The organism is Achromobacter sp. GW823-FHT04E03 (genome assembly GCF_058796095.1).
This window is the reverse complement of sequence record NZ_JBXAIJ010000004.1, coordinates 167850-223649: the sequence shown is the minus strand read 5'-3', so window position 1 is coordinate 223649 and position 55800 is coordinate 167850. Positions and strand designations below refer to the sequence as shown.

General features: G+C 66.2%; 54 protein-coding genes (2 of these 54 running past the window's edge). 17 read left to right on the top strand and 37 right to left on the bottom strand.

The annotated features are described in order from the left end of the window. The 5 genes from AC1RHV_RS26160 to AC1RHV_RS26140 all read right to left on the bottom strand — a co-directional run. On the bottom strand, nucleotides 1-313 hold the 5' portion of the coding sequence (locus tag AC1RHV_RS26160) for a type IV toxin-antitoxin system AbiEi family antitoxin domain-containing protein (RefSeq protein ID WP_119450257.1). 287 nt of this gene lie to the left of the window's left edge; only the first 313 of its 600 coding nucleotides appear in the window; its start codon is at nucleotides 311-313; its stop codon lies beyond the left edge, outside the window. 39 nt (nucleotides 314-352) lie between these two features. After that, the gene (locus tag AC1RHV_RS26155) at nucleotides 353-1057 is read right to left on the bottom strand and encodes an RNA polymerase sigma factor (RefSeq protein WP_054457635.1); all 705 of its coding nucleotides are present in this window, start codon (nucleotides 1055-1057) and stop codon (nucleotides 353-355) included. Nucleotides 1058-1078: 21 nt separating this feature from the next. Next, the gene (locus tag AC1RHV_RS26150) at nucleotides 1079-1453 is read right to left on the bottom strand and encodes a cupredoxin domain-containing protein (RefSeq protein WP_492302253.1); all 375 of its coding nucleotides are present in this window, start codon (nucleotides 1451-1453) and stop codon (nucleotides 1079-1081) included. After that, nucleotides 1446-1973: a DUF4142 domain-containing protein gene (locus tag AC1RHV_RS26145; RefSeq protein ID WP_054457637.1), complete on the bottom strand. Its 528-nt coding sequence runs from the start codon at nucleotides 1971-1973 to the stop codon at nucleotides 1446-1448. Before AC1RHV_RS26145 ends, AC1RHV_RS26150 begins: the two co-directional genes overlap by 8 nt. 117 nt (nucleotides 1974-2090) lie before the next feature. Continuing rightward, nucleotides 2091-2552, bottom strand: coding sequence for an Lrp/AsnC family transcriptional regulator (locus AC1RHV_RS26140; protein WP_054457638.1), 462 nt, complete (start codon nucleotides 2550-2552; stop codon nucleotides 2091-2093). Between the two features lie 192 nt (nucleotides 2553-2744). Here AC1RHV_RS26140 and AC1RHV_RS26135 point away from each other — a divergent pair, with 192 nt between their 5' ends. Further along, nucleotides 2745-3389: a LysE family translocator gene (locus AC1RHV_RS26135; protein WP_082401232.1), complete on the top strand. Its 645-nt coding sequence runs from the start codon at nucleotides 2745-2747 to the stop codon at nucleotides 3387-3389. Nucleotides 3390-3432: 43 nt separating this feature from the next. After that, a complete protein-coding gene (locus tag AC1RHV_RS26130; protein WP_082401233.1) occupies nucleotides 3433-4338 on the top strand; it encodes an EamA family transporter in 906 nt (301 codons plus the stop codon). A gap of 31 nt (nucleotides 4339-4369) precedes the next feature. Here the strand turns inward: AC1RHV_RS26130 and AC1RHV_RS26125 are convergent, their stop codons facing one another. The 11 genes from AC1RHV_RS26125 to AC1RHV_RS26075 all read right to left on the bottom strand — a co-directional run bounded on the left by AC1RHV_RS26125 (nucleotide 4370) and on the right by AC1RHV_RS26075 (nucleotide 17025). Continuing rightward, a complete protein-coding gene (locus tag AC1RHV_RS26125; protein WP_054457639.1) occupies nucleotides 4370-4945 on the bottom strand; it encodes a hypothetical protein in 576 nt (191 codons plus the stop codon). A 112-nt stretch (nucleotides 4946-5057) separates the two neighbouring features. Continuing rightward, on the bottom strand, nucleotides 5058-6038 hold the full coding sequence (locus AC1RHV_RS26120) for a Bug family tripartite tricarboxylate transporter substrate binding protein (RefSeq protein WP_054457640.1): 981 nt from the start codon (nucleotides 6036-6038) through the stop codon (nucleotides 5058-5060). 112 nt (nucleotides 6039-6150) lie between these two features. After that, complete coding sequence (otnI, locus tag AC1RHV_RS26115; RefSeq protein ID WP_492302252.1) at nucleotides 6151-6936, bottom strand: 2-oxo-tetronate isomerase; 786 nt, start codon at nucleotides 6934-6936, stop codon at nucleotides 6151-6153. 70 nt (nucleotides 6937-7006) lie between these two features. Continuing rightward, nucleotides 7007-7960, bottom strand: coding sequence for a hydroxymethylglutaryl-CoA lyase (locus AC1RHV_RS26110; protein ID WP_175160876.1), 954 nt, complete (start codon nucleotides 7958-7960; stop codon nucleotides 7007-7009). Between the two features lie 11 nt (nucleotides 7961-7971). Further along, nucleotides 7972-9162 (bottom strand): CaiB/BaiF CoA transferase family protein, encoded by a 1191-nt coding sequence (locus AC1RHV_RS26105; RefSeq protein WP_054457643.1) that lies wholly within the window; start codon nucleotides 9160-9162, stop codon nucleotides 7972-7974. A gap of 10 nt (nucleotides 9163-9172) precedes the next feature. Further along, nucleotides 9173-9895, bottom strand: a complete 723-nt coding sequence (locus AC1RHV_RS26100) for an ABC transporter ATP-binding protein (RefSeq protein WP_054457644.1) — start codon at nucleotides 9893-9895, stop codon at nucleotides 9173-9175. Between the two features lie 9 nt (nucleotides 9896-9904). After that, a complete protein-coding gene (locus AC1RHV_RS26095; protein ID WP_119450252.1) occupies nucleotides 9905-11671 on the bottom strand; it encodes a branched-chain amino acid ABC transporter ATP-binding protein/permease in 1767 nt (588 codons plus the stop codon). Continuing rightward, nucleotides 11668-12582, bottom strand: a complete 915-nt coding sequence (locus AC1RHV_RS26090) for a branched-chain amino acid ABC transporter permease (RefSeq protein WP_082401234.1) — start codon at nucleotides 12580-12582, stop codon at nucleotides 11668-11670. The genes AC1RHV_RS26095 and AC1RHV_RS26090 overlap by 4 nt, the downstream gene beginning before the upstream one ends. Before the next feature lie 78 nt (nucleotides 12583-12660). Beyond that, entirely contained in the window at nucleotides 12661-13863 is a 1203-nt protein-coding gene (locus AC1RHV_RS26085) for an ABC transporter substrate-binding protein (RefSeq protein ID WP_054457647.1), read from the bottom strand. A 43-nt stretch (nucleotides 13864-13906) separates the two neighbouring features. After that, on the bottom strand, nucleotides 13907-15538 hold the full coding sequence (locus AC1RHV_RS26080; RefSeq protein ID WP_054457648.1) for a GMC family oxidoreductase: 1632 nt from the start codon (nucleotides 15536-15538) through the stop codon (nucleotides 13907-13909). A 17-nt stretch (nucleotides 15539-15555) separates the two neighbouring features. Next, on the bottom strand, nucleotides 15556-17025 hold the full coding sequence (locus AC1RHV_RS26075; RefSeq protein WP_175182025.1) for an NAD-dependent succinate-semialdehyde dehydrogenase: 1470 nt from the start codon (nucleotides 17023-17025) through the stop codon (nucleotides 15556-15558). Between the two features lie 192 nt (nucleotides 17026-17217). Between AC1RHV_RS26075 and AC1RHV_RS26070 the strand changes: the two genes are divergently transcribed. Next, complete coding sequence (locus AC1RHV_RS26070) at nucleotides 17218-18108, top strand: LysR family transcriptional regulator (protein ID WP_492302309.1); 891 nt, start codon at nucleotides 17218-17220, stop codon at nucleotides 18106-18108. Between the two features lie 26 nt (nucleotides 18109-18134). Here AC1RHV_RS26070 and AC1RHV_RS26065 read toward each other — a convergent pair whose 3' ends face one another. The 7 genes from AC1RHV_RS26065 to AC1RHV_RS26035 form a co-directional block, all read right to left on the bottom strand. Then, complete coding sequence (locus tag AC1RHV_RS26065; RefSeq protein WP_054457651.1) at nucleotides 18135-19331, bottom strand: ABC transporter substrate-binding protein; 1197 nt, start codon at nucleotides 19329-19331, stop codon at nucleotides 18135-18137. 122 nt (nucleotides 19332-19453) lie between these two features. Continuing rightward, complete coding sequence (locus AC1RHV_RS26060) at nucleotides 19454-20686, bottom strand: dihydrolipoamide acetyltransferase family protein (RefSeq protein ID WP_175160864.1); 1233 nt, start codon at nucleotides 20684-20686, stop codon at nucleotides 19454-19456. A 12-nt stretch (nucleotides 20687-20698) separates the two neighbouring features. Continuing rightward, nucleotides 20699-21400 carry a GntR family transcriptional regulator gene (locus AC1RHV_RS26055; protein WP_054457653.1) on the bottom strand — a complete coding sequence of 234 codons (702 nt, stop codon included), beginning with the start codon at nucleotides 21398-21400 and terminating at the stop codon, nucleotides 20699-20701. Between the two features lie 6 nt (nucleotides 21401-21406). Beyond that, nucleotides 21407-22129 (bottom strand): SDR family NAD(P)-dependent oxidoreductase, encoded by a 723-nt coding sequence (locus tag AC1RHV_RS26050; protein ID WP_054457654.1) that lies wholly within the window; start codon nucleotides 22127-22129, stop codon nucleotides 21407-21409. Then, on the bottom strand, nucleotides 22113-24323 hold the full coding sequence (locus tag AC1RHV_RS26045) for an alpha-ketoacid dehydrogenase subunit alpha/beta (RefSeq protein WP_492302251.1): 2211 nt from the start codon (nucleotides 24321-24323) through the stop codon (nucleotides 22113-22115). Before AC1RHV_RS26045 ends, AC1RHV_RS26050 begins: the two co-directional genes overlap by 17 nt. A gap of 39 nt (nucleotides 24324-24362) precedes the next feature. Further along, on the bottom strand, nucleotides 24363-25136 hold the full coding sequence (locus AC1RHV_RS26040) for an SDR family NAD(P)-dependent oxidoreductase (RefSeq protein WP_082401235.1): 774 nt from the start codon (nucleotides 25134-25136) through the stop codon (nucleotides 24363-24365). 171 nt (nucleotides 25137-25307) lie between these two features. Further along, on the bottom strand, nucleotides 25308-27332 hold the full coding sequence (locus AC1RHV_RS26035) for a TonB-dependent receptor domain-containing protein (protein WP_492302308.1): 2025 nt from the start codon (nucleotides 27330-27332) through the stop codon (nucleotides 25308-25310). Between the two features lie 242 nt (nucleotides 27333-27574). Between AC1RHV_RS26035 and AC1RHV_RS26030 the strand changes: the two genes are divergently transcribed. Then, nucleotides 27575-28282: a FadR/GntR family transcriptional regulator gene (locus AC1RHV_RS26030; RefSeq protein WP_054457656.1), complete on the top strand. Its 708-nt coding sequence runs from the start codon at nucleotides 27575-27577 to the stop codon at nucleotides 28280-28282. A 36-nt stretch (nucleotides 28283-28318) separates the two neighbouring features. On the opposite strand, the gene otnK is transcribed toward AC1RHV_RS26030, so the two are convergent. The 7 genes from otnK to AC1RHV_RS25995 form a co-directional block, all read right to left on the bottom strand. Beyond that, a complete protein-coding gene (gene otnK, locus AC1RHV_RS26025; protein WP_192353075.1) occupies nucleotides 28319-29575 on the bottom strand; it encodes a 3-oxo-tetronate kinase in 1257 nt (418 codons plus the stop codon). Further along, nucleotides 29572-30480, bottom strand: coding sequence for an L-threonate dehydrogenase (ltnD, locus tag AC1RHV_RS26020; protein WP_492302250.1), 909 nt, complete (start codon nucleotides 30478-30480; stop codon nucleotides 29572-29574). The genes otnK and ltnD overlap by 4 nt, the downstream gene beginning before the upstream one ends. A 45-nt stretch (nucleotides 30481-30525) precedes the next feature. Next, nucleotides 30526-31500, bottom strand: a complete 975-nt coding sequence (denD, locus tag AC1RHV_RS26015) for a D-erythronate dehydrogenase (RefSeq protein WP_054457659.1) — start codon at nucleotides 31498-31500, stop codon at nucleotides 30526-30528. Next, a complete protein-coding gene (gene otnI, locus AC1RHV_RS26010) occupies nucleotides 31497-32297 on the bottom strand; it encodes a 2-oxo-tetronate isomerase (protein WP_119450245.1) in 801 nt (266 codons plus the stop codon). Before otnI (AC1RHV_RS26010) ends, denD begins: the two co-directional genes overlap by 4 nt. Nucleotides 32298-32311: 14 nt before the next feature. Beyond that, nucleotides 32312-32950, bottom strand: coding sequence for a 3-oxo-tetronate 4-phosphate decarboxylase (otnC, locus tag AC1RHV_RS26005; RefSeq protein ID WP_054457661.1), 639 nt, complete (start codon nucleotides 32948-32950; stop codon nucleotides 32312-32314). 178 nt (nucleotides 32951-33128) lie between these two features. Continuing rightward, entirely contained in the window at nucleotides 33129-34046 is a 918-nt protein-coding gene (locus tag AC1RHV_RS26000; protein WP_492302249.1) for an NAD(P)-dependent oxidoreductase, read from the bottom strand. After that, complete coding sequence (locus tag AC1RHV_RS25995; RefSeq protein ID WP_054457663.1) at nucleotides 34043-34456, bottom strand: carboxymuconolactone decarboxylase family protein; 414 nt, start codon at nucleotides 34454-34456, stop codon at nucleotides 34043-34045. Before AC1RHV_RS25995 ends, AC1RHV_RS26000 begins: the two co-directional genes overlap by 4 nt. Nucleotides 34457-34661: 205 nt before the next feature. Between AC1RHV_RS25995 and AC1RHV_RS25990 the strand changes: the two genes are divergently transcribed. The 8 genes from AC1RHV_RS25990 (at nucleotide 34662) to AC1RHV_RS25955 (ending at nucleotide 42014) form a co-directional block, all read left to right on the top strand. Continuing rightward, complete coding sequence (locus AC1RHV_RS25990) at nucleotides 34662-35879, top strand: ABC transporter substrate-binding protein (RefSeq protein WP_119450242.1); 1218 nt, start codon at nucleotides 34662-34664, stop codon at nucleotides 35877-35879. Between the two features lie 19 nt (nucleotides 35880-35898). Beyond that, the gene (locus AC1RHV_RS25985; protein ID WP_119450241.1) at nucleotides 35899-36759 is read left to right on the top strand and encodes a branched-chain amino acid ABC transporter permease; all 861 of its coding nucleotides are present in this window, start codon (nucleotides 35899-35901) and stop codon (nucleotides 36757-36759) included. Next, nucleotides 36759-37733 (top strand): branched-chain amino acid ABC transporter permease, encoded by a 975-nt coding sequence (locus AC1RHV_RS25980; protein WP_119450240.1) that lies wholly within the window; start codon nucleotides 36759-36761, stop codon nucleotides 37731-37733. The genes AC1RHV_RS25985 and AC1RHV_RS25980 overlap by 1 nt, the downstream gene beginning before the upstream one ends. Next, nucleotides 37726-38466: an ABC transporter ATP-binding protein gene (locus AC1RHV_RS25975; protein ID WP_119450239.1), complete on the top strand. Its 741-nt coding sequence runs from the start codon at nucleotides 37726-37728 to the stop codon at nucleotides 38464-38466. Before AC1RHV_RS25980 ends, AC1RHV_RS25975 begins: the two co-directional genes overlap by 8 nt. Continuing rightward, entirely contained in the window at nucleotides 38463-39176 is a 714-nt protein-coding gene (locus AC1RHV_RS25970; protein ID WP_492302248.1) for an ABC transporter ATP-binding protein, read from the top strand. The genes AC1RHV_RS25975 and AC1RHV_RS25970 overlap by 4 nt, the downstream gene beginning before the upstream one ends. Before the next feature lie 117 nt (nucleotides 39177-39293). Further along, nucleotides 39294-40037: a GntR family transcriptional regulator gene (locus AC1RHV_RS25965; RefSeq protein WP_119450237.1), complete on the top strand. Its 744-nt coding sequence runs from the start codon at nucleotides 39294-39296 to the stop codon at nucleotides 40035-40037. Then, entirely contained in the window at nucleotides 39982-41214 is a 1233-nt protein-coding gene (locus AC1RHV_RS25960; protein WP_492302247.1) for an alpha/beta fold hydrolase, read from the top strand. Before AC1RHV_RS25965 ends, AC1RHV_RS25960 begins: the two co-directional genes overlap by 56 nt. Further along, on the top strand, nucleotides 41211-42014 hold the full coding sequence (locus AC1RHV_RS25955; RefSeq protein ID WP_119450235.1) for an N-acyl homoserine lactonase family protein: 804 nt from the start codon (nucleotides 41211-41213) through the stop codon (nucleotides 42012-42014). Before AC1RHV_RS25960 ends, AC1RHV_RS25955 begins: the two co-directional genes overlap by 4 nt. Nucleotides 42015-42039: 25 nt before the next feature. Here AC1RHV_RS25955 and AC1RHV_RS25950 read toward each other — a convergent pair whose 3' ends face one another. The 4 genes from AC1RHV_RS25950 to acnA are packed head-to-tail and all read right to left on the bottom strand — an operon-like array spanning nucleotide 42040 to nucleotide 47895. Then, nucleotides 42040-43035 (bottom strand): CobW family GTP-binding protein, encoded by a 996-nt coding sequence (locus AC1RHV_RS25950; protein WP_119450234.1) that lies wholly within the window; start codon nucleotides 43033-43035, stop codon nucleotides 42040-42042. A gap of 7 nt (nucleotides 43036-43042) precedes the next feature. Further along, nucleotides 43043-43771: an isochorismatase family protein gene (locus AC1RHV_RS25945; RefSeq protein ID WP_054457667.1), complete on the bottom strand. Its 729-nt coding sequence runs from the start codon at nucleotides 43769-43771 to the stop codon at nucleotides 43043-43045. A 33-nt stretch (nucleotides 43772-43804) separates the two neighbouring features. After that, on the bottom strand, nucleotides 43805-45166 hold the full coding sequence (locus AC1RHV_RS25940; RefSeq protein ID WP_125470497.1) for a dihydroorotase: 1362 nt from the start codon (nucleotides 45164-45166) through the stop codon (nucleotides 43805-43807). 29 nt (nucleotides 45167-45195) lie between these two features. After that, nucleotides 45196-47895 (bottom strand): aconitate hydratase AcnA, encoded by a 2700-nt coding sequence (acnA, locus tag AC1RHV_RS25935; protein WP_492302246.1) that lies wholly within the window; start codon nucleotides 47893-47895, stop codon nucleotides 45196-45198. Between the two features lie 298 nt (nucleotides 47896-48193). Between acnA and AC1RHV_RS25930 the strand changes: the two genes are divergently transcribed. Genes AC1RHV_RS25930 through AC1RHV_RS25910 form a run of 5 tightly spaced genes read left to right on the top strand, consistent with a single transcriptional unit; the run spans nucleotide 48194 to nucleotide 52423 of the window. After that, complete coding sequence (locus AC1RHV_RS25930; protein WP_054457670.1) at nucleotides 48194-48916, top strand: GntR family transcriptional regulator; 723 nt, start codon at nucleotides 48194-48196, stop codon at nucleotides 48914-48916. 21 nt (nucleotides 48917-48937) lie between these two features. Next, on the top strand, nucleotides 48938-49834 hold the full coding sequence (locus AC1RHV_RS25925; RefSeq protein ID WP_054457671.1) for an isocitrate lyase/PEP mutase family protein: 897 nt from the start codon (nucleotides 48938-48940) through the stop codon (nucleotides 49832-49834). Nucleotides 49835-49844: 10 nt separating this feature from the next. Further along, nucleotides 49845-50564 carry an SDR family NAD(P)-dependent oxidoreductase gene (locus AC1RHV_RS25920; protein WP_492302245.1) on the top strand — a complete coding sequence of 240 codons (720 nt, stop codon included), beginning with the start codon at nucleotides 49845-49847 and terminating at the stop codon, nucleotides 50562-50564. Then, a complete protein-coding gene (locus tag AC1RHV_RS25915; protein WP_492302244.1) occupies nucleotides 50561-51334 on the top strand; it encodes an SDR family NAD(P)-dependent oxidoreductase in 774 nt (257 codons plus the stop codon). The genes AC1RHV_RS25920 and AC1RHV_RS25915 overlap by 4 nt, the downstream gene beginning before the upstream one ends. Nucleotides 51335-51394: 60 nt before the next feature. Beyond that, nucleotides 51395-52423 carry a Bug family tripartite tricarboxylate transporter substrate binding protein gene (locus AC1RHV_RS25910; RefSeq protein WP_054457673.1) on the top strand — a complete coding sequence of 343 codons (1029 nt, stop codon included), beginning with the start codon at nucleotides 51395-51397 and terminating at the stop codon, nucleotides 52421-52423. A 51-nt stretch (nucleotides 52424-52474) separates the two neighbouring features. On the opposite strand, the gene AC1RHV_RS25905 is transcribed toward AC1RHV_RS25910, so the two are convergent. The 3 genes from AC1RHV_RS25905 to AC1RHV_RS25895 form a co-directional block, all read right to left on the bottom strand. Then, nucleotides 52475-54730 (bottom strand): TonB-dependent receptor, encoded by a 2256-nt coding sequence (locus tag AC1RHV_RS25905; RefSeq protein ID WP_492302243.1) that lies wholly within the window; start codon nucleotides 54728-54730, stop codon nucleotides 52475-52477. Nucleotides 54731-55055: 325 nt separating this feature from the next. Beyond that, the gene (locus tag AC1RHV_RS25900) at nucleotides 55056-55502 is read right to left on the bottom strand and encodes a hypothetical protein (RefSeq protein WP_054457675.1); all 447 of its coding nucleotides are present in this window, start codon (nucleotides 55500-55502) and stop codon (nucleotides 55056-55058) included. 49 nt (nucleotides 55503-55551) lie between these two features. Then, nucleotides 55552-55800 carry the 3' portion of a hypothetical protein gene (locus tag AC1RHV_RS25895; protein ID WP_054457676.1) on the bottom strand. Its footprint extends 234 nt past the window's final position, so only the last 249 of its 483 coding nucleotides appear in the window; its start codon lies beyond the right edge, outside the window; its stop codon occupies nucleotides 55552-55554.

Below are 55800 nucleotides of genomic sequence, written 5' to 3'. Positions count from 1 at the left end.
GGGCCGCCGCTTTGTTGCCGATGGCAAGCCACACTTCACTCGGCGCCTGGGTCGTAAGGCCATGAAAGCGGAGTGCCGACAGCAGACAAACGACTCCCTTGGGTACGCGCCGGGCCGTCTCGGCCAGTGTCGCGTGCTCGGAAATCCGGCGGGATGACAAGCCATACAGTCCACGGCCTATGCGCTGCAATTGGCCCTGGCGCACGGCACGGGTAAGCGTCACGCGGGCAATGCCTTGCGGGACCAAGTCCCGGGCGCGGATCAGCCCCTCGTCGCGGGCCAAGGCCAGAAGTTTTTCAGTGGCACTCGTCATCCGGCGATGATGTTCCAATAAATAGGTATATGTCAATAATTACCGATTTTTTGGAACACCCACACCCCCGCCCAACCGCGCCAGCGTCCTCGCCACCACCCTGTCGCAATCATCCCCATCGAACTCGAACAAGCTCTTCTCCGCCACCCCGATATCCCGCGACAGCGCCTCGCGCAGCAGCGCATTGGCCCGGAAATGGCGGCTGCGGACGGTGGCCTCGGGAATGCCCAGGCAGTGCGCCGTTTCCTCGACGGACAGTTCCTCGACCGAGCGCAGCACGAACACGGTCCGGAACGAGACCGGCAAGGCGTCCAGCCGCGCTTCGAGCAGGCCCCTGAGCTCGGCTCGGGCAGCGGCGTGGTAAGGCGGGTTGAAGTCGTTGATGGTCATCGCATCAACCTCTTTCTCGATGTCGTCGGCGATGGGCAACAGCGCCTCGCGGCGGCTGTGCTTGCGCAGCCGGCCGTAGCATTCGTTGAGCAAGAGCCGTGTCAGCCAGGTGTACAGCGTCGACTCGCCGCGGAACGCGGCCATGTTCCGATAGGCTGCCAGGTAGGCTTCCTGCAAGGCATCTTCGGCGTCGGCATCGTTGCGCAGGGTGGCGCGCGCCAGGCGGTAGAGCCGCCGGTTGTGCCGCCGCATCATCAATTCGAACGCGGTCTGCTCGCCTGCCGCGATACGGTGCGCGAGCGCCAGGTCTTCATCCTCGGCCCGCCGTAACGCCAGCGCCGCAAGTGCAGTCATGAGTCTGACCTCCGCCATGCGTCATTGCGCAATCAAGGTGCCCTGCATCGTCGGATGGAACAGGCAGAAGTAGGCGCTGCTGCCCTCCTCCCGGACAGTGTAGGTCCAGGACACGCCGGCGGCGATAAGCCCTGAGTCGAACGCCTTGGAAACGGCGGTGGCGGTATGCGGGACCAGGTCCTTGTTGATCCACGTCACCTTGTCGCCCCGCTTGACGGTCAGCTCGGCGGGCGTGAACTGCATCCCTTCGATGGTCACCACGTGTTCGGCCAGCTGGGTGCCGGGCGGGTTCTGCTGGGCGGCAGCCGACCCGCCCAGCAGCAGCACGGCCGCAGCCAGCGCGGCCAGGCTTGCGCGTGCGGACCCGCGCGCACCGGGGGTCGTTCTTTCAGCCACCGTTGAGCCTCTTTTGCAGGGATTTGGCATGCTCCAGGTGCGCGATGAACGCGGGCCGCACCTTGACCAGCAAGGCCTTCAACTCCGCGTTGTGGGCGCCCGGAATCAGGGTCGTGTCCAGCGCCTGGATCACCGCCTCGTGATAGGCCACTTCGTGGTCCACATAAGCCTTGTCGAAGGCGGCGCCGCTCATGCCCTTGAGCGCGGCAAGGTTCTTGTCGCCGCCCTGCTGCAGGCTGTCGCTGGTCGGGTTCGGTTCGGGGGTGACCTTCAGCTTCTGCACCAGTTCGCCGGCCGACTTGTTGACGGCGGCATGGTCGGTCACCATCAGCGTGGCGAACTCGCGGACATCCTTGTTGCCGGTCTTATCCTGCGCCAGCTTGCCGGCGTCGATGTCGACCTGGTTGGCCACCACCACGATCGCCGCGATCTGCGGATCCGTCGGCCCGTTGCCATGGGCAAATACCCCGCAGCTCACCAGGGCCAGCGCATAGAACCATCTTGCTTGAATCGCTTTCATCTCATCCCCCAAACCCTGGATGCAGGCGCGGCCGGAATGGCCAGGAATCTTGCCTGCTTATGGGGTTGGATGTCGCGAAAACGCGCCGCGTTCCGGCGCAGAAAACATACGGGGAAATCAGCCCACCGGCACCGCCATGCCGTACTTGGCGCGGTTCAGCACCACCAGCGTGGAAAAGCGCTTGACGTTGGGATTGCCCCAGAAATTGCGCTGGGCGAAGGCCTCGTATTCGGCCATGTCGCGCATGGTGATGGTCAGGACGAAGTCCACCTCGCCCGTCACCGACAGGCACTGCATGATTTCCGGCGCGGACTGCATGGCGCGCTTGAACTGGTCGAGCTTGTCGGCGCGTTCGCTCTCCAGCGTCACCAGCACGACCATCATGATGCCGCGGCCCACGGCGGCGGGATCGACCACGGAAACGTCACCCAGCACCACCTTGGATTCGCGCAGCCGCTTCATGCGGCGCAGGCAGGAAACCGGCGACAGGTTCACGCGCTGCGCGACTTCCTGGCTGGTGCGCTGGTTGTCTTCCTGCAGGCTTTGCAGGATCTGGAGGTCGAAATCGTCTAGTTCCATAAGGGTCTCGGAACGGCTGGAAACGGGCTGGAAAGGGCTCGCCAACAGATTCTAAGCCCGGTCGCGCCGGAATCCGGCCCCATTTTGACGGGAAACTTCATTTCCGCGTCCCGCGATGCAGGAATTATTCAGCAGGCTTGCTTACACTGAGAGCCCTCTGCCCGCGCCGCGGGTACGTCCGCCCCTCGTATCATGCCGTCACTCCAGCTTTTCCTGCTGTTCCTCGCCGCAGACGCGGCGCTCAAGCTCACGCCCGGCCCCGACATGGCGCTGACCCTGTCCCGAGGCATGACGCAGGGCTTCCGGCCCGCCTTCCACAGTGTCCTGGGCAACGTCGCCGCCGGATTTATCCAGGTGCCGGCGGTGGTGCTGGGCCTGGCCTCGGTGCTGCAGGCGTTTCCGTCGCTGTTCATGGGCATCAAGGCAGCTGGCGGCCTGTACCTGGGCTACCTGGGCATCAAGGCCATCGTCCGCTGCGCGCGCTCGGCCGACGTATCGCTGGCCGCACGCCCCGGGGATGCGCGCGACGCCTTCTGGCAAGGATTCACGACCAATCTGCTGAACCCCAAGGTGTTGCTGTTCATGATCGCCTTCCTGCCGCAGTTCACCACGCCGGACAACGGGCCGGTCTGGGTGCAGATGCTGGTGCTGGGCGTGACGATGAAAGTGTTGAGCCTGCCCTACGGCAGTTTCTTTGCCTACGGCGCCTCGCGCATCCGCGGCTGGGTGGGGCGCAATCCCTGGTTCCTGCGCATGCAGCAAGGCCTGCTTGGCGCCGTCATGCTTGGGCTGGCGCTGTATGTGCTTTACTCCACCGCCGCACACCTGACGCCCTGAACCTCCCGCCGTTCCCTACGCATTCCGCTTTTCCGCCATCGCCATGACCGCCGCAACCCTGAATACCGGACGCAACGCGTCGTCCTCCACCCTGCTCCCCATCCTGTCGTTGATCGGCGCGATGGCCTCGCTATGCGTCGGCACCTCGTTCGCCAAGTCCCTCTTCCCGATGGTCGGCGCGCAGGGCACGACCGCCTACCGCATCGCCATCGGCGCGCTGATCCTGGTGGCGATCTGGCGCCCGTGGCGCTTTCCGCTGACGCGCCAGGCGGCAGCCAAGATCGCGCTGTATGGCGTGACGCTGGCCTGCATGAACCTGCTGTTCTACATGGCCTTGCGCACGCTGCCTCTGGGCGTGGCCATTGCCATCGAATTCATCGGCCCGTTGACCCTGGCGGTGGCGCTGTCGCGCCGCGCCATCGACTTCGTCTGGATCGGCTGCGCCATCGCCGGCCTGGTGCTGCTGATTCCCACGGGGCAATCGGTGCATGACCTGGATCCGGTCGGCATCGCCTTTGCGCTGGGTGCGGCGGTGTGCTGGGCGCTCTACATCATCTTCGGCAAGATGGCCGGCAACGTGCATGGCGGACAGGCCACGTCGCTCGGGCTGACCGCGGCGACGCTGGTGGCGCTGCCCATAGGTGCAGCGCATGCCGGCGCCGCCCTGCTGGATCCGACCCTGATCCTGGCCGGCATCGCGGTGGGCGTGCTATCCAGCGCCTTGCCCTATTCGCTGGAAATGGTGGCGTTGCGGCGCCTGCCGCAAAAGACCTTCGGCGTGCTGCTCAGCATGGAGCCCGCCATGGGCGCGCTGGCCGGCGTGATCGTACTGAACGAGCAGCTGTCGCAAACACAATGGCTGGCCATCTGCGGGATCATCGTCGCTTCCGCAGGCTGCGCGGCCACCGCCCGCCGGCAAAACACCGCCCCCACGCCCGCGCCGGACTGAGCGCGGACGCGCGCCGCCGCCCGAGGCTGCTTCAGCCGAATCCGATCTCGCGGCGGGGCGGCGCCAGCGGATCGAAGTCTTCCCAGTGGTTATTGCGCCAGCGGCCATTGGCGTGTTCCACGTCCGCGCCGCCGGCATCGCGCAGGATGCGGCACGCCAGCATTTCGCGCTGCGGCCGCGTGCGCACGGCAACCATCACGCCGGCCTGCCGGATCTCGGCATGGGAATCAGGATTGAAGTGGCCATGCTGGGTGCTGCCGTGGCCCGTCACCCAAAGCGCGCCGAAGAGCGATCCCAGATAGGCGCCGACCCCGGCCGCGGCCAGGATCAGTGGCGTGGAATCGCTGATCTCGGACATCACGAACCCGCCAAACACCGCGAAACCTGCGCCCACCCCGCCCGCCCCCAGAAAAGCGCCGATATCGGCGCGTCCCGAGTCCGGGTCGGAACGGCGGTCGCCGCCCAAGGGGTAGCGGCCGTGCTCGCCGGCCGGATTGACGTAGAAGGTATTGATGTCCCAGTCGGGAAAACCGCTGGCGGACAGGCGCTCGGCCGCGGCGTTCGCCGCTTCGAAACCCTCGAACCGGGCTGCTACGATCAGAGACATGATGTGCTCCTTGCCCGGGCTGCCGGGCAGGATATACGTGTCTTTATCGTACGCCCGCGCCGCGGGCGCGAACGCGCCGGTTACACCTTGCGGCGGCTGTTACCGTCCGCCGTCAGTTGGCGGAAATGTTCTTGCTCCGGATCACCGCGCCCCAACGCTCGTATTCCTTGCGCGCATAGTCCGCGAAGGCCTGCGGCGTGCTGCCCGTGGGCTCCATGCCCTGCAGCTTCAATTGCTCGGCCACCTCTGGCGAACGCAAGGCCTGCTCGATGGCCCGGCTGAGTTTCTCCACCACCGGCGCCGGCGTGCCCGCGGGCGCCACCACGCCCTGCCAGGCAGCAGCCTCGAATGCCGGGCCGCCCGCCTCGGCGAAGGTCGGCACCTGGGGCAATTGCCCGGAGCGCTGCGCGGCCGGCACCGCGATGGCGCGCAGCTTGCCCGCCTGGATCAGCGGGCGGGCGGCGGCCAGATCGGCCATCATCATCGGCACCACGCCGGACGCCACGTCCTGCAGGGCGGGCGGCGTGCCCTTGTAGGGAATGGCCGTGGCGCGGCCCTGGACGGTATCCAGGAACAGCTCCATGGCCAGGTGATGGGGGCTGCCCACGCCCAGGGACGCATAGCTGCCCGGTTTGTCGCGCTTGAGGTATGCCTTCACGTCGGCCAGCGTATGCATCTGGGTATCGGGCGACACCACCAGCACGATGGGCAGCGACACGAGCGTGGAAACGGGGGTCAGGTCCTTCCCTGGATCGTAGGGCAGCTTCTGATACAGCCAGGGGTTCAGCGCCAGGGTGCTCATCCCCGCCGTCAGCAGGGTGTAGCCGTCAGGCGCGGCGCGGGCGGTTTCCTGGGCGGCGACGATGGTGGCCGCGCCCGGACGGTTTTCCACCACCACCGGCTGGCCCAGCGCGTCGCCCACGTGCTTGGCGACGATGCGGGTGGCGATGTCGCTACCCCCGCCCGCGCTGAACGGCACCAGCCAGCGGATCGGATGATCGGGAAACCCGGCCGCCGCAGCCTGGCCCGGGACGATTGCAGCCCCTGCCAGCGCCGCCGCCAGCAAGGCGCGATGCAGTATGCCTTTGAACATGTGCGCTCTCCTCGCCTGCCTATTTATTTAACATATTAATGATTTATTATCGGACGCTGGACGCTGGCGCACATCACAGGAAAAACCCGCAGTCCAAGCATCAGGACCGGCGTCAGGTGCGCGCGGCGGCCAGCCAGCGCAAGCCGGCCGACGTGCCGGCGGCCGGCCGGTACTCGCAGCCTATCCAGCCGCCGTATTCCAGTTCGCGCAGCACATTGAACACCCAGCCATAGTCCAGTTCGCCACGGTCAGGCTCCTGGCGCAGCGGCACGCCGGCGATCTGCAGATGGCCGACCCGCCCCGTGGGCAGGTATTCGCGCAGCTTCATGGTGAGGTCGCCCTCGACGATCTGGCAGTGGTAGAGATCCATCTGCACTTTCAGGTTGGACGCATTGACCGCCTGCACCACGGCATGCGCCTCGTCCTGGCGGTTCAGGAAATAGCCGGGTATGTCGCGGGGATTGATGGGTTCGATCAACACGGTGACGCCCGCCGAACGCGCCTGGCGCGCGGCCCAGTCCAGGTTCTCGCGATAGCAATCCAGCATGGCCTCGCGCGATGCGCCGGGTTGGACCAGGCCCGCCATCACATGGAGATTCGGGCAGGCCAGCGCCGTAGCGTAGGACAGCGCCTGTTCGATGCCCGCCTGGAATTCCGCCTGCCGTCCCGGTTGCGCGGCCAGTCCGCGATCGCCGCGGGCGGCCACGCCGGGCGGCGCGTTGAAGAGCACCTGCGTCACGCCGGCTGCGTCCATGCGTTCGCGCACGAAGGCGGCCGGAGCCTCGTAGGGAAACATGCATTCCACGCCGGCGTACCCGTCCGCCGCAGCGGCCGCGTAGCGGTCCAGGAACGCGTGTTCCGTGTACATCATCGAAAGATTGGCGGCGAACTTCAACATGGCGGAGGCTCCGGACCGGGCGGCATGCATGGAAATTAGCACAACCGCCCGCCCCGCCATCGCCGCAGCGCTAGGCGCCGAAGTCGGGCGCCGGGTGCAGGGTCAGCCGCGGTCCCGCCTTGAGCAGCTGGCTGGGGATGTCGTGCCCCACCAGCGCGGGCAAGGTCGCCGATACGCCAAGTATGGCGTCCAGGTCCACGCCGGTGTCGTAGCCCATCAGTTCCAGCATGTGCACCAGTTCCTCGGTGCAGACGTTGCCGCTGGCCCCCGGCGCGTACGGGCAGCCGCCCAATCCGCCCAGCGATGCGTCGAAGCGGTCGATGCCGGCCTCGATGGCCATCAGCGTATTGGCCAGCGCCATGCCGCGCGTATTGTGGAAGTGCATGGTGGTGGTCAGTCCCGGGAACAGCTTGCGGACCTCGCGCCCGATTTTGCCGACCTGCGTGGGATAGGCCATGCCGGTGGTGTCGCATAGCGTCACCCCGTCCACCCCCAGCGCCGCGAAGCGTCCCACCAGTTCGAACACCTCGAAAGCATTGATGTCGCCTTCCATCGGGCAGCCGAACACGGTGGACAGCGACACGTTGATGGCGACGCGGCTGCCGCGCACCGCATTGACCACATCGCTCAATTGCTCGAACGACTGCTCCCGCGTCATGCGCAGGTTGGCGCGGTTATGGGTCTCGCTGACCGACATCACCAGGTTGATCTCGTCCACCTTGCACTCCAGCGCCCGCTGCGCGCCGCGCACATTGGGCACCAGCACGGTGTAGACGACGTCCGGATTGCGCTCGATCTCGTGCATCACGATCTCGGCGTCGCGCAAGGCGGGAATGGCCTTGGGCGAGGTAAAGGACGTGGCCTCGATCTTGGCGAATCCGCTGGCGGACAGCCGGTTGATGAAGGCAATCTTGTCCTGGGTTTCGATGAACTGCTTTTCGTTCTGGAAGCCGTCGCGCGGCGCGACTTCCTGGATGTACAGCCGCGGGCGGCTGGCAGTGGTTCCGGGGTTGGTCACATTCATGGCTGCCTTCCTCAGATGATGCCGCGCGCGCGCCAGTCCTGGCGCTGCGCCTCGCCTATGCCCAGGCCGGCCAGCACCTGGTCGGTGTCCTGGCCCAGGGCGGGCGCCGGGCTGCGCACTTCGCCCGGGGTTTCCGACAGCTTGGGCACGATGCCCGGCACCTGGACGGGCGTGCCGTCAGGCAGCGTGCCGTCCAGGATCATGCCGCGCGCCTGGTAGTGCGGGTCGGCCGCGATATCGGCCACGTCATAGATCTTGCCCGCGGGAATCTGGCCGTCATTCAAGCGCTCCAGCACCAGGTCCAGCGGATGCTGGCCGGTCCATTGCGAAATCGCGTCGTCAAGCATGACCACGTGCTTCACGCGCCCGGCGTTGTTCGCCAGTTCCGGCGCATCGGCCAGATCGGGCCGGCCGATCACGCCCATCAGGCGCTTGAAGATGCTGTCGCCATTGCCGGCGATCAGCACGTACTTGTTGTCCTGGCAGCGGTAGGCGTTGCTGGGCGCGATGCCCGGCAGGCTGCTGCCGGCCGGCTGGCGGATCTCGCCGAACACCGAATACTCGGGCAGCAGGCTCTCCATCATGTTGAAGACGGATTCATACAGCGCCACATCGATCATCTGACCCGTGCCATTCTGGTCGCGCGCGCGCAGCGCCAGCAGGATGCCGATGACGCCGTGCAACGCCGACAGCGAATCGCCGATGGACACGCCCACGCGCACCGGCGTGCGGTCAGGCTCGCCGCTGAGGTGGCGCAGGCCGCCCATGGCCTCGCCGATGGCGCCGAACCCGGGCAGATCGCGGTACGGACCCGTCTGGCCGTAGCCGGACACGCGCAGCATCACCAGCCGCGGGTTGATGGCGCGCAGTTCTTCCCAGCCCAGGCCCCAACCTTCCATGGTGCCGGGCTTGAAGTTCTCGACCACCACGTCGATGTCCTTGACCAGGGACCGGATCAGGTCTTGCGCCTCGGGCTTGCGCAGGTCCAGGCTGACCGACTTCTTGTTGCGCGACTGCACTTGCCACCAGACGGAAGTGCCGTCGTGGATCAGGCGCCAGTTGCGCAGCGGATCGCCCTTGCCGGGCGGTTCGATCTTGATGACCTCGGCGCCGAATTCGCCCAGCATCTTGGCGGCGAACGGTCCGGCGATCAGCTGGCCCAACTCCAGCACTCGGATCCCGCTCAATGGTTTGGATGACATGATTGCCTCGTCAGCTCTTGTGTTTGCCCAGATAGGCCTCGCGCACGCGCTCGCTGGCCAACAACTCCTGGCCCGTGCCCTCCATCACGATGGAGCCCACTTCCAGGACATATGCGCGGTCGGAGATCGCCAACGCCTGGTTGGCCATCTGTTCGACCAGCAGGATCGTCATGCCGCGCTCTTTCAGCGACTTGATGATCTTGAAGATCTCGGCCACGATCAGCGGCGCCAGTCCGAGCGAGGGCTCGTCCAGCATCAGGATGCGCGGCTTGCTCATCAAGGCGCGGCAGATGGCCAGCATCTGCTGCTCGCCGCCAGAAAGCGTGCCCGCGTATTGCGCGCGGCGCTCCTTCAGGCGCGGGAACATCGCAAAGCACTGCTCGATCTCCGCAGCCAGTTCAGCGGGCGATTCCTTGCGCAGGAACGCACCCAGCATCAGGTTGTCGTAGACGGTCTGGTCGGGGAACACCTGGCGCCCTTCCGGCACGTGGGCGATACCCAGCCCCACCCGCTTGTGCGCGCTGATCCCGCCCAGGTCCTGCCCGGCGAACGCGATGTCGCCAGTGGATTTTTCGATGCCCGACAGCGCGCGCATCATGGTGCTCTTGCCCGCGCCGTTGCCACCGATGATGGTCACGATCTCGTTCGTGTCCACATGCAGCGACACCTGCTTCAGGGCATTGACGGCGCCATAGCTGACCGCCAGGTTCTTGATGTCCAGTAAACGGCTCATTGCGGTCTCCTATGCCGGCGCGCCCAGGTAGGCTTCGATGACTTTCGGATTCTCCTGGATGTGGTTCGGCAGGCCCGAAGCGATCTTCACGCCGTAGTCCAGCACCACGATATGGTCGGAAATGGCCATGACCAGATCCATGTGGTGCTCGATCAGCAGGATGGTCAGGCCCATGTTCTTGAGCTTCACGATCAGGTCCGTAAGCTGGTCGGTTTCCGCAGGATTCAGGCCTGCGGCAGGCTCGTCCAGCAACAGCAGGTCCGGCATGGCCGCCACCGCGCGGGCGATTTCCAGGCGGCGCTGCAGGCCGTAAGGCAGGCTGTTGGCGGCATCGTCCGCGTAGCGATCCAGCTCGAAAAACCGGAGAATGGCATAGGCCTGGCGGCGGATGCGCCGCTCTTCGGCCAGGCTGCCGGGCAAGCCCAGCAGGTTGGAGAAGAAGCTGGACTTCTGCACCCGGTAGAAGCCCACCATCACGTTCTCCAGCGCGCTCAGCCCGTCGAACAGCTTCAGGTTCTGGAACGTGCGGCCGATGCCGGACGCAGCGATCTCATTGGGCGACAAGCCGACCATCTGACGGTTCTTGAAGCGGATGCTGCCGGCGTCCGGCACCACCAGGCCCGACAGCAGGTTCAGGGTGGTGGTCTTGCCGGCGCCATTGGGGCCGATCAGCGACACGACGGAACCGCGCTCCAGCGAGAACGACACCTTGTTGGTAGGCACCACGCCGCCGAAGGCCTTGTACAGGTCCTTCACTTCCAGGAAGCCGGACGCCGCGCCGCCGCGGTCGGCAGGAGGCGCCGGCGTCCAGTCGGCGGCGCCCGCCTCGGCAGCCAGCGCCTCGCGCTGGCCGCGCTTGGGCAGCACCTTGGCCAGCAGGCCCGCCAGGCCTTCCGGCATGGCGTACAGCGCGAACAGCAGGATCAGACCATAGGCGAAATGCTGCACTTCCGGCCAGCGCGCCAGCATGGCGTCGATCACCGTCAGCACCACCGCGCCCAGGAAAGAGCCCCCCGGCGTGCGGCCGCCGAACAGCACCAGCACCAGGAAGAACACCGACAGGTTGAAATTGACGAAGTCCGAATTGATGTACTGGTTCTGCTGCGCCACCAGGCCGCCCGCGATGCCGCAGGTGATGGCGCTGATGGCGAAGGCCAGGATCTTGAAGCGGTAAACGCTGATGCCCACGCTCTCCGCCGCAATCTCGGACGTGCGCACCGCGGCGAAGCCGCGGCCGAAACGGCCGTTCAACAGCAGCGAGGTCATGGCGTGCAGCGCCAGGCCCAACACCACGACCACCACCACCCACTGGCGGCTGTCCAGCGTGGCGCCGCCGAAGGTCAGGCCGGTGATGCCGTAGAAGCCTTCCTGGCCCTTGAACACGTCGGTCCATTCGGACACGATCTTTTCGATCAGAAGGCCAAAGGCGATGGTCACCATCGCCAGGCTCGGCCCCTTGACCTTCAGCGCCGGAATGGCGATCACCACGCCGAAGACCGCTGAAACAACCGCGGCGCAGCCCAGCGCCAGCCAGGGATCGACCTGGTAGTTCACGGTCAGGAGCGCCACCGTGTAGGCGCCGACGCCGAACAGGCCGGCGTGGCCCAGCGACTTCTGGCCGGTCTGGCCGACCAGGATGTTGAAGCCGGTGGCAGCGATGTAATAGACCCCGATGTTGAACAGGATCAGCAGATAGAAGTCATTCAGGCCCGAATAGGCGTAGCCGATGGCAAGCGCCGCGATGACCAGCGGAACGAGGATTTTGGAGAGCTTCATACTTTCTCCGCATGCACGCGACCGAGGATGCCGGCCGGGCGGAAATACAGCACCACGATGATCAGCGCGAACACCGCGATCTCGCGCAGGTTCGAATACCAGAGGCCGATCAGCGATTCCAGCAGCCCGATCAGAAAGCCGCCAAAAATGCAGCCGCGCGGATTCTCCAGCCCGCCCAGGATTGCGGCCGAAAAGGCCTTGAGCGACAGCAGCGTGCCCACGAACACCGAGGCGGTGGCAATCGGCGCGACCATGACGCCGGCGATCGCGGCCAGCGCCGAACTGATCGCGAACACGGCAATCGCAACCGCGTTGGCATTGATGCCCATCAGGCTGGCGGCGGTCTTGCTGAACGCGACCGCGCGCACCGCCTTGCCCATCTTGGTCTTGTGCAAGGCCCAGTCGAACACGATCATCAGCGCCAGCGTGGTGCCGAACACCAGGATTTCCTGCGGCCGCACGCCGGTACCCAGGACCGTGATGATGCCCTCGCCCAGCGGCGACGCCACCGCGATGGGCGCCGGGCCCCAGACCAGCAGCGCCAGGTTCTGGATGATGATGCCAAAGCCGATGGTGCTCATCACCCAGGACAGCCCCGCCTCGCCCACGAAGTGGCGGATGGCGGTGATGTAGAGCACGTAGCCCAGCAGGCTCAGGACCAGCATGGCGGCCAGCAGGGCGAACAGGAACGTGCCCCAGGTTACGTCCTCCGGATTCGGAAAACCGATCAGCTTGCCCTGGCTGACCAGCAGGATGGCGCTGATGCCGATCAGGCCGGCCAGCGCCAGGAATGCGCCCTGTCCGAAGTTGAAGGTCTTGGTCGTGGTGTACGTAATGCTGAACCCGAACGCGACCAGGGCATAGACGCTGCCCATGGCCAGCCCGCTCAAGATGGCTTGTAGTATTTGCATGCTGGATGCCCCCCTATTGACGACTCCCCGGCGCGCCTCCGCGCACCGGGGAGAGATCTTTCTCGTTGCCGCGCCTTCTTACAGCTTCAGGTCTTCCGGCTTGATGGCGCGGGTGTATTCGTCATCCACCGACACCACCTTGCCGTCGATCCAGCGCACCAGGCGGAAGTCCTTCACCGACAGGGCTTCGTGGCTTTCCGCTGTGAACGGCTTCTCGTAGGTCTTGATGACGCCCTTGGCTTGCGCCAGGTTCTGCAGCGCGGCTTGCACGGCTTCGCCTTCGGTCGACTTGGCCTGCTCCATGGCGGCGGCAATGAGCTTGACCGAGTCATAGGCCTGCGCGGCCATGACGTAGGTCGGCACGCGGCCGTCGCGCTTCATCAGCGTGTCATACAGCGCCTTGGACTCGGGCGAGGAGTCTTCGGTGATCGAAGCCGTGAAGATCATCTTGCTGGCCAGCTCGGGACCCGCGATGCGCAGGAACGGCGAGCTCAGGTTGGCCCAGGAAGCCAGCGTGGTCGGGAAGTAGCTGATCTTCTCCAGGCTGCGCATGACGTGCGCGTTGGAATCCGCCAGCGCGTAGACGATCAGCGTGTCGGCGCCCGAACTCTTGATCTTGTTCAGCTGCGACGACATGTCCGTGTCCTTGGGACCGAACTTCTCGTTGGCCACGGGCGTGATCTTGTGCAGCGCCAGGATCTCGACCGCATCCTTGGCGCCTTGCTGGCCGTAGCCGGTGGTGTCGGCGATGATGGCGACCTTGCCGTTCTTGCTGGCGCGGGCGGCGTAGGCCGCCAGCAGCGCGATCTGGTCGCGGTCGCGCATGGACACGCGGAACACGTAGTTGGCGGGCGACTTGGCGTAGCGGCCGGTGATGTCGGTGGCGGTGGCCACGGGCGAGATCGTCGGAATCTTCTTCTGCTGCACCAGGTGCAGCCAGGCCAGCATGTTGCCGGAGTTGACCCCGCCCAGCATGGCGTTGACCTTGACGTTGTCGACCAGTTCGTTGGTGTTCTGGATGGCCTTGGGCGGCGCGCCAACATCATCGCGCTCGACGATGACGACCTTCTTGCCCAGCACGCCGCCAGCCGCGTTCAGCTCATCGGCCGCCTGGCGCGCGCCGGCCAGCGCGGAAATGCCGAAGTCCGCCGAGCCGGTGGCCGACATGTCGCTGTTGAAGCCGATCTTGATGTCGTCGGCCAGCGCGGCGCCGCTGGCGCCCGCCAGCGCCGCCGCCAGCAGCAGGGACTTCATGGTCTTGGGGAAATGCTTGAAGTACATCTTGTCTCCTTCTGGATCACTCTGGTGACCGCTGATTGGCAATTCAGGATTGTTTGATGAGGTCGGCGGCCTTGTTGCCGATCATCATCGTGGCCGCGCAGATGTTGGCCGACGGCATGGCCGGCATCACCGAGGAATCGATGACGCGCAGATTGCCCACGCCGTGCACCCGCAACTGCGGGTCGACCACTGCGTATTTGTCATCGGCCTGGCCCATGCGGGCCGTGCCGTTGACGTGATACGACGACACGCCATAGCGGCGCGCGAAGTCCAGCAATTCGGAATCGGATTCGCACAGCGGACCGGGCAGAACCTCGCTGTCGAAATACTGCGAAAGCGCCTGCGAACGCAGCAGCTGACGCGCCAATCGGATGCCGCGTACCAGCGTCATCTGGTCGCGCTCGTTTTCGAGGTAGTTGGCCAGGATCACGGGGTCCTGCAGCGGGTCCGCCGAACGGATGCGCACCTGGCCGCGGCTCTCGGGCCGGTGCTGCCAGACGCCCGCGGTCATGCCGGGGAAGTCATCCAGCATGCCCACATAGCCTTCCTTGTAGCTGGCGGGCGTGAACACGCCCTGCAGGTCAGGCAAGGCGAGGTCAGGCGTGGACTTCCAGAAGTAATGCAGCAGCGACGGGCTCAGCGCCATGATGCTGGGACGCTTCATCATCCAGCGGCTGATCTGGCCGGCCAGGCTCAGGCCCTTGACCAGCTGGTTCATGGTCTGGCTGTTCTTCACGCGCGCCACGACCCGCACCGAATAGTGGTCGCTCAGGTTTTCCCCCACGCCCGGCAGGTCGCACACCACGTCGATGTTGTGCTGGCGCAGCAGGTCCGCCGGTCCCAGGCCCGACAGCTGCAGCAGCTTGGGCGTGTTGATCGCGCCGCAGGACACGATCACTTCGCGGCGCGCGCGCACCGCGCGGACCTGCGAAGGGTGGGCCGGGTGGCAATAGGCCACGCCAGCAGCCTTGCCGCCATCGAACAGGATGCGCGTTGCCTGCGCGTAGGTACGCACTTCCAGGTTCTTGCGGCCCATGGCGGGCTTGAGGAAGCACTTGGCCGTGCTCATGCGCCAGCCGCGGTCGATGGTGCGCTGGAAGTAGCCCACGCCGGCCTGATCCGCGCCGTTGTAGTCGGGGTTGCGCGGGATGCCCTGTTCCACCGCGCCGGCGATGAAGGCCTCGCACAGCGGGTGGATCCAGTCTATGTCCGTGACCGGCAGTTCGCCCTTGCGGCCGCGGTAGCGGTCGTCGCCGCCCACGCGCCGTTCCATGGACTTGAAGTACGGCAGCACCTCGTCATAGGACCAGCCGGTATTGCCCAGCGCGGCCCAGTGGTCGAAGTCGGCCGCCTGGCCGCGGTTGTAGACCAGGCCGTTGATGGAAGTAGACCCGCCCAAGGTTCGGCCCTGCGGAATCGGCACGCGCCGTCCGTTGGTCTGCGCCGTGCCTTCGCTGGAGAACTGCCAGGCGTACTTCTTGTTGAAGACCGCCTTGATGAAGCCGGCGGGTATGTGCAGGTAGGGACTGCGGTCCGGCGGGCCGGCCTCCAGCACGCAGACCGTCGAGCCGTCCGCGCTCAGGCGGTTGGCCAGGATGGAGCCGGCCGCGCCGGATCCCACGATCACATAGTCGAACTGATCCGCGTCGCGGAGGGAAGGCTGTGCTTGGCTCATGTCTGGATCCGCGGGCGTCAGGGAATCGCGTTGAACGACTTGCCGGCAAGGCAGACGTACTTGATTTCCAGGAACTCTTCGATGCCGTACTTGGAACCCTCGCGGCCCACGCCCGACTCCTTGATGCCGCCGAAGGGGCCGACCTCATTGGACACGGCGCCGGTGTTCACGCCGACAATGCCGTATTCCAGCCCTTCCATCATGCGCCAGACCCGCTCCAGGTTGGCGGTGTAGAAATAGGCGGCCAGGCCCGAGGCGCTATCGTTGGCGCGCGCCAGCACGGCGGCTTCGGATTCGAAGGTACTGATGCCCACCACCGGGCCGAAGATCTCTTCGTGCGCCAGTTCCATGGCATCCGTGATGCCGGCCAGCAGGGTCGGCTCATACAGCAGCGTGCCCGGCTCGCGCAGCTTGCCGCCCGCCAGGAGGCGCGCGCCGCGCGCCGTGGCGTCGTCCACCAGGCGGGCCACCTTGTCCACCGCGCGCTGGTCGATCAGCGGTCCTTGCGTAACGCCTTCTTCCAGCCCGCCGCCCACCTTCATGCGGCGCATTTCCGCCAGCAGCTTGTCGTTGAAGGCGTCTGCGACGCTGGCATGGACGTAGACGCGGTTGGCGCATACGCAGGTCTGGCCGGCGTTGCGGAACTTGGACTGCACCAGGCCTTGCACGGCCTCGTCCAGATCGGCGTCCTCGAACACGATGAAGGGCGCGTTGCCGCCCAGTTCCAGCGACAGCTTCTTGATGTTGGAAGCGCTTTGCTGCATCAGCAGCCGGCCCGTCTGGGTGGAACCGGTGAAGGTCAGCTTGCGCACCGTGGGGTTCTGCGTCAGCTCCGTGCCGATGGGCGCGGGGTCGCCGATGACCACGTTGAGCACGCCGGGCGGGATGCCGGCCTGCTCGCCCAGCCAGGCCAGCGCCAGCGCAGTGAACGGCGTCAGCTCGGATGGCTTGAGCACCACCGTGCAACCGGCGGCCAGCGCCGGACTGACCTTGCGCGTGACCAGGGCCGAGGGAAAGTTCCAGGCGATGATCGCCGCGCACACGCCCACGGGTTGCCGGATGGCCAGCATGCGCTGGTCGCCGCGCGTATGGGGCAGCACGTCGCCATACACGCGCTTGGCTTCTTCCGCGAACCATTCGACGAAGGACAAGGCGTAATTCAGCTCGCCGCGGGCTTCGGCCAGCGGCTTGCCCTGCTCCAGCGTCAGCAGCAGCGCCAGGTCGTCGGCGTGCGCCTCGATCAGGGCATGCCATTTCCGCAGGATGGCGCCGCGCTCCTTGCCCGTCCTGGCCCGCCAGGCCGGCAGGGCGTCATCGGCGGCCGCGATGGCGCGGGCCGTCTCGGCCTGGCCCAGATTAGGCACCGTACCCAGCACGCTGGCGTCAAAGGGATTGCGCACCGTAATGGTGGCGCCATTGTCGGCGTCGCACCAGGCGCCGCCGATGTAGGCCTGCTGCCGCAGCAGCTGGCTATTCTGCAGATTCATTTGTCTCGCGCTCCATCCATCATGCTCCGCACGGTCCGCGCTGGGGGGCCGGGCGAAATTTTTTGGGGAGGATAGCCCTGGCGCCCGCCTGCGCAACAGCAGTCATTAGCGATGCCGCCATCACCATCCGCGATGACAAGCCTGCCCATGGCTACAATGGAACTTCTCGTCCGCTTTCCCGCCCGTCCCGCCATGCGTCTCGATCCCACCTCCCTCAAGCTCTTCATCAGCGTGGTCGAGCAAGGCACCATCGCCGCAGCGGCCGAACACGAGCACATCGCCGCGGCCGCCATCAGCAAGCGGATCAGCGAGCTGGAAGAGATCCTCAAGATCCGGCTGCTCATCCGCACCAACAAGGGCATCCGTCCCACGCCGGCCGGCGTCGCGCTGTCCACCATGGCGCGGCGCGCCCTGCACGAACTGGATGAAATCTCGGTCCACATGCGCGACTACTCGCGCGGCCTGCGGGGCTTCATCCGGGTGCACGCCAATATTTCCGCGATCACCCAGTTCCTGCCCCAGGACATCAAGCTCTTCCTGAACGACTACCCCAACGTGCAGGTCGACCTGGAAGAGAAAATCACCTCGACCATCATCAAGTCGGTCGCCGAAAACGCAGCCGACGTAGGCATCTTTTCCGGCACCGCGCCAGACCACGACGTGGAAATCCACCCCTACCGCGAGGACACGCTGGCGCTGGTGGTGCCCGCCGACCATCCCCTGCGGGACAGGCCGGGCTTTCGCTTCGCCGACGCGCTGGAACACGATTTCGTCGGCTTGCACCGCGGCAGCGCCATCAACCGCATCCTGTCCAACGCCGCCAGCGATGAAAAGCGCAACATCCAGCTCAAGGTGCAGGTCACCGGCTTCGACGCGCTGTGCTTCATGGTGAATTCGGGGCTGGGCATAGGCGTGCTGCCGCTGGACATCGCGCGCCGCTACTCGGCCATGTTCGACATCCGCATCATTCCCCTGACCGAACCCTGGGCGCGGCGCCAGATCCAGATCTGCGTGCGCTCCTTCGACGCCCTGCCCACGGCTGCCAAGCTCTTCGTGAACCACCTGAGCAAGCGCCAGCCCTGAACCCAGGCCGGCGCCTGCCTGCCACCCTACTGCTTGAGTTCGTCCGGCTTGATGCTGCGGCTGACTTCGTCGTCGACCGTGACCACCTTGCCATCGATCCAGCGCACCAGACGAAAATCTCGGTACGACAGCGCTTCGTGGTTTTCCTTGGTGAAGGCCGGCGCGTAGGTCTTGATCACGCCGTCTACCTTACCCAGCTTGTCCAGCGCCTGCTGCACCTTCTCGCCGTCGGTGGAATTGGCCTGCGTCATCGCCGCCGCCAGGATCTTGACCGAGTCATAAGCGTGCGCCGCGAACACATATGTCGGCAGCTTGCCGTCCTTCTTGATGATGGCGTCGTAGAGCGCGCGCGATTGCGGCGTGGAATCCTCGGTGATGGAGGCGGTGAAGATCATCTTCTTGGCCAGCTCCGGCCCCGCGATACGCAAGAACGGCGGACTGAGGTTGGCCCAGGAGCCGAGCGTGACCGGGAAGTAATTGATCTTTTCCTGGCTGCGCATCAGGTGGCCGTTGGCGTCAGCCAACGCATACACGATGACCGTGTCCGCGCCCGCGGCCTTGATCTTGTTCAGCTGCGACGACATGTCCGTGTCCTTGGGACCGAACTTCTCGTTGGCCACGGGCGTGATGCCGTACAGGCTCAGCACATGCGCCGCATCCTTGGCGCCCTGCTGCCCGTACCCGGTGGTGTCGGCGATGATGGCGATCTTCTTGTTCTTGGTGGCCTTGGCGGCGTAGGCCGCCAGGAGCGTGATCTGGTCCAGGTCGCGCATGGACACGCGGAAGACGTAGTTGGCCGGCTCCTTGCCATAGCGGTTGGTGATCTCCGTGGCCGTGGCGGACGGCGAAATCGTCGGCACCTTCTTCTGCTGCACGATGTGCAGCCAGGCCAGCATATTGCCGGAGTTCACCCCACCCAGCATTGCCACGACCTTCTCGTTGTCCACGAGTTCGTTGGTGTTCTGGATCGACTTGGGCGGCGAACCCACGTCGTCGCGCGGCACGATGACCAGCTTGCGGCCCAGCACCCCGCCCGCCGCATTGATCTCCTCGGCGGCCTGCCGCGCCCCGGAGAGGGCCGACACGCCGAAGTCGGCGGAGCCGCTGGCGGACATATCGCTGTTGTAGCCAATCTTGATGTCGGCCTGCGCCCAGGCGCCCGGCGCCAGGGCCACGAAGGCCGCCGCGCAGGCAATGCGGATTAGCTGCTTCTGCTTACTCATTACTTTGTCTCCTGACTAGATGTAATGCTGCTTCGACTTGCTTCCGCCATCGGTCTGTGCGCCGTTCGCGGTCCACCCTGCGCGCTGATGCCGTGGAAATCGTCCAGGTCCCGCCCAGGACGCTAGAGAATCAATTCGATCGGATTCTCCAGCAATTGCTTTACCGCCCCCAGGAAGCGCGCGCCCAGCGCGCCGTCCACCACGCGGTGATCCGCCGACAACGTAAGGCTCATGACGTGGCCCACGCGGATGTCGTCGCCGTCGACCACCGGCTGCCTGACCACGGCGCCCGCGGCCAGGATGACGCTTTGGGGAGGGTTGATGATGGCGGCAAACTCGCGCACGCCATGCATGCCCAGATTCGACAGCGTGAGGCTGCCGCCTTCGTATTGTTCGGGTCGCAAACGGCCACGGCGCGCCTGTTCCGCCAACTGCGCGATCTCGGTGGAGAGCTCGCGCAGGGATTTCCGGTTCGCGTTGCGCACGATGGGCGTGATAAGTCCGGACTCCAGCGCCACGGCGATGCTCAGGTCCACCTGGCCCAGCTGCACGATGCCTTCGTCCGTCCATTGCGCATTGATGCCCGGGACTTGGCCGGCCGCCCGTGCCACCGCCATCGACAGCAGATCGTTAAGGGAATGGCGCATGGGCTCACGCGCAGACTCGCTGCGCGCATTCAATGCGGCACGGGCGGCCAGCAGCGCGTCCATGCGGCAATCCACCGTCAGGTAAAAGTGCGGCACCTGCTGCTTGGACTGCACCAGGCGGCGCGCGATGGTGGCGCGCATGGAACTGTGCGGCTGCAAGCCGGCGCTGGAGACCGGCGCGGCGGGGGTAGCCCCGGATTGTGCGGATGCCGCGGCGGCATTCTCGATGTCGATCCGCACGATGCGGCCGTTCGGGCCGCTGCCGGAAAGCGTGTGCAGGTCCACGCCCAGCGCGCGCGCCAGGCGTCGCGCGGATGGGCTGGCGAACAGGCGCTGCTCCGCCAGGCCCGAACGATCCCCGGATGGCAGGTCGGCCGCAAGGGCAGGACGCGTGACGGCCTGGGGAGCCGCTGCTGGCGGGTTCGCGATTGCCGGTGGCGGACTGGCGGCCGGCTGCATCGCACCGCCCCGGCGCAGCAGCGTCGCGATGACGCCGCCTACCGGTACCTCGGCATCGCCCGCGGGCACATGGATGCGGTCCAGCACCCCATCGTCCAGGGCTTCCAGTTCTATGACGGCCTTGTCGGTCTCGATCTCGGCCAGGATATCGCCCACCTTGACCGTGTCGCCGGACTGCTTCAGCCACTGCAGTATCTTGCCCTGCGTCGTGCCCGCGCCTATGGCGGGCATCACGACCTCGATATCCATGTCTTACTCGCTCTATGTGTTGGCCAGATTGCCTGTCTTCTCGATGTACAGGGCTGCGTCCGATATGTCCGCCACGATGGCCGCGCGCGCAGCTTCGCCGTCGCGGCGCTTCAAGGCGTCCAACAAGGCGGCGTGGTGGCTGAAGGATTCCCAGCTTTCGGACTTGCGGTCCTTGCTGCCCATGCTGAGTGAAAACAGCGGCGCGATCTGCAGCCAGATGTTCTCTATCATCGTGACCAACAGAGGCATTCCGGCCGCCTCATACAGCGTGAAATGCAGATTGCGGTTGGCCTCGATGGTCTTCAAGGTATCGATCTTGCGTTGATGCCCAAGTTTGTCGAACTCGTCGGCGTAGCGCTGTATGCGCGCCACGGTCGCATCCGTCATGATCTGGGCCGCCTCGGCCGCCGCGAAGCCTTCCATGCAGCAGCGGATGCGCACGATCTCGCGGAACTTGGTCAGGCCGGGCTTGGGCACGCGCAGGCCACGGCTGGGCAACATTTCCAACGCCCCTTCGGCGACAAGTTTGTTGACCGCTTCGCGTACCGGCATGGGACTGGTGTTAAGCACCGAGGCCAGCCCGCGCAAGGTGACTTTCTCTCCCGGCGGCACGGCGCCGCTCATCAGGAGTTCACGGGTCCGTTGATAGATCTGATCCGCGACGGTAACGCGTTCCTGCTTTTCGAGCAGGCCTTCCAGTGTGCTGTTGTCCATGTCGTCTCAATTCATGTAGACGCCACCGTTCACGTCCAGGGTGGCGCCGCAGATGTAGCTCGCGCCATCGGAACAGAGAAAGGCGATGGGCAAGGCGATTTCGCGAGGCCGGGCTATGCGCCGCAGCGGAATTCTATTCGCATCGAAGGCCTGCCCACGGGTCATTCCCGTCTCGGTCGCGCCTGGCGCGACGCTATTGACGGTGACGCCGGAATCAGCCGCCTTGCGGGCCAGCCATTTGACGAAAGCCTGCGTGCCGCCCTTGGCCGCAACGTAGTGTGGACTGGCGGCCAGCCCTCCCATGCGCGCGGCGACGGAAGACACCAACACCATGCGGCCGGCGCCCTGCGCGCTCATCTTCGCCAGCACGGCGCGCGTCAGGTGCATCAGCCCCAGCAGATTGACGTCGATGACATGGTGGAAGACCTCGTCCCAGCCCGCCTCGTGCCAGTCGTCCCAGGGGCAATAGCCCGCATTGGCCACCAGCGCGTCCAGGCGCCCGATGTCGGCCACGGCCGCCTCGGCGGCGGCCCGGTCCGTCACGTCGAAGGCGATGGCGCGCGCCGGCACGCCCTTGGCTTGCAACTGCGCAACCAGTTCCTGCGGTGGTTCGCGATCGGCCAGCACCAGCGATGCGCCCTGCTCGCCGCAGACTTCGGCGGTCGCGCGGCCGATGCCGCCGGCCGCGCCGGTGATCAACACAGTCTTGCCCTCAAGCGCGCGCGGCATGAGCTTGCTCCTGTTGGCCGACCGAGAGCGCACTGTCGGCCTGCATTTCACGAATCAGGGCACGGATGTCGTCCTCTCCCGCCAGCGCCGCGCGCTCCAGCGCCTGCGACACCACGGGAGGCGCCCAGCGGCCGGTGACGCGCTTGACCGGCTGGTCCAGGTAGTCGAAGTAGCGCCGCTGGATCTCGTCGGCGATCAGCGCACCCAGGCTGGCGCCGCGCGTGGTCTGTTCGACGATGGCGACGCGGCCCGTCTTCATGACGGACCGGCCGATGGTTTCGTAATCAATGTCCCGCTGCGACAAGGTGCGCAGGTCGATGACGTCGGCGCGTATGCCCGCCTCTTCCACCATGCGGCAGCATTCATCCACCATGGTCAGGGTCGTCAGCAGCGTTATCTGGTCCCCCTCGCGTACGCGCTTGGCGCGGCCGATGGGGATGTAGTAGTCCAGGTCCTTGGGCACCAGCGTCTTGCGCTTGTGCAGCTGCTGCGGCTCGATGACCAGCACCGGATCTTTGCAGCGCAGCGCCGAGTTCATCAGGCCCACGTAATCGAAAGCATTGGACGGCGCCACGATGCGCCACCCGGGAAACAGCGCGAACACGCCTGCCGGGTCCATGGAATGCTGCGAGCCATAGCCTTCCGGCCCGGGGATGCGCGCGCGCAGCACCAACGGCACTTCGGCCGTGCCATTGAACAAGTGACGGATCTTGCCAGCCTGGTTCAGCAGCTGGTCGCCCGCCACCAGGAAGAAGTCGCTATACATCAGCTCGACCACGGGCTTCAGGCCCGACAGCGCTGCGCCGGTGGCCAGGCCGCAGAATCCGTTCTCAGTGATCGGAGTATTCACCAGCCGGCCGGCGTATGTCTCCGTCAGTCCGCGGGTGGCGCCCACGGTGCCCCCGCCCATGTTGGCCACGTCCTCGCCGAACACGTGGATTGTTTCGTCTTCGGCCATGCGCGCGCCCATGGCCCGCGAGATCGCCTCGATGTAGGACAGGGGTTCCATCTCTTCGGCGGCATAGTCCTCCGCCTCGGCGTAGCGCACGCCATCGAACTCCGACATGTCGCTATTGAGGTGTTCGTCCACGCTGGCCGCCGCCGGCCAAAGGCCGGCGCGTATGCGGGCCGACGAGCCTGCGCCTTCGATGCAGGAGGCGGCGGCCGCTTCCACCGCGTCCGTCACCGCGGCGTCGACGGCCGCCAACTCTTCCTCGCGCAGAATGCCGCGCGCCTTCAGTTCCTGTTGCAGGAACAGCCAGGGATCGCGTGCCTTCCACGCGTTTTCCTCTTCGCGCGTGCGGTAGCCGAAAGCGCTGCCCGGAATCGAAGAACTCTGGTGGTAGTAACGGTACACCTCTGCCAGGACGAAGGCCGGGCGCCCGGTGCGGACGATATGGTCTTGCGCCCAGCGCGTGGCCAGCCAGGTGGCGAACGGGTTCATGCCGTCCACCTTGACTCCGGCGATGCCGTGGCCCTGCGGCCGGGTCAGCAATTCCGTCTCGAAAGTGGATTGCTCCACGCTCATGGAGACGGCGTACTTGTTGTTCTCCAGGAAGAAGATCATGGGCAGGCCGTACAGCGCCGCCAGGTTCATGGCTTCGTGGGTGGCGCCCTGGTGCACCGCGCCGTCGCCGAAAAACGTGACCATGGTCTTGCCCGAGCCACGCTGCTTTTCCGCGTAGGCGTGGCCGCAAGCGATAGGAATGCCGCCCGCGACGATGGCATTCGTGCCCATGATGCCGAGCTCCGCGCGGCGCAGGTGCATGGAACCGCCACGGCCGCCGGTCCAGCCGTCCTTCAAACCCAGGATCTCTTGCATCATTCCCTGGATTTCCTGGCGCATGCGCAGCGTCAGGCCGGCCGCCGAGGGGTCCAGGCCGCCGTCGTAGAGCGCGTTGATGGCCTTTGCAATGCACTGGTGATGCGCGCGGTGCGTGCCATTCATCAGCGTGTCGACGGGCAATGCGGCGATACAACCGGCCGCGGCGCCTTCCTGGCCGATGCTGGAATGCGCCGGCCCGTGCACCAGGTTCAGCTTGTCCAGCTGCAGGATTTTTTCCTCGAAGCGGCGCGCGGCCAGGAACAGCGTCGTCAGGCGCAGGGCCTCGGCGCGTGTCAGCTGCGCCCAGTCGCTCTCTTCCACCACCAGTTCGTGCACCGGCGTCTTCTGCCGGATTTCTTCGAGTTGCATGCCGTCCCCTCGTTGTGCTTTGCGGCCGCCGCGCGGCGTTCAGATATGCGCGGTCACGCCGCCGTCCACCACCACGCTGGCGCCCGTCATGAAGTCGGACGCGGCGCTGGCCAGGAACAGGGCGGGTCCGACCATGTCTTCCGGTTCGCCCCAGCGGCCCATGGGCGTGGTCGCCACGACGCGTTCCGCGTGGCCAGGAATGTCTACCCGCGCCTGGCGCGACAGCGCCGTGTCGATCCAGCCGGGCTGGATCACGTTGACGGTGATGCCATCGGCCGCCCAGGCGCAGGCCAGCGAACGGGTCAGCTGCAGCACCCCTCCCTTGCTGGCCGAATAGGCCGCGGTCATGGCGTTGGACGCCAGTGCCAGGATGGAGCCGATGTTGATGATCTTGCCCTTGCGGCGCGCCTGCATGGATGCGTGCACGGCCTGGCACATGTTGAAGCTGCCCTTCAGATTGATGTCGATGATGCGGTCCCAGACGTCTTCGGCGTACTGCTCCGGACGCATGCGGGTATTGACGCCGGCGCAGTTCACCAGCACGTCCACCCCGCCGAAGGCGGCCACCGCCTCGTCCACCACCGCGGCGCACGCGGCGCGATCCTCCACCTGCAGCGCGTAGCTTCCGGTCTTGGCGCCGGATCCGCGCAACTCGGACGCCAGCGCGTCGAGCTTTTCCCCCGCCAGGTCGGTCAGCACCAGCGTCGCGCCCGCCTGGGCATACGCCCGGCTGAGCGCGGCGCCGATACCGCCTGCCGCGCCGGTGATCAAGACAATCCTGCCTTCGAGATCGAACAGTTCGTGCTGGGCCATGCTGCGTCCCTTGTTTGCTATTTTTGATATGTGATCACAAATCAAATTCTAGGAACGGCTTCGGAGGCCGTCAACAGGCCGGGCATCGGGGTCTACCCGTAGGACAAAAAAAATGGCGGAACGGGGCCATGCCCATTCCGCCTTGGAGGCATCCGCCAATGGCTGGAAAAATCAATACGTCATGCGCACGCCCAGCAGCACGCTGCGCCCGGGCAGCGGCGCCACCGTCGAAATGAAGGACGCGTGGTTGTACGCCAGCTTGTTCAGCAGATTCGTGCCGCGCAGGTAGACCTCATAGCCCGTGGCGCCATATTGGCCGCGGTAGGCCACCACCGCATTGACCATGTTGTAGCCAGGCGTGGTCTCCTCGTAGGCAGCGATGTCCTTCTGCGCAAACACGCGCGCATACTCGACGCCGCCCGACCACTGCTGCCACTTCATGTCCGCGCGCACGCCGGCGCGCGCTGCCGGGATGCGCGGCAGGTTGCCATCGCCGCCCGTCAGCTTGCCGCGCACGTAGTCGCCGAATACCGCAGCCGAAAACACCGGGGTGAACTGGTGGCGCAGTTCGCCCTCCACGCCCGTGAACTCTGCGTCGCGCTGGGTGTACTCGATCAGACGAAAGTCTTCGTAGCGGTCCAGCGTGTTGGCATAGATGTAGTTCTTCACGCGATTGTGGAACACGCTGGCCGAGAACGTCGTGTCGCCCGAATGCTTGCGCAAGGTCAGGTCGATGTTGTGCGAGGTCTCGCGGCCCAGGTTCGGATTGCCCAGTTCGTAGGTGTTGGTGGCCAGGTGCACGCCGTCCGCATACAGTTCTTGCGCGGTGGGCAGGCGCTGCGAGCGCGACAGGGACAGGGCCACCGAATACTGCGGCGCGAAGTCCCAGATGGCCGCGGCCGACAAGGACGTGCCGGACAGGCTGCTGCGCTGCGCGCCGCCCGTGGGCGAGATGCGCTGCCAGTCCTGCCGCGCGCCCAGTTCGAAGCGCCAGTCGTTCAACTGGTACTCCTCCAGCACGAACAGGCCATAAGAGCGCGTCTTGCTGCGCGGCAGGAACGCCTCTTCGCCATCGGCGCGGAAATCGCTGTAGGCATTCTGCACGCCCACCACGCCGCGCCAGCCTGCGATGGGCTTGTGCTGCATTTCCACGCGCAGGTCGTAGCCCTTGTTCTTGAAGCGAGTGCCCACCTCGCCGCCTTCGATTTCGTCGTGCTGGTAGTCGGTCAGGCCGCCGCGCACGCGGATTTTCTCGAAGCCCGCAAACGGATCCTGGTACTCGGCGCGCAGATCGAGGCGGTTGCTGCGCAGCTTCACGTAAGGCACGCCGCCGTGTTCGTGCTCATGGTCGTGATCGTGGCCGTCTTCGTCGTGGTCATGATCATGCCCGCCGCAATGCAGATGAGTACCGTGCGGGTGGCAGCCTTCGTATTCGTGGTTATGTCCGGGCAGGCCGTACTTGCTTTCCAGATGCGTGAACGCCAGGCCGACGTAGCCGCGCGGCGTGATCCAGGACATGCCCACCGTACCCTGCGTCGACTCGCTGTACGAACCTTCCAGCTTGCCGCCCGGCCAATCCGGCACGTCATAGTCGCTGGTGCGGCGCTTCAGGCCTTCCACGCGCACCGCGAACTGTCCTTCGCCCGCGGTGATACCCACCGCACCCGCACGTTCCTTGGTGCCCGTGGCGCCGCGCAGCTCGGCCTCGGCTTCCATGCCTTTTTCCGGCACCGCCGTCGGGATCTTCTTGTCCACCACATTGACCACGCCGCCGATCGCGCCGCCCCCATACAGCAGCGTTGCCGGACCGCGCAGCACTTCGATGCGTTCAGCCAATAGCGGCTCCACCGTCACCGCATGGTCAGGAGAGATGCTGGACGCGTCCATCACCTCGGAGCCGTCGGACAGCACCTTTACCCGCGGCGCAGTCTGGCCGCGGATCACGGGGCGGCTGGCGCCGCCGCCGAAGGTGTCGCTGTTTACGCCGGGCAGGTTCTTCAGCGTGTCGCCCAGGGTGCCGTTGCGCTGCTCGATCAGCGCGTCGCCTTCCAGCACCGAGGCCGGCAAGGTGGTGCTGTTCAGGTCCAGCCCCAGCGGGTTGGCGGAAACCGTGATCGGCGCCAGCGTCCTGGCGGCCGAGCGTTCCGCCGCGGCTTCCGCGGCTTCGTCGGCCTGCGCGGCGGGCGCGGCCAGCATCAGCGCGCAGACCAGGGGTTTCAGCGCGCCCCGGCGGCCCGCCCGCAGGGCAACCCTGCCGCCGCGTTCCCTCTGCCACCCCAGTTTCTTGCCATTCATCATCGCCCTCTTTCAAATGTTATAACGTACCAAATAATTGACGAATGATATAACATTTCGAAAATGACGCAAGCTTGCAGACGCAGTGAATGTGCCGCTGCCGCTCATGGCCGGGCCGGCACGGGCGCGCGTATCATAGGGCGATGGTGTTCCCCCGACTTCCGACTCCTCCCACGCTGACCGACACCGTCGCCAAGCGCCTGCTCGCCGAGATCGACGGAGGTCGCGTGCCGCCCGGGGAAAAATTGCCCACGGAAAGCGCGCTGGCGGAGCAGTTCGGCGTCAGCCGCACGGTCATCCGCGAAGCGGTTTCGCGGCTGCGGCAGGACGGCATCGTCGAAGCGCGGCAAGGCAGCGGCGTGTACGTCACCGGCCACGCCGGCAACCGCGCTCTGCGCATCGACGCCGCCGATCTGTCCTCGCTGGACGCCGTGCTGCATATCGTGGATCTGCGCCGCGCGCTGGAAACCGAGATCGCCGCGCAAGCCGCGGCAGTGCGGAAAAAGCAGGACATGGCGGAGATCGACGCCGCGCTGGCCGCCATTTCGCAGGCTGTGGAAAACGGCGGCGACGGCGTGCAGGAAGACGTCGCCTTCCATCGCAGCATCGCCCGCGCCACCGGCAACCCTTATTTCCTGACAACCCTGGCCTTCGTCAGCCAGTTCCTGGAAGCGGCCACGCGCGTCACGCGCGCCAACGAGGCGCGCCACGCCAGCCTGATGCGCGACGTACTGCAGGAACACATCGCCATCGTCGAAGCCATACGCGGCAGGGACGTGGACGGCGCGCGCGAGGCCGCGCGCATCCATATGGTGAATGCGGCCAAGCGGTTGAGCCAGGCGCACCGCTAGACGGGAGCGCCGCGGCGCATGCGCTGCGGCCGGCGCCTAGCCGAATGCCTTGATGAAGAAATCCCGCGTGCCGAAGTTGCCTGATTTCAGCGCGATGCTGATGTCGCCTTGTGCCGCGGGCGCATGACCGGAGCACCAGGGAACGCCGGGATCGATCTGCTCACCGATGGCGATCTGCTGCAGTCCCAACGCCTGCACCACCGCCCCCGAGGTCTCGCCGCCCGCCACGATCAGTTGCCGCACGCCGCGTTCGACCAGACCCGCCGCGATGCGCGCGATGGCGTCCTCGATCATGGCGCCCGCGCGCGCAGCGCCAAGTTCGCTCTGCGCCTGCCTCACCTGCGCGGGCTGCGCGGTGGAGTAGATCAGCACGGGGCCATCGTGCATGCGCGCATCGGCCCAAGCCAGCGCCTCGCCCACGACGTCGTGACCCGCAGCCAGCCGCCGCGGATCCAGCGCCAACGCCGGCCGGCCGCTTTCAATGAATGCAGCCACCTGGCCATTGGTTGCCGCCGAGCAACTGCCCGCCACCACCGCCTGCAAGCCGCGCTGGCGCGGTTGCCGGGCGTCCGCGGACGCCGCCGCCAGTCCCCAGTTGCCGGGCAGTCCGATCGCCACGCCCGACCCCGCCGTCACCAGCGGCATGCCGGCAAGCGCGGGGCCCAAGGCCAGCAGGTCGTCATTGGACACGGCGTCCACGATGGCGATCCCCACACCCTGCGCCTGCAACTCTTGAATGCGGGCGCGGATGGCCTCGCTACCGCGCGCCACGACGCTGTAGTCGATCAACCCGACTCGGCGGGAAGTCTGCGCGGACAGAACGCGCACCAGATTCGGGTCGGTCATGGGCGTCAGCGGATGGTGCTGCATGCCCGATTCGTTCAGCAGCACATCCCCTGCGAACAGATAGCCTTTGAACACCGTGCGCTTGTTGTCCGGAAAGGCCGGCGTGGCGATGGTGAAATCCGTGTCCAGCCGCGTCATCAGCGCATCGGCGACCGGCCCGATGTTGCCCTCGGGCGTGCTGTCGAAAGTGGAGCAATACTTGAAGTAGATCTGTTCCGCGCCCTGCGCCAGCAGCCACTCCAGCGCCGCCAAGGACTGCGCCACCGCCTCGGCCGCGGGCAGCGTGCGGGTCTTGAGCGCCACCACCACCGCATCCGCCGCGCCGCGCAGGGGTTCGCCCGGTATGCCTATGGTCTGCACGGTGCGCATGCCCGCGCGCACGAGATTATTGGCCAGATCGGTGGCGCCGGTGAAGTCATCGGCGATGCAGCCCAGTTTGATGCTCATTTGGCCTCCGGCAGGGCGATGCCCGGGAATATCTTGATCACCGCGCTGTCGTCCTCGCGGCCGTGGCCGGCGCTGGAGGCCTGCATGAACATCTGATGCGCGGTGGAGGCCAGCGGCAAGGGAAAGCGGGTATGCCGGGCGGTGTCCAGCACCAGCCCCAGGTCCTTGACGAAGATGTCGACCGCGGAGAGCGGCGTGTAGTCGCCGGCCAGCACATGGGCCATGCGGTTCTCGAACATCCAGCTATTGCCCGCGCTATGCGTGATCACTTCATACAGGGCGTCCGCGTCCACGCCTTCGCACAGTCCCAGCGCCATGGCCTCGGCCGCCGCTGCGATGTGCACGCCCGCCAGCAGCTGGTTGATGATCTTGACCTTGCTGCCCGCGCCGGCGCGGTCGCCCAGGCGGTAGACCTTGCCGGCCATGGATTCCAGCACCGCGCCGCAGGCGTCATAGGCCGCCGCGCGCCCGGCGGTCATCATCGTCATCTCGCCCGAAGCCGCGCGCGCGGCGCCGCCCGAGATGGGCGCGTCCAGGTACAGGATGCCCTGCGCTTCGAGCCGCGCCTCCAGCGCGATGGACCAATTGGGATCCACGGTGGAACACATCACGAACACCGCCCCCGGGCGCAGTGCGGCGGCAAGGCCGCCTTCCCCGTACAGCACCTCCTCGGTCTGCTGGGCGTTGACGACCACGCTGATGACGATGTCGCAGGCGGCCGCCATGTCGGCCAGGGTGGCGCAGGCCACGCCGCCCTGCACCGCGAATGCCGCGCAAGCTTCCTTGCGGATGTCGTACACGTGCACGTCGTGGCCCGCCCGGCGCAGGCTTTGCGCGATGCCCGCGCCCATGGCGCCCAGGCCGATGACGCCGACTCGGCGGGATGGGGTTTGAGGATTGCTCATATCGTTGGCGGCCCGGCTACGGTAGGAATGGAGAGCTGCCGGCGCTCAGCGCGGCAGGTCGTCGGCCATGTAGGCGCGGATGATGTCCGCGAAGTCAGCGTCGCCGCGCAGGCCCAGGCGCTCGGCCCGAGCGGTGTCCCAGCGTCCAGGCCAGCTGCCCACGATGCGCTCGACGCGCTCGTCAGGCTTCCAGCCGACACGGCCGGCGACCTCCTCGCCCGCGACCTCTCGCAGCGCTTGCACCATTTCGCTTGCCGTGACCGACACGCCAGGCAAATTGATGGGAGCGCGGTCCGCGACGGCGGCCGTCTCGAGCTCGCAGCCGGCGATCAGGGCCTGTATCGCGCCGCGCGGCGACAGCAGCCACAGGCGCGTGTCGGCGCTGACCGGGCAGGCGGCCTCCAAGCCGTTCAAAGGTTCGCGGATGATGCCGCTGGCAAACGACGACGCCGCCGCATTGGGCCGCCCCGGACGCACGCTGATGGTGGGCAGGCGCAGCACGCGCCCGTCCACGTAGCCGCGCCGCGTGTAGTCCGCCAGCAGCAGTTCGGCAATGGCCTTCTGCGTGCCGTAGGACGATTGGGGATTGAGCGCGGTATCGTCGCGCACGGTGTCGGGCAGCGCGCCGCCGTACACCGCGACCGAACTGGTGAAGATTACCCGCGGCTTGTGGCCCAGCGCGCGGCAGGTTTCGAGCAGCGCGCGCGACGCGTCCAGGTTGATGCGCATCCCCAGGTCGAAGTCCGCCTCCGCCTGCCCGCTGACGATGGCGGCCAGATGGAAGATGGCGCGGGTTTGCGTGTCAATGGCCTGCCGCAGCATCGCGGGGTCGGCGATATCGCCAAGCTGCGCATGGATGCGCGGATCATCCGGCCCCTGCGCCTGCACCACATCCAGCAGGTCGATCCGCGTGATGGCTTCGGGCTTGCCGCCATCCAATGCCAGCGTGCCGCGCTCCAGCAGCTTGCGGGCCAGGCGCTGCCCCAGGAATCCGGCGCCGCCGGTGATGAGTATCTTCATATCGCGGTATGCCCCGTGTGTGTCAGATAGGGCCGGGCCCAGCCCAGCCCGGCGGAGGTGCCGGCCCGGGGCCGGTATTCGCAACCGATCCAGCCGGCATAACCCAACGCATCGATCTGTTCGAACAGATATGGATAGTTCAGCTCTCCCAGGTCCGGCTCGTGGCGGTCGGGCACCCCCGCGATCTGGATGTGGCCGATGCCCGCCATGTCGCGCTTGAGCTTGACCGCGATATCGCCTTCCACGATCTGGCAGTGGTAGATGTCGAACTGGACTTTCAGATTGTCTGCGCCGACTTCGGCACAGACGGCTTGGGCCTCGTCCTGGCGGTTGAGAAAGAATCCCGGAATGTCGCGCGTGTTGATCGGCTCGATCACCACCGTCACGTCGGCGGACGCCGCGGCGCGCGCGGCCCACGCAAGGTTCTCCAGATAGACCGCGCGATGCGCCGCGCGGTCCTGTCCGGGCTGTATCAGCCCAGCCATCAGATGCAGCTTGCGGTTGCCCAGCGCAGCGGCATATTCCAAGGCTTGGTCGACTCCGCGCCGAAACTCGCTTTCACGGCCTGGCAGCGAGGCTGTGCCGCGCTCGCCCGCGGCCCAATCGCCGGGCGGCGCGTTGAACAGCGCCTGGGTCAACCCTTGCGCTTGCAGCCGCGCCTTGAGTTCGGCGGCCGGGTACTCGTAGGGAAACAGGAACTCCACTCCCGCGAATCCGTCCCCCGCGGCCGCGGCAAACCGGTCCAGGAAAGGATGCTCGGTGTACATCATGCTGAGATTGGCGGCCAGGCGCGGCATCGCGATTCCTTGATTCAATAGCGCGCGCCGAACACGTCGCGCAGTTCGTCGATCGCCGCCGCGCTCAATGGCGCCGGCCGGGGATCGCTCATCAGCCACAGGCGGGCGGTTTCTTCCAGTTCTTCCAGCGCGTAAGCCGCATGCGCCACGGAACGCTCCCACATCACCGGCCCCAGGCGCTCGAATAGCGCCCCGCGCACCTCGCCGGCCACGGCCGCGACCTCGGCTGCGGCCTGCGGGTCGCCGGGGCGGCGATAGAGGATCAGCGGAATCCTGCCGACCTTCATGACCTGATAGGGCGTGATCGGCGGCAGCACTTCATCGAGCCGCCATACGCCCGCGAGCGTCAGCGCCACCAGATGCGTGGAATGCGTATGCACGATGCCGCGAGCGCCGGGACTGGCCTGGTAGATGCCGCGATGCAGCTCCAGCGTCTTGGACGGCTTGCCGCCCGAAACATGCCTGCCCGCCGCATCGACCTTGGACAGTTGGACGGGATCCAGCCTGCCCAGGCAGGCATCGGTCGGCGTGATCAGCCAGCCATCGTCCAGGCGCGCGCTGATGTTGCCGGCGGCGCCCACGGTATAGCCACGGTTGTAGAGGCTGGCGCCTACGGCGCAGATCTCTTCGCGGATGCGGGATTCTTCGGTCATGGACGCCCGCCGGCCGGACAAGGGGCGAGCATGCGTAATGTGGATGCCAAGGGCATGACGACGTTGCCTTCCAGGAGTGAAGTCATAATGTCATCATACAAATTTGCCGTAAAGCACAGTGCCAGGGTAAACACTGAGCGATAGGACGCGGCCGGACGCCAACCCGGCCGCAACGGTTTCAGTCTTGCTGCCTGGCGCCCAGCTCCACGCCGGCCAGTTGCTCGGACAGGCGGGCGACGGCGGTGTGGTCCTGGCCCTTGCCCAGCGTCTTGCCGGCCGAGGCCCAAAGTTCGCGGCACAGCGAGGCAAACGGCGTGGGCGTGCCGGTGTCGGTCGCGATGCCTAGCGCAATGCCCAGGTCCTTGACCATCAGGTCCAGGCCGAAGCCCGAATTGAACTGGCGCGACAGCACGAACTGCTTGAACTTCTTCTGGGTGGAATTGTTCATGCCGGTCGACGCGTTGAGTACGTCGACGATAACGTTCGGATCGAGGCCGAATTGCTGGCCGATCAGCATGGCCTCGACGCCGATCAGGAAGCCGCCTGCCGACACCAGGTTGTTCAACGCCTTCATGGCATGGGCGCTGCCCACCTCACCCACGGGCGTGATCGTCGTGCCCATGCTGGACAGGGTCGGACGCACCCGCTCCAGCGTCGCCGCGGGTCCGCCGTACATGATGGCCAGTTCGCCCGTGCGGGCGCGCGGCACGCCGCCGGAGACAGGCGCGTCGACCATGACGCCGCCAGCGGCGGCCACGGCCTGCGCCAGGCGCTGGGTATGCGCCGGCACGCCGGAACTCATGTCCACGACCACGCTACCCTGGTGCAAACCCGCCAGCACGCCCTGTTCGCCGTTCAGCACCTGCTCGACGATCGCGCTGGTGGGCAGCATGGTGAAGATGATGTCGGACTGCGCGGCCAATTCGGCGCAGGTGGCTGCGGCCTGGCCGCCTACTTCCTGGGCGAACTTGGCGGCCTGGCCGGGCACGGCGTCGAACACCGTGACCGCAAAGCCGGCCTGCACCAGGCGGGCCGCCATGGGCCAACCCATGCTGCCGATGCCGATCAGGCCCACCCGCTCTTGCGGGGCGTTCATGCCTTGGACTCCTTGAAAGCGCCCTCTTCTTCCAGCACCTGGTTGGCGACCTTGAACGCGTCCAGCCCCGCCGGGATTCCGCAGTAGACCGTGGCCTGGAGCAGGATTTCCTTGATCTCCTCGACCGTCACGCCGTTGTTCAGCGCGCCCTTGACGTGCAGCTTGATCTCGGCCGGGCGGTTCAGCGCGGTCAGCATGGCCAGGTTGAGCATGCTGCGGGTCTTCTTTTCCAGACCGGGACGGCCCCAGGTATAGCCCCAGCACCATTCGGTGGTGATGTGCTGGAAGGCCATCATGAATTCGTTGGCGCGGGCGATGGAGCCGTCCACGTATTCCGTGCCCAGCACTTCGCGGCGCAGGTTCAGGCCTTGGTCGAACAGGGCCTGGGTTTCGGATTTGATGTCTGCCATGAGTTCCTCTTTGTGATGGGGTGACGGGCTTTGCAGGGGATCTACGCCCACTGTTTTGTCTGATTGTCCGGCAATTTTCCCGCAATCGTCAATAGTCTGATTGTCTGACAATCTTCTTGACTGCTTAAAATTTGAGCACAATAATGTGCCGCAGAGCGCCGGGCCGGCAGCCTTGCGCCACACCCAAAAAAGCCAGGAGACAGACATGACAAGACCCCAACAGGCCATGCGCCGCGGGCGCAGGGAATTCGTCGCTGGACTGGGCGCCGCCGCACTGGCCGCCAGCCTGCCCGGCCGTGCGCTGGCAGCGCCGTCGGAAGTCAACGTAGGCGTGATCCTGCCGCTGTCAGGCGCCAACGCGCAGTTCGGCATCAACTCGCGGCAAGGGCTGGAACTGGCCGCCGATGAAATCAACGCGGCCGGCGGCATCAAGGCCATGGGCGGCGCCAAGCTCAAACTCATCGTCGCCGACGCCACTTCCCAGCCCACCACCGCAGCCACCGTGGCGCAGCGCCTGATCACGCAGAACCGCTGCGTGGCCATCATCGGCGCCTACGCCTCGTCGCTGACGCTGGCCGTGTCGGAAGTGACCGAGCGCCGCGGCATCCCCCTGCTCACGATGTCGTTCTCCGATGTGCTCACGGAGCGCGGCTTCAAGCACATCTTCCAGGTGGTCTCCAAGGGCTCGGTGCTGGGCCGCGCGCAATACGACTACGCGGCATCGGTCGTGGCGGGCGCCTCGGACATCAAGAAGATCGCGTTGCTCTACGAAGATACGGCCTATGGCACCTCGCAGGCGGTCGGCGTGCGCAATGCAGCCAAGGCCGCCGGCACTCAGATCGTGCTGGACGAAGCCTATCCGCTGGGCATCACCGACGTCACGCCGCTAATCAGCAAGTTGCGCGGGTCCGATGCCCAGATCGTTTTCCCTATCTCCTACCTGAACGACAGCCTCCTGATCATCCGCGTCATGCGGCAGCAACGCCTGACCGTGCCCATCGTGGGAGGCGCGGCGGGGTACGTGATCCCCGACTTCGCCAAGGCATTGGGCCAGTATTCCGAAGCGGTGCTCTCGATCGCTCCGGCCAACTACGACCAGGCGCCCGAATACACCGAACGCTACCGCAAGCGCTTCGGCACCTTCATGCCGCACGAGGCGCTGGAGCATGCCGTCTGCGCGGGCGTGCTGGCGCAAGCGCTGGAAGTCGCCGCCTCCGACAAGCCGGAAGCCGTAAGCCAGGCCCTGCGCGCGAAAAAGTACGACCAGGGTTGGGCAGGCGTGATGTCCGGCGGCGGCGTGCATTTCGACGCCAATGGCCTGAACACCATGGCGCAGCCCATCATGGTCCAGTGGCAAAAGGGCGAACTGGTCTCGGTCTGGCCGCAGGCATTGGCCAAGGGCCGCGTCATCGCGGCTGCCTGAGTCCGCGCGGAGAACAGTCATGCAATTCCTCCAGGCGCTGGTGGACGGCATTCTGCTGGGCGGGGTCTACGCGGTGATCTCCATCGGGCTCACGCTCGTCTTCGGAGTCGTCTCCATCGTCAACTTCGCCCAGGCCGAATTCCTGATGGTGGGCATGTTCGTGGCGTACTTCGCCTGGAAGCTGCTCGGACTGGATCCGTTGCTGGGGTCGCTGCTGTCGTTCGCGGTGGCATTCGTGCTCGGCGTGCTGACGCAGAAGTACCTGATCGACCGGGTGCTGAAGGCGCCAGCCGTGGCGCAGATCTTCCTGACGGTGGGCCTGCTCATCGTCATGGAGAACCTGGCGCTGATCCTGTTCGGCTCCGAGTTCCGCTCGGTGCAGACGCCCTACCAGATGACTGCGCTGGCCGTGGGGCCCATCCTCCTCAGTGCGCCCTACCTGCTGGCATTCGTGGTGGCCTCGGTGGCGGGTCTGGCGCTGTGGTGGGTGCTCAAGAAAACCTGGTGGGGCATGGCGGTGCGCGCTACCGCTCAGGACCCCATGGCCGCCAGGCTGTCCGGCATTTCGACCCACCGGGTGCACCAGCTGGCGTTCGGCCTGGGCGTGGGCATGACGGCGCTGGGCGGCGGCATCATCCTGCCCTACCTCACGGCCTCGACCACGGTCGGCGCGCAGTTCAGCGTGCTGATGTTTACCGCGGTGGTACTGGGCGGACTGGGCAGCGTGATAGGCGCGGTGGTGGGCGGCGTGGCGGTCGGGGTGATCCAGTCGCTGTCTTCGCTCGTGCTGCCCATGCAGTTGCAGAACCTGGCGCTGTTCGCCATCTTCATCCTGGTGCTGGCCGTGCGCCCGGAAGGTCTTTTGAAAAGGGCGGGCTGATGACTAGCAACCGACAACTCCTGCTGTGGGCGCTGCCGCTGGCGGCGGCCCTGATCGCGCCATGGCTGATGCAGGATCAGGGCTACGGCATCCGCGTCATGACGCTGGTGCTGCTGTTTGCCGCCATGGGCCAGTCCTGGAACATCGTGGGAGGGCTGGCGAACCAGATCTCCCTCGGACACGCGGCGTTCTTCGGGCTGGGTGCCTACACCTCGACCCTGCTGCTCATGCGCTACGGCATTTCGCCCTGGCTGGGCATTGTCGCAGCCATGGCGGTGGCCGCGGCTGCGGGCGCCCTGCTCAGCCTGCCTACCATGCGCCTGCGCGGGCACTACTTCGCACTGGCCACGCTGGCCTTTGGCGAAGTGCTGCGCGCCATCGCCAACACCTGGGCCTCTGTGACCGGCGGACCGGTGGGCGTGTCGATCCCGTTCTCGGAAGGCTTGGCGCAGATGCAGTTCAAGTCCAGCATCCCCTACTACTACCTGATGCTGGGGGCCGCGGTGATCACCTCGGCGGTGTTCGCGCTGATCAGCCGTTCGCGCCTGGGCTACCGGCTGCGCGCGGTCAAGGCCAATCCCCAGGCCGCCGAGGTGATCGGCGTGAACACCGCCCGCACCCGCATTCTCGCCGCCGTCATCTCGGCCGCATTGATGGGCGCCTGCGGCACGCTGTACGCGCAGTTCATCTACTTCTTCGACCCGGACACCGTCTTCTCGCTGGTCGGCGTTTCGGTGCGCGTGGCGCTGATCTGCATCATCGGCGGCGTGGGCACCGTGGCCGGGCCGCTGATCGGCGCGCTAGTCATCATCCCGCTGGAGGAACTGTTCAACGACTGGCTGTCCGGCCATACGGCGGGCGCGTCGCAGCTGGCTTTCGGGCTGATCCTCATCGCCATCATCCTGATCGAGCCGCGTGGCCTGTCGGCGTTGTGGACCCGGCTGCGCAACCTGACACGAGGCCAGCATGCCTGACATCCTGAACGTTTCCCGCATCCAGCGCCGCTTTGGCGGCCTGAAAGCCGTGGACGACGTGTCGTTCAACGTGGCGCGCGGCGATATCCTGGGCCTCATCGGCCCCAATGGCGCGGGCAAGACCACTCTATTCAACCTGCTGGTCGGGTTGTACCGCGGCAACGGCGGACGCATCGAACTGGAGGGCCGCGACATCAGCGGCCTGCGGCCCCACCAGATCGCCGCGCTCGGCATGACCAAGACCTTCCAGAACGTGGCGCTGTTTCCTGAAATGACGGTGCTGGACAATGTGCTGGTCGGCGGACTGCTGCGCCATGACGTAAGCCGCGCGCGCCAGCTGGCGCTGGGCAACCTCGAGCGCGTCGGCCTGGCCGGCATCGCGCGCAAGCCGGCCGGCGAGCTCTCGTTTCCCGAACAGGCGCGGGTGGAGCTGGCCCGCGCGCTGTGCACCGATCCCAAGGTCTTGCTGCTGGATGAGGTGATGGCGGCGCTGAACGAATCCGAAATGGACGCGCTGCTGGATCTGATCCGTGCCCTGCGCGACGACTCGGGCATCACCTTCATCGTGGTGGAACACCACATGCGCGCCATCATGCGCCTGTGCAATCGCATCCTGGTGCTGTCGTTCGGCCAGAAGATCGCAGAAGGCAGCCCGGCGGAGATCGCGGCCGATCCCACGGTAATCGAGGTCTATCTCGGCAAGTCGCTGGAACAGGTGGAGGAACTGGCATGAGCCTCCTGCATATCGAGGGACTGACCGCCGCATACAACCGCAGCCCGGTGCTGCACGACGTGTCGCTGGATGTGCCCGAAGGCGGTTTCATTGCCGTGGTCGGCGCCAATACAGCGGGCAAGAGCACGCTGCTGCGCTGCATATCCGGCCTTCTGGACAAGGTTGGGGGCAGCATCCGGTTCGACGGGGAAGAGATCCTGCGCCTGCCCCCGCACCGCATCCCTGAACTGGGCATCGCCCACGTTCCGGAAGGCCGCCATGTCTTTCCGGAAATGACGGTCGAGGAAAACCTCTACCTGGGCGCGTACACCCGACGCGGGGATATGGCCGCAGTCAAGCGCGGCTGCGACCGCATCTACGCGCTGTTTCCCCGCTTGCTGGAACGGCGCCGCCAGCAGGCCGGTACGCTTTCCGGCGGCGAACAACAGATGGTGGCATTCGGCCGCGCGCTGATGCTGGAACCGCGACTGCTGTTGCTGGACGAACCCAGCCACGGCCTGGCGCCCAAGATCGTCGAGGAGATGCACCAGGTCATGATCGACATCCACCGCAGCGGCCTGACCATCCTGCTGGTGGAGCAGAACACACGTCTGGCGCTGTCGGTGGCGGAATACGCCTACGTGCTGCAATCCGGCTCCCTGGTGCTGTCGGGCCCCAGTGGCACGCTGCTGCAGGACAGCCGCGTGCGGGCGGCCTACCTCGGACTGTAGCCATGGCGCGCCGACGGGATATATTGCGTCTTTACGTAGACACGGCGGTTCGCCGCGGCGCGGCCATGAGCCTGCGCCAACGGACGGATTCGCCGCCAGCATAAGCGAGAGACAGCCATGGCCAGCCCGACCGGCGCGGTATTCGAAAAACCCGGCACCCTGCGCACCCGCGTGGAGGAATTCCTGCGCGCGTCCATCACGGACGGACGGATCAAGGGCGGGGAACGCCTGCGCGAGCAGGAACTGTGCGAGCAACTCGGGATCAGCCGCAGCACCCTGCGCGAAGCGCTGCGCACGCTGGAAGCCGAACGCCTGATCACGATCGAGCCGCACCGCGGTCCTACCGTGATGCGCATCACCGAAAAGGCCGCCCGCGATCTCTACGCCCTGCGCGCCCTGCTGGAAGGCTATGCCGCGCATGAGTTCGCGCGCCTGGCGAGCGACGCCGATGTCGAGCGCCTGCGCAAGGCCGTGGATGCCCTGCACCGCCAGGCCAAGGGCAGCAACAAGTCGGCGCTGCTGGCGGCAAAGCGCGATTTCTACGACGTGCTGCTGGGCGGCTGCGACAACGATCTGGTCAAGGACATGCTGCCCGGCCTGCTATCCCGCATCAATCTGCTGCGCGCCACCTCGTTCGCGCGCCCCGAACGCCTGCCGGAAAGCATGGCCGAAATCGACCTGATCTACGAGCGCATCCACGCCCGCGATCCGCAAGGCGCGCAAGACGCCGCACAAAGCCATATCGTCAACGCCGAACGCACCGCGCTCGACGTGCTCAGGCGCCAGCAACAGGAGACATCCGACAGTGAACGCGATCGTTCAGAAGCTAAGAGCCGCGGCGGCCCTGGCGCAGCAGGATAGCGAGTTCATCCTGGCCGCGCGCGGCCTGCCCTGCGCCCTCTGGCTGCAGGCCGGCGCCGCGGCGCAAGAGCGTGTAACCGCCTGGGCCGGCCAACCCACCGCACCGTCGCAATGCATCACCATCAGCGCGCCGCCGGAAACCTGGCGCAAGCTGCTCAGCGACACCCCGCCTCCGGGCTACCACTCCTTCACCGCTGCCCGCCGCCAGGCCCAAGGCCTGCGAGTCACGGGCGATGCGCTGGCCATCGCCCAGGCCCTGCACCCGCTGGAGCGGCTTTTCGAAATCCTCCGGGGCCAGCTTGACGCCACGCCGGACCTGCTCGACCGCAGCGCGATTGCCGGCTCCTATGCGACCATTGATATCGGCGCGGCGCAGACTTCCATCTACTATGAAACCAGCGGACTGGCGGTCGGGCCGGCGCTGCTGATGCTGCACACGGCGGGCGCGGACTCCCGGCAGTACCACGCGTTGATGGCGGACCCCGGCCTGCGCCGGCAATGGCGCATGATCGCCTTCGACATGCCCGGACACGGGCGCAGCATGCCGCTGCCCGGCCAGGCATGGATCGAGGCGGGCCTCTCGCGCGATGCCTATCTGCAGACCTGCCTGGCGGTGATTCGCCAGGTCGCGGGTGGACCGGCGGCCCTGCTGGGTTGCTCGATGGGCGCGGCAATGGCGCTGGTGGTGGCGGCGCGCAGCCCAGCCGACGTGGCAGGCGTCGTCGCGCTGGAGGCGCCGTACCAAGCGGCCGGACGCCGCACCCCGATGCTGTGCCATCCTCAGGTCAACCAGGCCGCGCACAACCCCGCCTACGTGCGCGGATTGATGGGCCCCGCCGCCACGCTGCAAGCCCGGCGCGACGCAGCCTGGATCTATTCGCAAGGCGGTTTCAATGTCTACGCCAATGACCTCTGGTTCTACAGCGAGGACTTCGACGCGGCCCGCCATCTGACGGGCCTGAACGCCGACGCCTTCGGCATATCGTTGCTGACCGGCGCCTACGACTACTCGGCCAGCCCGGAGGATTCCAGGCGGGTGGCGGCCCTGATTCCCGGCGCGCGGTTTCAGGCCATGCCCGAACTGGGCCACTTCCCCATGGTGGAGAACCCGCAACGCCTGCTGGAATATCTGCGCCCCGAACTGGACCGCCTGCGCGCAACCGGAGCCATCGCATGACACTGCCCCACTACGAGGTCTACGCCCTGCGCTACGCCACGGTAGCGCGGCAGCGTAGCCAGAACTTCATCACGCCCCCGGATCCGCACGACGGCCCGATGCCGATGGATTACTTCGTCTGGGTCATCCGCGACGGCCAGCGCGTCTACCTGGTGGATACGGGCTTCAACGAGGCCGCAGCCCGGGCCCGCGGCCGCGAGTTCTTGCGCTGCCCGATTGAAGCATTGGAAAAGCTGGGTATCGCGCCCGCGGACATCCGCGATGTCATCGTCACACATCTGCATTACGACCACGCAGGCAACATCCGCAAGCTGCCGCAGGCCCGCCTGCATCTGCAGGAAAGCGAGCTGCACTATGCCTGCGGCTGCAACATGCGCTTCGACATGCTGCGCCACGCCTATGCAGTGGAAGACGTGGTCGACGTGGTACGGGGCGTGTACGACAAACGCGTGGCGTTCTACCATGGCCACGACGAAATCGCACCGGGCCTGCAGCTGCTGCACATCGGCGGCCATACCCGCGGACTGCAGGCGGTGCGCGTGCACACCGCGCGCGGCTGGATGGTGTTGGCGTCGGACGCCAGCCACTACTACGACAACATGGGCCTGGACGCACCGTTTCCCATCGTCGACAACGTCGCTGACATGCTGGCGGGCTACGAGGTCCTGCTGAAGTTCGCGGAATCGCCCGACCACATCGTGCCGGGGCACGATCCTTTGGTCAGGACACGGTACCCGGGACTGGCCGGCGCGGATACGGAAGTGGTGGCGTTGCACCTGGGCAACGGCGCGCGCCCCTGAACGCCAGCGCGCCAGCGGCGCGGCATCACAATCCCAGCGGCCGAATCGCCTCGTCCACTTCTTCCGCCGACATGTCCTGCACGATGAGGACCATGGCGCCCGCCCGCTGCGAGCCTTCCACTCCCTCGACGGGCTCGGGCACAGAAAAGACATGCCGCACGCCATGGACGGCGCGCAGCGTCCCGTCCGTCCAGCGCAAGAGCCCTTTCGCGCGCAACAGCCGGTCTCCGACCTGGCGCTGCATGTGCCGGGTCCAGCGCGCATAGTCCTCCCAGCCCACCGGCCGGCTCTGCGTAAAGGAGTGGGACACGATGCCGTAGCGCAGCACATGCGCCAGCGGCCCCGAGGCCGGCACCGCCGTCAGCGCCGCCACGTCCAGATGCCCGGCGCGCAGGCCGTCGAACAAGGCCGGCGCGTCTTCGTCCACGGTGTCCGGCGACACCGCGCGAATGGGCGCACTGGCGTTGTAGCCGCGCAGCGCAGCGCGCATCGTGTCTATCGCAGCCTCATCGGCCAGATCGGCCTTGGTCAGCGCGATGCGGTCGGCGATGGCGATCTGGGTACTGGCTTCGCGGTAGGCGTCCAGCGTCGACAGGCCATGCAGCGCGTCCGCCGTCGCCACCACGCCGCCGAAGCGGTAGTGGCGGGCGATGAGCGGATCCGCCGCCAGCGTATTGATGACCGGGCAAGGATCCGCCAGCCCCGAAGTCTCCACCACCACGCGCGTGAACGCGGGAATCTCGCCGCGCTGGCGCCGGTAATAGAGCGACTCCAGCGTGTCCTGCAGCGAACTGGTGGCTGCGCAGCACAGGCAGCCGGAATCCAGCAGCACCACGTCGGTGTCATCGGCCTTGCCCACCAGCATGTGGTCCAGGCCGATCTCGCCGAACTCGTTGATAACCACCGCCGTATCGGCAAAGCGCGGGCCGCGCACCAGCCGCGACAGCAGCGTGGTCTTGCCGCTGCCCAGGAAACCCGTCAGCAGGTAGACCGGCAACGGTCCGGCGGCGGTCGCGGACATGGGCGGCTCAGGCCTGTTCCGCCGCGGCCGGCGCGGGCAGGTTGCGCAGGTAATCCTGCACTTCGCGCGACGGGATCACATCGGCGTACTTGCAGTTCAGGTCGAACAGGCTCATCGCATGGCTGGCCTGGAAGCGGTCGAACGCAGCCTCTTCGGGAATGATGACCTTGAAGTTGTACGAATAGGCGTCCACCGTGGTGGCGCGCAGGCATCCCGAAGACGTGCAACCCACCAGGATCAGCGTGTCCACGTCCAGGAAGTTCAGGTGGCTCATGAAGATGGTGCCGAAGAAGCAGGACGGCTTCTGCTTGGTGATGCGGATGTCCTGCGGCCGCGGGGCCAACGGCTCCACGGTCTGCGTGGCATGGGTGTTGGCCAGCACGGTCTTCTCGCCGCCGCGATGGTTCTTGCCCACTTGCACGCCGCTGTCCAGAAGGTCGGCGCGGCGGCCGCTTTCGGTATAGAAGACCGGTATGTTCTTGTCGCGCGCCAGCTCCAGCAGCGGCACGATATGCGCCACCGCGTCCCAGGCCTCCCGGCCGCAATGGGTGCGGTACTGCTTCAGGCCTTCCAGGATGTCCTGGGGCGTATCGCCGCAGAAGTTGTACTGCACGTCGATGATGAACAGGGCCGGACGCTTGCCGAAGCCGCCACGCTTGCCGTAGCCGGCCTGCGCCAGCACCTGCTTGTCGCGTTCAGTCAGAAAGTCGTCCCAGATTCGCTTGGTTTCGCTCATGGTAGTGCCTGCCAGAAGTGGAGTAGGTTCAGTTCAAAGACGCTTGAGATAGCGGCCGCCGGGATTGCTGCGCGCGGCATCGGTAATGCGGCCGTCCAGCGCCACGGTGCGCCCGCGCACCAGGGTGCGCACGGGCCAACCCTTCAGGGTCATGCCCTCGTAAGGGGAGTAGTCGGAATTGGATTCGAGCGTGGAGGGATCGACGGTGCGCTCCAGATCCGGATCCACCAGCACCAGGTCGGCATCCTTGCCGATCTCGATGCTGCCCTTGGCAGGCATGCGGTAGATGCGGGCAGAGTTCTCCGCGCTGACTTTCATCAACGTTTCCAGCGGCACGCCGCGGCGGTGATAGCCTTCGTGCAGCAGGATCGGCAACATCAAGCCGGTGCCGGGAAAGCCGTTGCTGGCTGCCCAGATGTCGGTGTCCTTGGTGGCACGCTTGCGCGGCACGTGGTCGGTGCCGATGGTGGTAATGGAACCATCCAGCACGCCCTCCCACATGGCGTCCACGTCGGCCTGGCCGCGCACCGGCGGATTGACCTTGGCATAAGTCCCGGCGGGCGATTCGTCGTTCAGGAACAGGTAGTGCGGGCAGGTCTCGACATAGATCGGCGGCGCGTCCGGCGTGCGCCGGTGGCGCCGCGCCTCGTCCAGCGCCTCGCGGCTGCTAAGGTGCACGATGTTGACCGCGGCTCCGGTCTTGGATGCGAAGTAGCAGACGCGGTGCACGTTCTCCGCTTCCAGGAAGTCCGGGCTCTGTTCATTCCAGGCCTTCAGGTCGTCGCGGCCAGCGGCGCGCAGCGGATCCCGCAGGACGGGAATCACTTCCACGTTTTCACAATGCACGCCCATGATCGCGCCCGGGATCGCGGCGGTAGCGCGCAACGCCGAATACAGCAGGCCGTCGTCGATATCGGTAAAGCCCTTGGACAGCCCTGCTGCGCCCTTGTACATCATGTAGAGCTTGTAGGAATTCACGTTGAAGCGGCGCGAAATTTCCTCCAGCGTCTCCACGTGCAGATTGCTGGTGATGCCGAAATGGAAGCCGAAATCGACGCAGCTCTGCGACAGCGCGCGGTCGCGCACCTTGTCGAAGGATTCGCGGATATCCGCCGAGCGATGAAACGACAGCACGGAGGTCGTGCCGCCGAGGGCAGCGAAGCGCGACTCGGTTTCGAAGTCGGTCTCGGGCGAGCCGAATCCGAAATGCACGTGCGGATCGATCAGACCCGGCAATACCCAAAGCCCTTGGCAATCTATGGTCTCGCGGGCCTCGAACTGCGCGCCTGGCTCGGCGATGATGGCAATGCGACCGTCGATGACGCCGAGTACGCCTTCGGTCAGCCCCTGCTGGGGCAAGTACAGTCTGGCATTGGTAAGCAGCAGATCCAGCATGATGTGGTTTTCCCGATAGATGCGTGTTTTCAGCGAGGGGCCGCGTCAGCGGCCTGCGTGTCGTTCAAAAAGCCGTTGAGGACGCTGGCAGGAATGCCGCCCTCTGCCATGAGTTTGCGTTCGGCGCGAGTGAGCACCTGGGCGTAGGCCTGGAAGACGATGCGGCGCTCGCCGTCTTCGGCGACGACGGTGATGGGCTCGCCCTTGCGCACACCGTCAGCCACGTTGTTGAAACGCAGGGTTTCCGCCCCGGTCAGGCCCAACTGGCGCCAGCCCTCGCCCGGGGCGAAAGCCAGCGGCAACACGCCCATGCCCACCAGATTCGCCCGGTGGATGCGTTCAAACGATTCCGCGATCACGGCGCGCACGCCCAGCAGCGCCGAACCCTTGGCGGCCCAGTCGCGGCTGCTGCCCATGCCGTAGTCCTTGCCGCCCAGGACCACGCTGGCCACACCCTCGGCGCGGTAGGCTTCGGCCGCGTCGACCACCGCCATGCGCTGCCCGCTGGGAAAATGGCGGGTCACCCCGCCCTCCACATCCGGCACCAGCGCATTCTTGATGCGGATGTTGGCAAAGGTGGCGCGGGTCATCACATGGTGATTGCAGCGGCGCGCCACATAGGTATTGAAGTCGCGCGACGCCACGCCCTTGCCGATCAGGTACGCGCCAGCCGGCGTATCCGCCGGGATCTCGCCGCTGGGCGAGATGTGGTCGGTCGTCAGCGAATCGCCGAACGCCGCCAGCACGCGGCCGTGCTTCAGGCTGGCTTCCAGGTCTGCCAGGGCATCGCGGCCGGGCTCGGTCTTGAAGAATGGCGGCTCGACCAGGTATTGCGATTCCGGGTCCCAGGGAAAGCGCAGCCCCGAGGGCGCCGGCAGGTCGCGCCAGATCGCGCTGTCCAGGCTCGTCGGGTCATAGACCTCGGCGAACAAGGCGGGATCCGCGGCGAGCGGCAGCAGGGCCGCGATCTCTTCCTGGCTGGGCCAGACGTCGCGCAGATAGATCGGCGCGCCATCGGAGCCCAGCCCCAGCGGTTCGCGTTCGAAGTCCAGGTCTATCCTGCCGGCCAGCGCATACAGCACCACCATGGCCGGAGAGCCGATGTAGTTGGCGCGCAGCAGCTTGTGAATGCGGCCTTCGAAATTGCGGTTGCCGGACAGCACCGCCGCGGCCACCAGGCCGCCCTCGGCGATGGCGTCTGCCGCCGCGGCGTCCAGGGGGCCGGACTTGCCGCCGCAAGTCGTGCAGCCATAGCCGATCACGTGAAATCCCTGCGCCTGCAAGGCCTGCAGGAGGCCGGCGGATTCCAAATAGCGCGTGACGGCGCGCGATCCCGGCGCCAGCGAACGCTTGACCCAGGCGGGCGGCGTCAGCCCCAACGCCAGCGCCTTTTTCGCGACCAGGCCCGCGGCCAGCATCACGCCAGGATTGGACGTATTGGTGCAAGAGGTGATGGCCGCCAGCGCCACGGAGCCATGGCCCAAGGAAGCGCGGCTGGGCGGATGCGCGGCCAGCGCGGCGGCGTCCACGCCGAACCCGCCTTCCGTCAGGGACTGACCCAGGCGGCGGCGGAAATCCGCCCCGACCTCGCCCACGTCCATGCGGTCTTGCGGCCGTCGCGGACCCGCCACGCTGGGACGCGCCGCCGACAGGTCGATCTCTATCACCCGGCTATATGCGGGCGCCGCGTCGCCGGCATCGCGCCACAGGCTGTTGGCGCGGGCATAGGCTTCGATCAGCGCCAGTTGCTCGTCGCTGCGCCCCGTCATGCGGGCATAGTCCAGCGTGCGGGTGTCTATCGGGAAAAAGCCGCAAGTGGCGCCGTACTCGGGCGCCATGTTGGCGATGGTGGCGCGTTCCGGCACGCCTAGCGCCTGCGCCGCAGGGCCGAAGAATTCGACCATGCAGCCCACCACGCCCGCCGCGCGCAATTGCTGCGTGATCAGCAGGGCGGCGTCGGTGGTGAGCGCGGGCGCCTCGATGGCGCCGCGCAGCCGCACCCCCACGACCTCCGGGATCGGGAACGTGTAGGCGTGGCCCAGCAGGGCCGCCTCGGCGTCGATGCCGCCCACGCCCCACCCCAGCACGCCCAGGGCGTTGACCATCGGCGTGTGCGAGTCGCCGCCGATGACGAAATCGGGATAGGCCCAGTCGCCGTCCGGCCGTGACTGGCGTATGACCACCGGCGCCAGGTACTCCAGGTTGACCTGATGGATGATGCCGATGCCCGGCGTGATGACCCGCAGACCCTTATAAGCCTGCTGCGCCCATTTCAGGAACCGGTAGCGTTCGTCGTTGCGCTCGAACTCGCGGCGCAGGTTGCGCTGCACCGCGCCTTCGTCGCCCCAATGGTCGACCTGCAGGGAATGGTCCACGATCAGGTCCACCGGAATCCGGGTGTCCACCCGCGCCGCGTCCCCGCCCGCCTGGGCCACCGCGTCGCGCAGCGCCGCCAGGTCCTGCAATACCGGCAGGCCGCTGGAGTCCGGAAGGATCACCCGCGCGACATGCAGCGGCAAGTCGGCGCCGGCATGCGCGCGCCAATCCCAGAGCCTGCCGATCTCGTCCTCGGACACGGCGGCGCCCCATGCGCGATGGCGCAGCAGGTTCTCAAGCAGCACGCGGATGACATAGGGATATGCGTGGATGTCGCGCCCCGCGGCTCGGGCAGCGGCGGACAGGTGCGCGTAGCGCAGCGTCCTGCCGCAACAGGGGAAAGACTGGATCATGGCAGCGGTAATCGGGAAAATCTCAACTGAGCCCATCTTACGGCTTACGAAATAATAGTGTCAACACTATAGGTCGTCTCTGAACCGACGATGGATGCGTCAAATACAGTTTTGCATAGCGTCATCGAAAGTGTAGATACAAGAACCACCCCCCTAGAGCTAGGGATAACCCCGAAAAGTCTCTGTAAAATGGGCGAAACATCAATGGCGACGCCTGTAATCCGGTATCCCCGCCACGATCCTGTCAACTCCAAAAGAGTTGACACTTTTTAAATTCCTTTGATAGGCTGTCAACACTATGAACACCGCCACGACCTCCATCGCCATCAAGGAAGACGCCTCCGGCCCGCTGGCCGACGTGGTGTTCGACCAGGTGCTGGACGCGATCTACCAAGGCCGGTTGGCCCCGGGCAGCGTCATCAATGAAGTCGCGCTGGCGCAGGAATTCGGCGTTAGCCGCGGTCCGGTGCGTGAGGCCGTGCGCCGCCTGCAAGGGATCCAGCTGATCACGCGCGAGCCCTACATCAAGGCGCGCGTGGTGACGTTGTCGGCGGAATCCGCGCTGGAACTGTTCCAGATGCGCATGGCACTGGAAGGCGTGGCCTGCAATCTGGCCACTCGCCGCATGAGCGACGAGGAAATCACGCAACTGCTGGCCGAGCTTGAACAGGACCGCCAGCGGCGCCTGGAAGCGGCCAATGGCGGCGCCCCCGCGCCGCGGGTCTTCGACTTCCATGAGCGCATCGTGCGGGCCAGCGGCAACAACCGCATCATCAACGCCCTTTGCGGCGACCTCTATCACCTGCTGCGCGTCTACCGCCGGCACTCCGGCACCGTGCTGGAGCGCAAGGACGACGCCTACGCCGAACACTGGCAGATCCTGCGCGCGATCCGCGCGCGCGACGCCGAGCTGGCGGAATCGCTCATGCGCTCGCACATCGAACGCGCGGCGCAACACCTTTTTGAACATCTGGCGGAAGGGGCGTCCGGCATCGCCGGGCACCCCGTCTCCGCTGCCTGACACTCTCTGGAGCAGTACGACATGAACAACCCGCGCCACCAGTTCCGGCAATTGCTGAAGAACGAACCTTTCATCGTCTCCCCTGGCGTGTACGATGGATACAGCATCCGCCTGGTCGAGGCCGCGGGCTTCAAGACCGCCTGCACCAGCGGTGCGGCAGTGTCGAACGCCCTGCTGGGCATCGCGGACATCGGCGTGATGGGCCTGTCGGAAAACGTCACCCACTGCCGTCATCTGGCGCGGTCCGTCTCCATTCCCCTCACGGCTGACGCCGACACCGGCTACGGCAACCCGGTGAACGTCTACCACACGGTACAGATGTTCGAGGAAGCCGGCGTCGCCGGCATCAACCTCGAAGACCAGGTCAGCCCCAAGCGCTGCGGCCACATGCCCGGCAAGGACGTGGTGAGCGAAGCGGAAATGGTCAAGAAGATCGAAGCCGCCTGCCTGGCGCGACGCGACGATGACTTCGTCATCATCGCCCGCACCGACTCCCTCGCGATCGAAGGCATCGAAGGCGCGGTCAAGCGCGCCCGCGCCTACGCCAAGGCGGGCGCCGACATGCTGTTCCCCGACGCCGTGCGCACCGAGGACGACATCAAGCGCCTGGTGGACGCCGCCGGCATTCCGGTCAGCATCAACATGGGATTCGGCATCCGCAACCGTCCCACCACGCCGCTGATTCCGCTGCCGCGCCTGAAGGAAATCGGCGTCAAGCGCATCAGCCTGCCGCGCATGCTGCCTGCCGCTGCGATTTACGGCATGCGCCAGGCGTTGCAAGTCATGCAGGGCGTGATCGCCAGCGGCGAGCCCGCCGACCGTCCCGACCTGCTGGTGGGCATCGAAGACATCATGCAATTGATGGGCTACGAGCAGATGCGCGCCATGGAAAAGCGCCTGACGACGCTGGCCGACTGAGCGCTTCGCCATGACTGAGCGGAATGCGCAGGCGCATTGCGTCCTGGCGGGCGCGTCGTCGGGCATCGGCCTGGCGCTGGCCGAGCTGCTGCTGGCGTCCGGCTGGCAGGTGACCGGCGTGGACATCGCGCCGGCGGCCATCAAAGGCCATGGACAGTATCGCCATCTGGTGTGCGACCTGACCGACGCCGCCGCCTTGCGCGGTCTATGCGCGCTGCTGGACGGCTGCGCCCCGACAGCGCTGGCGCATTGCGCGGGCGCAGTGCGCACCGGCGGCGCGCTGGACACGCGCCCGGAAGACGCGGACTGGCTTTGGCAATTGCACGGCGCCGCGCCGATGGCACTGGTCCGTGCGCTGGCGCCGCAACTGCCTGACGGCCGCGGCCGCATCGTGCTGGTGTCCAGCCGCGCCGTGCTGGGCCGCGCGCAACGCCTGGCCTATGCGGCGACCAAATCCGCCCAGATTGGCCTGGCGCGCAGTCTGGCCGCCGAACTCATCGCGCGCGGCATCACCGTCAACGTCGTCGCGCCCGGCGCGGTCGACACGCCCATGCTGCGCGATCCCAGGCGCGGCGCTCCGCCGCAGGTTGAACTGCCGCTGGGCCGCCTGATCGACGCGGGCGAAGTCGCCGCGGCCATTGCCTTCTTCCTGGGCGCGCAGGCAGGCGCCATCACCGGACAGACGCTCTACGTCTGCGGCGGCGCCTCGCTGGGAGCGATGCCGCTATGACACAGACGAACGCACCCGCGCTGCATGGCAAGGTCGTGATCCTGACCGGCGCAGCCGGCGGATTGGGCCAGGCGATCGCGGCGCAATGCCTGCTTGCCGGCGCCCGCGTGGCCTTGCTGGACCGCGATGCGGAACTGCTCGCGCAAACCCGCCAGGCCCTCGCTGGACCTGATACCCAGATGCTGGCGATCGCCTGCGACGTGAGCGACGCGCAAAGTACGCGCGAAGCCGTGGAAAGAACGGCTGCGCACTGGGGTGCGATCCACGTCCTGGTGAACAACGCGGCCACCGTCACGGCGGGCAACAAGATCGCGGACCTTACGCTGGAGCAATGGCGCCAGGCGCTGGACGTGAACCTGACGGGCGCGTGGCTGATGAGCAGATGCGCCATCCCCCACATGGCGCGGGCCGGCAGCGGCGTGGTGTTGAACATCGCCTCGCAGCTGGGCAGCGTGGCCGCGCCGGGCCGTGGTGCGTATGGCGCCAGCAAGGCCGGTCTGATCGCGCTGGCACGCGCCATTGCCGTGGATCACGCGGCCGACGGCATCCGCGCCTTGAGCCTGTCGCCGGGCGCGGTCCTGACCAGCAGGCTGGTCGCGCGCTATGGCAGCGCGCGGGCCGCCGGCGCCGCGTTGGCGGCCAAATATCCAGCCGGACGCCTCGGCACAGCCGAGGAGATCGCACAGACAGCAGTTTTCCTGATCAGCGACGCCGCCTCATTCATCACGGGTACGGACATACGCGCGGACGGCGGCTACACCGCGCTATAGCTCCAGCCGCCACCATCGACTTCACACAAGACTTACATCACACAGCAAGGGGCTAGAACCATGAAGCACACCAACACCTCCGCAACGCACGGACGCCCGGCGCGCCCTGCCCTCCGCCGCAGCATGCTGGCGCTGCTTGCCGGCGCCATTGGCCTGGCTGCCGCCCCAGTCTTCGCGCAGGGTACGGACAACTTCCCCAACCGCGCGGTCACCATCGTCGTACCCTTCCCGGCCGGCGGCGCCACTGACATCACCGCGCGCCTGGTGGCCGAAGGCCTGTCCAAGAAATGGGGACAACCGGTGGTCGTGGAAAACAAGCCCGGCGCAGGCGGCAACGTCGGCTCGGAATATGTAGCGCGCGCGGCGCCCGACGGCTACACCCTGGTGCTGGGCGTGACGGGTTCGCACGGCATCAATACCTCGCTCTACAAGAACATGCGCTATGACCCGGTCAAGGACTTCGAGGCCATCACGCAGGCCACGCTGTATCCCAATGCCATCATCGTCAACAACGATGTGCCGGCCAACAACCTGCAGGAACTCATCGCCCTGCTGAAGAAGCCCGACGCGCACTACTCGTACGGATCGGACGGCAACGGCACGGCATCGCACCTGGGCATGGAGCTGATCAAGAACCAGGGCAAGTTCGAGATTGCCCACATTCCCTACCGCGGCAGCGCGCCGATGGTGACCGACCTGCTGGGCGGCCAGATCCAGGTGGGCGTCACCGGCCTGCCCGCCGTGCAAGCCTATGCCAAGAGCGGCAAGCTGAAGATCGTGGCGCTGACCACGGCGGGGCGCTTCGCCAGCGCGCCCGACTACCCCACGGTGGCCGAACAGGGCTTCCCCGGCTACGCCGCTCCGCCCTGGTCGGGCTTTTTCGCCCCCAAGGGCACGCCCAAGCCTCTGGTGGAGAAGATATCGGCGGACATGCGCGAAGTCATGGCCGATCCCAAGACCAAGGAAAAGCTCGCCGCCTCCGGCAGCGAATTCACGCCTTCCACGCCCGAGCAGTTCCAGGCTTTCGTGCAGCAGGAAATCGCCAAGTGGGCCGAGGCCGTCAAGATCTCCGGCGCGCGCATCGACTAAGCCGGAATACGCGACGCCAGCGCCGCGGCTGCGGCGCTGGCGTATTGCGCGTCAGTTATAGCGGAACGTGGCGGTCAGCATCGCCGAGCGGCCCGGCGCCACATAGCTGAACAGCCCCACGTGCGAAGCCTCGTAGATGGTCTCGTCGGTCAGGTTGTTCAGGTTCAGCTGCAGGCCGAAGTTCTTGTTGAACTGATAAGCCGCCATCGCGTCGTAGCGCCAGTAGGACGGCAACTGATAGACGTTGGCGTCGTCCACGTAACGCTTGCCGGTGTAGGTGGCACCCGCGCCCACCGTCAGCTCCGGCAGGAACTTGTAGGTCGTCCACAGGCTGGCGCTCTGGCGGGCGATGAATTTCATCTGATTGCCGCTGTAGTCGGTGCCGCCGCTCTGGTAGCTGGTGACCTTGGGGTCCATGTAGCTGTAGCCGCCCCAGACCTGCCACTTGGGCGTGATGGATCCCGCCACGCCCAGCTCGATGCCGCGCACGCGGTTGCTGCCGGACAGCGTCACGTCGCCGGTGATGGGATCGGAGCTGCGGGCATCGGTCTTGCGGGTTTCGAACACCGCTGCCGTCAGCGACAGGCGCTCGTCGAACACGTCCCACTTGGTGCCCAGTTCGATGCTGCGGCTCTTTTCAGGCGCCAGCGCCGCGGTGCCCGCGGTCAGGCGGCCGCCTGCCGCGCCGTCGGCGCCGCCTGACTGGCCTGCCGTTTCGCCGGACGGGTTGGACGAGGTGCCGTAGGACACGTAGATGCTGCCATTGGGCGCGGGCTTGTAGACCAGGCCCAGCTGGTAGTTCCACATATTGTCGGTACGCTCGACGTTGCCGCTGGTCACGCGGTAATTGTCGTAGCGCAGGCCGGCGTTGGCTTCCCATTGCTCGCTGAACTTGACCGTGTCGAACACGTAGGCCGCGCGCGTGATGGTCTTGGCAGCGTCGTAGCGCGGCCCCCAGCTCAGGCTGCCGGTATACGGCTGGCGGGGATTGGGGTTGTACAGGTCGTCCTGCAGGGTCTTGTCGAAGCCGCCCGAGGGCACGCCGTCGCGCTTGCTGATCGTCTCGGTGCTGAACTCCAGGCCGGCCACATAGCTGTGAGGCAGGCCGCCGGCGGTGAATTCACCGAACATGTCGGTCTGGTTGATGAAGGAGCGGTTGGTCTGGTTCAGGCTGCGCAGGGCCTTGCTCATCTTCACGCCGTCCGCTTCGTTCGAGCAGGGCGCCACGCCATAGGCGGGGTTGGGCCTGCCACCCACACGCGCCGCGCAATTGTCGAAGGACGGTCGGGTCATCACGTATTCGTTGGTGGACTCGCTATAGCGCGTACCGTTGCGCAGCTTCAGCTTGTCGCTGAACTTGTGCTCGACCATCAGGGTGGTCATGTCGGCCTGGTTCTTGCGATAGTCGCGGCCGATCAGGCCGTAGTAGTTGTTGCGGTCCACCTTGGGCGGCGTGACGCGATCCGGGCGCGACTCGTTCTTGAACGGAATGCCCAGGTCGGGCGTGTCGTCGTTCTGCAGATGGTAGTAGCTGAGCGTGACCTGCGTCGGCGTGCCCAGGCCCCAGGAGAATGAGGGCGCCACGCCCCAGCGATCGGTTTCGACATGGTCGCGGCCCGGGATGTCCCCACCCTGTTTCATGAAATTCAGGCGGAATGCCGAGCTCTCGCCCAGCGCCCAGTTGCCGTCGCCGGTCAGGCGCCAGTTGTCGTCGGTGCCCACGCCGACCGTGCCTTCGGCGAAATTCTCCAGCTTGGGGCTCTTGCTGACCAGGTTGATGCTGCCGCCGGTCGAACCGCGGCCGGAATAGGCGGAGCTGGGGCCCTTCAGGATCTCGACCGACTCCAGGTTGAAGGTCTCGTGCGAGAAACGGCCCAGGTCGCGCATGCCGTCAACCATCATGTCGGTGCTGGCCTCGTAGCCGCGCACGAATGGGCGGTCGCCGGTGGGCGTGCCGCCCTCGCCCGCGCCAAAGGTGATGCCCGGGGCGGTGCGCAACACATCCATGAGCGAGGTCGCCGCGCGGTCGCGCATCAGCTGTTCAGTGATCACGGTGACCGAACGCGGCGTGTCCAGCAGAGGCGCCGTCATCTTCGGAGAGGACGCGATGTTGGCTTCGTAGCCATCGCTGACCGCCTGCCCCTGCACGTGCACCGGCGACAGTTCGTGTACGGCGCCTGGCGCCACGCTGCCCTGCGCCAGGGCCAGGCCCGGCGACATCAGCGCCCCGCACATCGCTGCATAAATGGAGGCCGAAGTATTCCCACCGGCCTTGGCATGGGCCGTCGATGTATCTGCTTTGTTCATTGGACTCTGTCAGAAGCCGCCCCGCGGCGGCTGCGCTATCAGCGCGATCTTGGTTTTTTAAGAGCGCCAATGATATTCATTCTTATTTTTACGTTCAACAAATAGTCAGGATTTATTCAGACAAATGTCAATTTTGTGAAATTTGACCGGTTCACAAGGCCAGAATGCAGCGCAATAACAACAATCCATGCGTATCGATCTGCTCACAGCAGGTGCATATCGGCGCCTATCCTCAGGCTTCAGACATGAAAAAGCCCCTTTCTCCAGATGTCCAGTCATCTGGAGAAAGGGGCTGGGCAAGCTGCCGGTCAGCTACCGTCCAACCTTACAGCGAGTACCGGTAGTCGCAGTTGAGGGTAGCTTTCAGCGGAGTATCGGCCTGCACCCCCGACACGCTGCGGGGCCGTGGAGCCGTCAGCTTGGCCTGGAATTTGCCAGCGGCGTCGCCATTGCTTTCCCGCTTGACCGCCATGCTGGACGGTATCGCGTACAGCGTGAGCGGCTGCCCTTGGGCCGCCACCACCAGCGTGAACACGGCCTGCGGAAAGTCCGCCACGACATAGCTCTGGTTCGCGTCCGAGTCGAACGCCAGGCTGCCGTCCGCATAGCTCAGCTTCAGCTTCATTTCGTCCGATGAGGACGAGGGGATCGCGCCTTCCAGCGCGACCTTGCCGCTTTCGGATACGCAGCTCAATTCTGCCGGCGCCGATCCCGCGTGAGCGATACCGCTCAACAACAAACCGGCCGCAAGCCAGACTCCACGCACTGCCATGAGACTCTCCTTCGTTAGACCCGGCCCAGGCCGGGATCGGGCCGCCGTATCAATGCGCGCTTTCGTCTGCCGGCTTCAGCACGCCGGCTTCCCGCAGCGTCTCGGCGGCGCTGTGGCGGATCGCCGACAGGCAACGCGCGACTATGCCGCGCAGCAAGGCCTCCGAGGGCAGCGCGTCGGGTGCAGCCACAAAGCTCTCGATCGCCGCCGAAACGCGGTTCGTGACCACATCGCCGCTGCTCTGCGTGATGTACAGCTTCACCGCCTTGCAACGGTTGTTGACCGTATTGATGATCTC

Coding starts and splice junctions, on each gene's coding strand:
- AC1RHV_RS26155 (WP_054457635.1), bottom strand. CDS start 1,057: ATGACTGCACTTGCGGCGCTGGCGTTACGGCGGGCCGAGGATGAAGAC.
- AC1RHV_RS26145 (WP_054457637.1), bottom strand. CDS start 1,973: ATGAAAGCGATTCAAGCAAGATGGTTCTATGCGCTGGCCCTGGTGAGC.
- AC1RHV_RS26140 (WP_054457638.1), bottom strand. CDS start 2,552: ATGGAACTAGACGATTTCGACCTCCAGATCCTGCAAAGCCTGCAGGAA.
- AC1RHV_RS26135 (WP_082401232.1), top strand. CDS start 2,745: ATGCCGTCACTCCAGCTTTTCCTGCTGTTCCTCGCCGCAGACGCGGCG.
- AC1RHV_RS26130 (WP_082401233.1), top strand. CDS start 3,433: ATGACCGCCGCAACCCTGAATACCGGACGCAACGCGTCGTCCTCCACC.
- AC1RHV_RS26125 (WP_054457639.1), bottom strand. CDS start 4,945: ATGTCTCTGATCGTAGCAGCCCGGTTCGAGGGTTTCGAAGCGGCGAAC.
- AC1RHV_RS26120 (WP_054457640.1), bottom strand. CDS start 6,038: ATGTTCAAAGGCATACTGCATCGCGCCTTGCTGGCGGCGGCGCTGGCA.
- otnI (WP_492302252.1), bottom strand. CDS start 6,936: ATGTTGAAGTTCGCCGCCAATCTTTCGATGATGTACACGGAACACGCG.
- AC1RHV_RS26110 (WP_175160876.1), bottom strand. CDS start 7,960: ATGAATGTGACCAACCCCGGAACCACTGCCAGCCGCCCGCGGCTGTAC.
- AC1RHV_RS26105 (WP_054457643.1), bottom strand. CDS start 9,162: ATGTCATCCAAACCATTGAGCGGGATCCGAGTGCTGGAGTTGGGCCAG.
- AC1RHV_RS26100 (WP_054457644.1), bottom strand. CDS start 9,895: ATGAGCCGTTTACTGGACATCAAGAACCTGGCGGTCAGCTATGGCGCC.
- AC1RHV_RS26095 (WP_119450252.1), bottom strand. CDS start 11,671: ATGAAGCTCTCCAAAATCCTCGTTCCGCTGGTCATCGCGGCGCTTGCC.
- AC1RHV_RS26090 (WP_082401234.1), bottom strand. CDS start 12,582: ATGCAAATACTACAAGCCATCTTGAGCGGGCTGGCCATGGGCAGCGTC.
- AC1RHV_RS26085 (WP_054457647.1), bottom strand. CDS start 13,863: ATGTACTTCAAGCATTTCCCCAAGACCATGAAGTCCCTGCTGCTGGCG.
- AC1RHV_RS26080 (WP_054457648.1), bottom strand. CDS start 15,538: ATGAGCCAAGCACAGCCTTCCCTCCGCGACGCGGATCAGTTCGACTAT.
- AC1RHV_RS26075 (WP_175182025.1), bottom strand. CDS start 17,025: ATGAATCTGCAGAATAGCCAGCTGCTGCGGCAGCAGGCCTACATCGGC.
- AC1RHV_RS26070 (WP_492302309.1), top strand. CDS start 17,218: ATGCGTCTCGATCCCACCTCCCTCAAGCTCTTCATCAGCGTGGTCGAG.
- AC1RHV_RS26065 (WP_054457651.1), bottom strand. CDS start 19,331: ATGAGTAAGCAGAAGCAGCTAATCCGCATTGCCTGCGCGGCGGCCTTC.
- AC1RHV_RS26060 (WP_175160864.1), bottom strand. CDS start 20,686: ATGGATATCGAGGTCGTGATGCCCGCCATAGGCGCGGGCACGACGCAG.
- AC1RHV_RS26055 (WP_054457653.1), bottom strand. CDS start 21,400: ATGGACAACAGCACACTGGAAGGCCTGCTCGAAAAGCAGGAACGCGTT.
- AC1RHV_RS26050 (WP_054457654.1), bottom strand. CDS start 22,129: ATGCCGCGCGCGCTTGAGGGCAAGACTGTGTTGATCACCGGCGCGGCC.
- AC1RHV_RS26045 (WP_492302251.1), bottom strand. CDS start 24,323: ATGCAACTCGAAGAAATCCGGCAGAAGACGCCGGTGCACGAACTGGTG.
- AC1RHV_RS26040 (WP_082401235.1), bottom strand. CDS start 25,136: ATGGCCCAGCACGAACTGTTCGATCTCGAAGGCAGGATTGTCTTGATC.
- AC1RHV_RS26035 (WP_492302308.1), bottom strand. CDS start 27,332: ATGCTGGCCGCGCCCGCCGCGCAGGCCGACGAAGCCGCGGAAGCCGCG.
- AC1RHV_RS26030 (WP_054457656.1), top strand. CDS start 27,575: ATGGTGTTCCCCCGACTTCCGACTCCTCCCACGCTGACCGACACCGTC.
- otnK (WP_192353075.1), bottom strand. CDS start 29,575: ATGAGCATCAAACTGGGCTGCATCGCCGATGACTTCACCGGCGCCACC.
- ltnD (WP_492302250.1), bottom strand. CDS start 30,480: ATGAGCAATCCTCAAACCCCATCCCGCCGAGTCGGCGTCATCGGCCTG.
- denD (WP_054457659.1), bottom strand. CDS start 31,500: ATGAAGATACTCATCACCGGCGGCGCCGGATTCCTGGGGCAGCGCCTG.
- otnI (WP_119450245.1), bottom strand. CDS start 32,297: ATGCCGCGCCTGGCCGCCAATCTCAGCATGATGTACACCGAGCATCCT.
- otnC (WP_054457661.1), bottom strand. CDS start 32,950: ATGACCGAAGAATCCCGCATCCGCGAAGAGATCTGCGCCGTAGGCGCC.
- AC1RHV_RS26000 (WP_492302249.1), bottom strand. CDS start 34,046: ATGAACGCCCCGCAAGAGCGGGTGGGCCTGATCGGCATCGGCAGCATG.
- AC1RHV_RS25995 (WP_054457663.1), bottom strand. CDS start 34,456: ATGGCAGACATCAAATCCGAAACCCAGGCCCTGTTCGACCAAGGCCTG.
- AC1RHV_RS25990 (WP_119450242.1), top strand. CDS start 34,662: ATGACAAGACCCCAACAGGCCATGCGCCGCGGGCGCAGGGAATTCGTC.
- AC1RHV_RS25985 (WP_119450241.1), top strand. CDS start 35,899: ATGCAATTCCTCCAGGCGCTGGTGGACGGCATTCTGCTGGGCGGGGTC.
- AC1RHV_RS25980 (WP_119450240.1), top strand. CDS start 36,759: ATGACTAGCAACCGACAACTCCTGCTGTGGGCGCTGCCGCTGGCGGCG.
- AC1RHV_RS25975 (WP_119450239.1), top strand. CDS start 37,726: ATGCCTGACATCCTGAACGTTTCCCGCATCCAGCGCCGCTTTGGCGGC.
- AC1RHV_RS25970 (WP_492302248.1), top strand. CDS start 38,463: ATGAGCCTCCTGCATATCGAGGGACTGACCGCCGCATACAACCGCAGC.
- AC1RHV_RS25965 (WP_119450237.1), top strand. CDS start 39,294: ATGGCCAGCCCGACCGGCGCGGTATTCGAAAAACCCGGCACCCTGCGC.
- AC1RHV_RS25955 (WP_119450235.1), top strand. CDS start 41,211: ATGACACTGCCCCACTACGAGGTCTACGCCCTGCGCTACGCCACGGTA.
- AC1RHV_RS25950 (WP_119450234.1), bottom strand. CDS start 43,035: ATGTCCGCGACCGCCGCCGGACCGTTGCCGGTCTACCTGCTGACGGGT.
- AC1RHV_RS25945 (WP_054457667.1), bottom strand. CDS start 43,771: ATGAGCGAAACCAAGCGAATCTGGGACGACTTTCTGACTGAACGCGAC.
- AC1RHV_RS25940 (WP_125470497.1), bottom strand. CDS start 45,166: ATGCTGGATCTGCTGCTTACCAATGCCAGACTGTACTTGCCCCAGCAG.
- acnA (WP_492302246.1), bottom strand. CDS start 47,895: ATGATCCAGTCTTTCCCCTGTTGCGGCAGGACGCTGCGCTACGCGCAC.
- AC1RHV_RS25930 (WP_054457670.1), top strand. CDS start 48,194: ATGAACACCGCCACGACCTCCATCGCCATCAAGGAAGACGCCTCCGGC.
- AC1RHV_RS25925 (WP_054457671.1), top strand. CDS start 48,938: ATGAACAACCCGCGCCACCAGTTCCGGCAATTGCTGAAGAACGAACCT.
- AC1RHV_RS25920 (WP_492302245.1), top strand. CDS start 49,845: ATGACTGAGCGGAATGCGCAGGCGCATTGCGTCCTGGCGGGCGCGTCG.
- AC1RHV_RS25915 (WP_492302244.1), top strand. CDS start 50,561: ATGACACAGACGAACGCACCCGCGCTGCATGGCAAGGTCGTGATCCTG.
- AC1RHV_RS25910 (WP_054457673.1), top strand. CDS start 51,395: ATGAAGCACACCAACACCTCCGCAACGCACGGACGCCCGGCGCGCCCT.
- AC1RHV_RS25905 (WP_492302243.1), bottom strand. CDS start 54,730: ATGAACAAAGCAGATACATCGACGGCCCATGCCAAGGCCGGTGGGAAT.
- AC1RHV_RS25900 (WP_054457675.1), bottom strand. CDS start 55,502: ATGGCAGTGCGTGGAGTCTGGCTTGCGGCCGGTTTGTTGTTGAGCGGT.